Annotated in this window: 59 protein-coding genes (2 of these 59 only partly in view); 44 read left to right on the top strand and 15 right to left on the bottom strand. The window is 62.3% G+C overall.

From position 1 onward, the window contains the following. From ACX80E_RS01650 to ACX80E_RS01675, 6 genes are all read left to right on the top strand, one after another. Positions 1-624, top strand: the final stretch of a protein-coding gene (locus tag ACX80E_RS01650) for an ATP-dependent DNA helicase RecG (protein WP_459299897.1). Its footprint begins 1,581 nt before the window's first position; 624 of the gene's 2,205 nt are visible here — the last part of the coding sequence; its start codon lies off the left edge, out of view; its stop codon occupies positions 622-624. A 27-nt stretch (positions 625-651) separates the two neighbouring features. Continuing rightward, complete coding sequence (rsmD, locus tag ACX80E_RS01655; protein WP_459299899.1) at positions 652-1,230, top strand: 16S rRNA (guanine(966)-N(2))-methyltransferase RsmD; 579 nt, start codon at positions 652-654, stop codon at positions 1,228-1,230. Between the two features lie 257 nt (positions 1,231-1,487). Further along, on the top strand, positions 1,488-2,012 hold the full coding sequence (locus ACX80E_RS01660; protein WP_459299901.1) for a flotillin family protein: 525 nt from the start codon (positions 1,488-1,490) through the stop codon (positions 2,010-2,012). Between the two features lie 12 nt (positions 2,013-2,024). Further along, positions 2,025-2,894, top strand: coding sequence for a flotillin domain-containing protein (locus tag ACX80E_RS01665; protein ID WP_459299903.1), 870 nt, complete (start codon positions 2,025-2,027; stop codon positions 2,892-2,894). Continuing rightward, a complete protein-coding gene (locus tag ACX80E_RS01670; RefSeq protein WP_459299905.1) occupies positions 2,878-3,120 on the top strand; it encodes a hypothetical protein in 243 nt (80 codons plus the stop codon). Before ACX80E_RS01665 ends, ACX80E_RS01670 begins: the two co-directional genes overlap by 17 nt. Positions 3,121-3,218: 98 nt before the next feature. Next, positions 3,219-4,235, top strand: a complete 1,017-nt coding sequence (locus ACX80E_RS01675) for a Gfo/Idh/MocA family protein (RefSeq protein WP_459299907.1) — start codon at positions 3,219-3,221, stop codon at positions 4,233-4,235. Positions 4,236-4,343: 108 nt separating this feature from the next. Here the strand turns inward: ACX80E_RS01675 and ACX80E_RS01680 are convergent, their stop codons facing one another. Next, positions 4,344-4,535 (bottom strand): hypothetical protein, encoded by a 192-nt coding sequence (locus tag ACX80E_RS01680; protein WP_459299909.1) that lies wholly within the window; start codon positions 4,533-4,535, stop codon positions 4,344-4,346. Positions 4,536-4,940: 405 nt separating this feature from the next. Here ACX80E_RS01680 and ACX80E_RS01685 point away from each other — a divergent pair, with 405 nt between their 5' ends. Continuing rightward, positions 4,941-5,192, top strand: a complete 252-nt coding sequence (locus ACX80E_RS01685; protein ID WP_459299911.1) for a hypothetical protein — start codon at positions 4,941-4,943, stop codon at positions 5,190-5,192. 495 nt (positions 5,193-5,687) lie between these two features. Continuing rightward, a complete protein-coding gene (locus tag ACX80E_RS01690; protein WP_459299913.1) occupies positions 5,688-5,849 on the top strand; it encodes a hypothetical protein in 162 nt (53 codons plus the stop codon). Between the two features lie 9 nt (positions 5,850-5,858). Here ACX80E_RS01690 and ACX80E_RS01695 read toward each other — a convergent pair whose 3' ends face one another. The 4 genes from ACX80E_RS01695 to ACX80E_RS01710 all read right to left on the bottom strand — a co-directional run bounded on the left by ACX80E_RS01695 (position 5,859) and on the right by ACX80E_RS01710 (position 9,225). Further along, entirely contained in the window at positions 5,859-6,092 is a 234-nt protein-coding gene (locus ACX80E_RS01695) for a hypothetical protein (RefSeq protein WP_459299915.1), read from the bottom strand. A 528-nt stretch (positions 6,093-6,620) separates the two neighbouring features. Continuing rightward, positions 6,621-7,004, bottom strand: coding sequence for a hypothetical protein (locus ACX80E_RS01700; protein WP_459299917.1), 384 nt, complete (start codon positions 7,002-7,004; stop codon positions 6,621-6,623). Between the two features lie 251 nt (positions 7,005-7,255). Continuing rightward, on the bottom strand, positions 7,256-8,029 hold the full coding sequence (locus ACX80E_RS01705) for a spermidine synthase (protein ID WP_459299919.1): 774 nt from the start codon (positions 8,027-8,029) through the stop codon (positions 7,256-7,258). Next, complete coding sequence (locus ACX80E_RS01710) at positions 8,029-9,225, bottom strand: aminotransferase class I/II-fold pyridoxal phosphate-dependent enzyme (RefSeq protein ID WP_459299921.1); 1,197 nt, start codon at positions 9,223-9,225, stop codon at positions 8,029-8,031. Before ACX80E_RS01710 ends, ACX80E_RS01705 begins: the two co-directional genes overlap by 1 nt. A gap of 223 nt (positions 9,226-9,448) precedes the next feature. Here ACX80E_RS01710 and coaD point away from each other — a divergent pair, with 223 nt between their 5' ends. Further along, on the top strand, positions 9,449-9,964 hold the full coding sequence (gene coaD / locus ACX80E_RS01715; RefSeq protein WP_459299923.1) for a pantetheine-phosphate adenylyltransferase: 516 nt from the start codon (positions 9,449-9,451) through the stop codon (positions 9,962-9,964). 52 nt (positions 9,965-10,016) lie between these two features. Here coaD and ACX80E_RS01720 read toward each other — a convergent pair whose 3' ends face one another. Then, entirely contained in the window at positions 10,017-11,090 is a 1,074-nt protein-coding gene (locus ACX80E_RS01720; RefSeq protein WP_459299925.1) for a hypothetical protein, read from the bottom strand. Positions 11,091-11,273: 183 nt separating this feature from the next. Further along, positions 11,274-11,831 carry a hypothetical protein gene (locus tag ACX80E_RS01725; RefSeq protein ID WP_459300078.1) on the bottom strand — a complete coding sequence of 186 codons (558 nt, stop codon included), beginning with the start codon at positions 11,829-11,831 and terminating at the stop codon, positions 11,274-11,276. On the opposite strand from ACX80E_RS01725, the gene ACX80E_RS01730 reads away from it, so the two are divergent. The 6 genes from ACX80E_RS01730 to ACX80E_RS01755 all read left to right on the top strand — a co-directional run bounded on the left by ACX80E_RS01730 (position 11,758) and on the right by ACX80E_RS01755 (position 15,452). Continuing rightward, positions 11,758-12,282, top strand: coding sequence for a trypsin-like peptidase domain-containing protein (locus ACX80E_RS01730; RefSeq protein WP_459300068.1), 525 nt, complete (start codon positions 11,758-11,760; stop codon positions 12,280-12,282). The two genes, ACX80E_RS01725 and ACX80E_RS01730, sit on opposite strands and share 74 nt — an antisense overlap. Positions 12,283-12,294: 12 nt before the next feature. Continuing rightward, entirely contained in the window at positions 12,295-12,492 is a 198-nt protein-coding gene (locus tag ACX80E_RS01735) for a hypothetical protein (RefSeq protein ID WP_459299926.1), read from the top strand. A 310-nt stretch (positions 12,493-12,802) separates the two neighbouring features. After that, a complete protein-coding gene (locus tag ACX80E_RS01740; RefSeq protein ID WP_459299928.1) occupies positions 12,803-13,282 on the top strand; it encodes a YceD family protein in 480 nt (159 codons plus the stop codon). Between the two features lie 57 nt (positions 13,283-13,339). Beyond that, positions 13,340-13,543, top strand: coding sequence for a 50S ribosomal protein L32 (gene rpmF / locus ACX80E_RS01745; RefSeq protein ID WP_062007003.1), 204 nt, complete (start codon positions 13,340-13,342; stop codon positions 13,541-13,543). Positions 13,544-13,605: 62 nt separating this feature from the next. Next, positions 13,606-14,430 (top strand): ribonuclease III, encoded by an 825-nt coding sequence (gene rnc, locus ACX80E_RS01750; protein WP_459299930.1) that lies wholly within the window; start codon positions 13,606-13,608, stop codon positions 14,428-14,430. Then, positions 14,430-15,452 (top strand): Fpg/Nei family DNA glycosylase, encoded by a 1,023-nt coding sequence (locus ACX80E_RS01755; protein ID WP_459299932.1) that lies wholly within the window; start codon positions 14,430-14,432, stop codon positions 15,450-15,452. Before rnc ends, ACX80E_RS01755 begins: the two co-directional genes overlap by 1 nt. Before the next feature lie 149 nt (positions 15,453-15,601). Here ACX80E_RS01755 and ACX80E_RS01760 read toward each other — a convergent pair whose 3' ends face one another. The 4 genes from ACX80E_RS01760 to ACX80E_RS01775 all read right to left on the bottom strand — a co-directional run bounded on the left by ACX80E_RS01760 (position 15,602) and on the right by ACX80E_RS01775 (position 21,581). Further along, positions 15,602-16,567, bottom strand: coding sequence for a hypothetical protein (locus ACX80E_RS01760; protein WP_459299934.1), 966 nt, complete (start codon positions 16,565-16,567; stop codon positions 15,602-15,604). A gap of 270 nt (positions 16,568-16,837) precedes the next feature. Then, entirely contained in the window at positions 16,838-17,851 is a 1,014-nt protein-coding gene (locus tag ACX80E_RS01765; RefSeq protein WP_459299936.1) for an NAD-dependent epimerase/dehydratase family protein, read from the bottom strand. A gap of 8 nt (positions 17,852-17,859) precedes the next feature. Further along, positions 17,860-20,562: an alpha/beta fold hydrolase gene (locus ACX80E_RS01770; protein ID WP_459299938.1), complete on the bottom strand. Its 2,703-nt coding sequence runs from the start codon at positions 20,560-20,562 to the stop codon at positions 17,860-17,862. Next, the gene (locus tag ACX80E_RS01775) at positions 20,556-21,581 is read right to left on the bottom strand and encodes a 3-oxoacyl-ACP synthase III (protein ID WP_459299940.1); all 1,026 of its coding nucleotides are present in this window, start codon (positions 21,579-21,581) and stop codon (positions 20,556-20,558) included. Before ACX80E_RS01775 ends, ACX80E_RS01770 begins: the two co-directional genes overlap by 7 nt. A gap of 252 nt (positions 21,582-21,833) precedes the next feature. Between ACX80E_RS01775 and smc the strand changes: the two genes are divergently transcribed. Both smc and ACX80E_RS01785 read left to right on the top strand, forming a co-directional pair. Next, the gene (smc, locus tag ACX80E_RS01780) at positions 21,834-25,451 is read left to right on the top strand and encodes a chromosome segregation protein SMC (RefSeq protein ID WP_459299942.1); all 3,618 of its coding nucleotides are present in this window, start codon (positions 21,834-21,836) and stop codon (positions 25,449-25,451) included. A 484-nt stretch (positions 25,452-25,935) separates the two neighbouring features. Then, on the top strand, positions 25,936-26,103 hold the full coding sequence (locus tag ACX80E_RS01785; RefSeq protein WP_459299944.1) for a hypothetical protein: 168 nt from the start codon (positions 25,936-25,938) through the stop codon (positions 26,101-26,103). 312 nt (positions 26,104-26,415) lie between these two features. Here the strand turns inward: ACX80E_RS01785 and ACX80E_RS01790 are convergent, their stop codons facing one another. Next, positions 26,416-27,642, bottom strand: coding sequence for an MFS transporter (locus tag ACX80E_RS01790; protein WP_459299946.1), 1,227 nt, complete (start codon positions 27,640-27,642; stop codon positions 26,416-26,418). A 66-nt stretch (positions 27,643-27,708) separates the two neighbouring features. Here ACX80E_RS01790 and ftsY point away from each other — a divergent pair, with 66 nt between their 5' ends. The 3 genes from ftsY to ACX80E_RS01805 all read left to right on the top strand — a co-directional run bounded on the left by ftsY (position 27,709) and on the right by ACX80E_RS01805 (position 31,060). Beyond that, a complete protein-coding gene (gene ftsY, locus ACX80E_RS01795) occupies positions 27,709-28,902 on the top strand; it encodes a signal recognition particle-docking protein FtsY (protein ID WP_459299947.1) in 1,194 nt (397 codons plus the stop codon). A 461-nt stretch (positions 28,903-29,363) separates the two neighbouring features. Next, positions 29,364-30,725 carry an ammonium transporter gene (locus ACX80E_RS01800; protein ID WP_459299949.1) on the top strand — a complete coding sequence of 454 codons (1,362 nt, stop codon included), beginning with the start codon at positions 29,364-29,366 and terminating at the stop codon, positions 30,723-30,725. Continuing rightward, a complete protein-coding gene (locus tag ACX80E_RS01805) occupies positions 30,722-31,060 on the top strand; it encodes a P-II family nitrogen regulator (RefSeq protein ID WP_459299951.1) in 339 nt (112 codons plus the stop codon). The genes ACX80E_RS01800 and ACX80E_RS01805 overlap by 4 nt, the downstream gene beginning before the upstream one ends. A 97-nt stretch (positions 31,061-31,157) precedes the next feature. Here the strand turns inward: ACX80E_RS01805 and ACX80E_RS01810 are convergent, their stop codons facing one another. Continuing rightward, positions 31,158-32,558, bottom strand: a complete 1,401-nt coding sequence (locus ACX80E_RS01810; RefSeq protein WP_459300070.1) for a glucose-6-phosphate dehydrogenase — start codon at positions 32,556-32,558, stop codon at positions 31,158-31,160. 407 nt (positions 32,559-32,965) lie between these two features. On the opposite strand from ACX80E_RS01810, the gene ffh reads away from it, so the two are divergent. From ffh to ACX80E_RS01930, 24 genes are all read left to right on the top strand, one after another. Next, positions 32,966-34,540 (top strand): signal recognition particle protein, encoded by a 1,575-nt coding sequence (gene ffh / locus ACX80E_RS01815; protein ID WP_459299953.1) that lies wholly within the window; start codon positions 32,966-32,968, stop codon positions 34,538-34,540. Between the two features lie 82 nt (positions 34,541-34,622). Next, positions 34,623-34,859: a hypothetical protein gene (locus tag ACX80E_RS01820; RefSeq protein WP_459299955.1), complete on the top strand. Its 237-nt coding sequence runs from the start codon at positions 34,623-34,625 to the stop codon at positions 34,857-34,859. Continuing rightward, positions 34,856-35,323: a hypothetical protein gene (locus ACX80E_RS01825; RefSeq protein ID WP_459299957.1), complete on the top strand. Its 468-nt coding sequence runs from the start codon at positions 34,856-34,858 to the stop codon at positions 35,321-35,323. The genes ACX80E_RS01820 and ACX80E_RS01825 overlap by 4 nt, the downstream gene beginning before the upstream one ends. A 46-nt stretch (positions 35,324-35,369) precedes the next feature. Further along, complete coding sequence (locus ACX80E_RS01830) at positions 35,370-35,885, top strand: GNAT family N-acetyltransferase (protein WP_459299959.1); 516 nt, start codon at positions 35,370-35,372, stop codon at positions 35,883-35,885. Positions 35,886-35,958: 73 nt separating this feature from the next. Then, positions 35,959-36,852, top strand: coding sequence for a VOC family protein (locus tag ACX80E_RS01835; protein WP_459299963.1), 894 nt, complete (start codon positions 35,959-35,961; stop codon positions 36,850-36,852). A gap of 57 nt (positions 36,853-36,909) precedes the next feature. Continuing rightward, on the top strand, positions 36,910-37,362 hold the full coding sequence (locus tag ACX80E_RS01840; protein WP_459299965.1) for a hypothetical protein: 453 nt from the start codon (positions 36,910-36,912) through the stop codon (positions 37,360-37,362). A 302-nt stretch (positions 37,363-37,664) separates the two neighbouring features. Then, positions 37,665-38,072 (top strand): 30S ribosomal protein S16, encoded by a 408-nt coding sequence (rpsP, locus tag ACX80E_RS01845; protein ID WP_459299966.1) that lies wholly within the window; start codon positions 37,665-37,667, stop codon positions 38,070-38,072. A gap of 1 nt (position 38,073) precedes the next feature. Next, positions 38,074-38,316 carry an RNA-binding protein gene (locus ACX80E_RS01850; protein ID WP_026555249.1) on the top strand — a complete coding sequence of 81 codons (243 nt, stop codon included), beginning with the start codon at positions 38,074-38,076 and terminating at the stop codon, positions 38,314-38,316. Between the two features lie 137 nt (positions 38,317-38,453). Beyond that, positions 38,454-38,981 carry a ribosome maturation factor RimM gene (gene rimM / locus ACX80E_RS01855; RefSeq protein ID WP_459299969.1) on the top strand — a complete coding sequence of 176 codons (528 nt, stop codon included), beginning with the start codon at positions 38,454-38,456 and terminating at the stop codon, positions 38,979-38,981. Continuing rightward, positions 38,981-39,778 (top strand): tRNA (guanosine(37)-N1)-methyltransferase TrmD, encoded by a 798-nt coding sequence (trmD, locus tag ACX80E_RS01860; RefSeq protein WP_459299971.1) that lies wholly within the window; start codon positions 38,981-38,983, stop codon positions 39,776-39,778. The genes rimM and trmD overlap by 1 nt, the downstream gene beginning before the upstream one ends. A 256-nt stretch (positions 39,779-40,034) precedes the next feature. Then, entirely contained in the window at positions 40,035-40,394 is a 360-nt protein-coding gene (gene rplS, locus ACX80E_RS01865) for a 50S ribosomal protein L19 (protein ID WP_459299973.1), read from the top strand. A 16-nt stretch (positions 40,395-40,410) separates the two neighbouring features. Continuing rightward, positions 40,411-41,070, top strand: coding sequence for a signal peptidase I (gene lepB, locus ACX80E_RS01870; RefSeq protein WP_459299975.1), 660 nt, complete (start codon positions 40,411-40,413; stop codon positions 41,068-41,070). 77 nt (positions 41,071-41,147) lie between these two features. Further along, the gene (gene lepB / locus ACX80E_RS01875; protein ID WP_459299977.1) at positions 41,148-42,014 is read left to right on the top strand and encodes a signal peptidase I; all 867 of its coding nucleotides are present in this window, start codon (positions 41,148-41,150) and stop codon (positions 42,012-42,014) included. Next, positions 42,014-42,685, top strand: a complete 672-nt coding sequence (locus tag ACX80E_RS01880; RefSeq protein ID WP_459299979.1) for a ribonuclease HII — start codon at positions 42,014-42,016, stop codon at positions 42,683-42,685. The genes lepB (ACX80E_RS01875) and ACX80E_RS01880 overlap by 1 nt, the downstream gene beginning before the upstream one ends. Positions 42,686-42,745: 60 nt before the next feature. Continuing rightward, on the top strand, positions 42,746-43,078 hold the full coding sequence (locus ACX80E_RS01885) for a DUF2469 domain-containing protein (protein WP_044571173.1): 333 nt from the start codon (positions 42,746-42,748) through the stop codon (positions 43,076-43,078). A 221-nt stretch (positions 43,079-43,299) separates the two neighbouring features. Further along, positions 43,300-45,501 (top strand): choline BCCT transporter BetT, encoded by a 2,202-nt coding sequence (gene betT / locus ACX80E_RS01890; protein ID WP_459299981.1) that lies wholly within the window; start codon positions 43,300-43,302, stop codon positions 45,499-45,501. Then, positions 45,498-47,081, top strand: a complete 1,584-nt coding sequence (locus ACX80E_RS01895; RefSeq protein ID WP_459299983.1) for an aldehyde dehydrogenase family protein — start codon at positions 45,498-45,500, stop codon at positions 47,079-47,081. Before betT ends, ACX80E_RS01895 begins: the two co-directional genes overlap by 4 nt. 3 nt (positions 47,082-47,084) lie before the next feature. Continuing rightward, a complete protein-coding gene (locus tag ACX80E_RS01900) occupies positions 47,085-48,677 on the top strand; it encodes a GMC family oxidoreductase (RefSeq protein WP_459299985.1) in 1,593 nt (530 codons plus the stop codon). A gap of 185 nt (positions 48,678-48,862) precedes the next feature. Continuing rightward, a complete protein-coding gene (locus tag ACX80E_RS01905) occupies positions 48,863-49,219 on the top strand; it encodes a YraN family protein (protein WP_459299987.1) in 357 nt (118 codons plus the stop codon). Beyond that, on the top strand, positions 49,219-50,772 hold the full coding sequence (locus ACX80E_RS01910; protein ID WP_459299989.1) for a YifB family Mg chelatase-like AAA ATPase: 1,554 nt from the start codon (positions 49,219-49,221) through the stop codon (positions 50,770-50,772). The genes ACX80E_RS01905 and ACX80E_RS01910 overlap by 1 nt, the downstream gene beginning before the upstream one ends. After that, positions 50,769-52,016: a DNA-processing protein DprA gene (locus ACX80E_RS01915; protein WP_459299991.1), complete on the top strand. Its 1,248-nt coding sequence runs from the start codon at positions 50,769-50,771 to the stop codon at positions 52,014-52,016. Before ACX80E_RS01910 ends, ACX80E_RS01915 begins: the two co-directional genes overlap by 4 nt. A gap of 91 nt (positions 52,017-52,107) precedes the next feature. Next, entirely contained in the window at positions 52,108-53,142 is a 1,035-nt protein-coding gene (locus tag ACX80E_RS01920) for an LCP family protein (RefSeq protein ID WP_459299993.1), read from the top strand. Positions 53,143-53,234: 92 nt separating this feature from the next. Next, the gene (locus ACX80E_RS01925) at positions 53,235-54,170 is read left to right on the top strand and encodes a tyrosine recombinase XerC (protein WP_459299995.1); all 936 of its coding nucleotides are present in this window, start codon (positions 53,235-53,237) and stop codon (positions 54,168-54,170) included. Between the two features lie 211 nt (positions 54,171-54,381). Then, positions 54,382-54,885 carry a DUF3145 domain-containing protein gene (locus ACX80E_RS01930; protein ID WP_459299997.1) on the top strand — a complete coding sequence of 168 codons (504 nt, stop codon included), beginning with the start codon at positions 54,382-54,384 and terminating at the stop codon, positions 54,883-54,885. A gap of 120 nt (positions 54,886-55,005) precedes the next feature. On the opposite strand, the gene fabF is transcribed toward ACX80E_RS01930, so the two are convergent. After that, on the bottom strand, positions 55,006-56,268 hold the full coding sequence (fabF, locus tag ACX80E_RS01935; protein ID WP_459299999.1) for a beta-ketoacyl-ACP synthase II: 1,263 nt from the start codon (positions 56,266-56,268) through the stop codon (positions 55,006-55,008). Between the two features lie 129 nt (positions 56,269-56,397). Beyond that, a protein-coding gene (locus ACX80E_RS01940; RefSeq protein ID WP_038462997.1) for an acyl carrier protein crosses the window boundary here: on the bottom strand, positions 56,398-56,544 show its 3' portion. 99 nt of this gene lie beyond the right edge of the window; only the last 147 of its 246 coding nucleotides appear in the window; its start codon lies off the right edge, out of view — the gene reads right to left on this strand; its stop codon occupies positions 56,398-56,400.

Raw genomic sequence — 56,544 nt, forward strand, 5'->3', positions numbered from 1 at the left:
GACGAGCGCCCCATGGTCGGGGTGCTGGAGGTAGTAGAGTATTTGCGTTCCGTCCCTGCACTGGCGGGCCAACGCATCGAGGTCCTCCACGGGCGTCTGGACTCCCCGGAGAAGCAGGCCACCATGGCTGCCTTCGAAGCCGGTGAGATTGATGTTCTGGTCTCCACCACAGTCATCGAGGTGGGTGTCGACGTGCACAATGCCACGCTGATGGTGATTCTGGATGCCGACAGATTTGGGATTTCCTCACTTCACCAGTTGCGTGGACGGGTGGGGCGTGGCGGGCACCCCGGCACGTGTTTGCTCGTGACGAATCTTGAGCCGGATCATCCGAGCCGCAAACGCCTGGATGTGGTGGCGTCCACCACTGACGGTTTTGTGCTGGCACGGGAGGATTTACAGATGCGCCGCGAGGGTGACATTCTTGGCGCCCGGCAGTCCGGCGGAAACAGCGGGCTGCGCGTGCTGAGCGTGCTCCGGGATGAAGATCTCATTGCCCGCGCACGCGCCGACGCCACTGAGATAGTGGACAAGGACCCCGGGCTTGAATTTCATCCGGCCCTGAAACTTGAAATTGACATGTATGTGACAGAAAAGAATGAGGCATTCCTTGAACGTGGTTAGCACAGTGGTACACCGGGCGGCACAAGCATGAGCCGCATCGTGGCAGGTGCCGCCGGCGGCTCGGTGCTGGTCTCCGTGCCGGGGGACGGCACCCGTCCCACCACGGACAGGGTCAAGGAGGCGTTGTTTTCCCGGCTGGAATCCATGAACATGCTCGCTGGGGTGCGCGTCCTGGACCTGTACGCGGGCTCCGGCTCTCTGGGCGTGGAAAGTGCGAGTCGTGGCGCCAAATCCGTTGAACTTGTTGAGTTCAACGACAAGGCAGCGGCGGTGTGCCAACTCAACGCCCAGCTGGTCAACAAGGTCCTTGGCACCAAGGCCGTGACAGTGCAGCGTTCCAAGGTGGAAACGTTCCTGGCCCGGGTGGCCGAGACTGGTGTGGACCAGTGGGATCTGGTGTTCCTGGACCCGCCCTATCCGTTGACTGAGGAAGAACTCGCTCTGGTGCTGTCCCTGCTGGCGCCTCGCCTGAGCTCCTACGCGGTGGTGGTGGTGGAGCGCTCGGCCAGGACCCCGGAACCCAGCTGGCCGCAAACCCTTGAGCGTTTCGCCGAGAAGAAGTACGGCGAGACGCGCCTGTGGTTCGCGGAGCCCGCGGGGGACTAGCTCCGCCCGCCGTCACTGGACAGATCATGCCGCCATACTCATTTTTAGGGGCACGATCTGTCCAGTGACGGGGCTAGATAAGCATCAGCTATATCTGGCACACGCCAAGATATGGCGAGTATCTTTGTGGTAGGGAGCTCCCGAGACGGGGCGTTCCTGCACAATTTGTTTACAACTGCATAGACAGGCCGTTGAGATCGTCCCGGGTGGGGCAGGGTGAACCGCTACGACCGTTGCTCCGTTGAAAGGATCTGGTCATGGAATATCTCACCCCCTTCATTCCATTGCTTGTTGTCATTGTTGCCGTGGTGCTCGCCGCCTTGCTGATCCGGGCAGGCGTCAAACTGATGTGGCAGGTGGCCGAGCCCAATGAGGCTCTCATCATTTCCGGGTTCACCCGTGGCAACGTCGGCACCAGTGACGGCATGGACTTCAAGATCGTCACCGGCAAGGGCGCTTTTGTCATTCCCGGACTGCAAACTGTCAGGGCGCTGTCCCTGACCTTGAATGAGACAGAACTGCAGGTCAACTGCGTGACCTCCCAGGGCATCCAGGTGGTGGTTCAGGGTGTGGTGATCTTCAAGATTGGTGACTCAACACCGTTCATCGCCAACGCAGCACGGCGATTCCTGGGACAGCAGCCCAAGATGGAAAGCCAGGTATACAACGTCTTTGAGGGCCACCTGCGCTCCATCATTGGCAGCATGACGGTGGAAGAAATCATCCGCGAACGCGACAAGCTCGCCTCCCAGGTCCGCAGCGCCAGCGGGACGGAAATGTAAAAGTTGGGTCTGGTGGTTGACTCACTGCAGATCAAGGACCTGGAGGATCCCACCGGGTACATCCAGAACTTGGCTAAGCCGCACATCGCCCAAGTCAAGATGGAAGCCAGGATCGCCGAGGCAACCCGGAACCGTGAGGCCGCCGAAAAGGAGGCGGAGGCGGCGTCACTGATTGCCGACGCCCAAAGCGTCTCAGCCATCAAGCAGTCGGCCGCCCAGGCCAACGCCGAGACGGCCAAGGCCAATGCTGCCCAGGCCGGCCCGCTGGCTGATGCAACAGCCCGCCAGCAGGTGGTGGTGCAGGAAACGCAGGTGGCCAAACTGGAAGCAGACAGGGAGGAACAAAAACTCCAAACGTCCATCCGCAAGCCCGCTGATGCCAAGGCCTACGCCCAACGGACTGAAGCCGAAGCGCAAAAAGCTGCAGACATCAGTGCCGCCGAGGCCAAGGCCAGGAAGACTGAACTGGAAGCACAGGCAAATGCGACGGCGGCCGCCGCCACGGCAGGTGCCACCCGCGTCACGGGTGAGGCCGAAGCTGCGGCGACGAAGGCACGCGGGGAGGCTGCGGCGTCGGCGATCAAGGCCAAGGCGCTGGCAGAAGCGGACGGCATCAAAGCCCGTGCCGAAGCGCTGGGAACCAACCAGGAGGCTGTCATCTCCCAGCAACTGGCCGAAAATATGCCGGCCATTGTGGCGGCAGCCGCGGAACCCTTCGCCCACGTGGGCCAGCTGACGGTGCTCAATGGCGGCGACGGCATCAACAACATGGTGGGCGGGATCCTGTCCCAGGTGGGCAGCTACCTGCCAGCCATGCAGGCGTCGCTGAAGAACGGCCGCGTTCCCAAGCCGCAGGAGCCACCGCATGCACAGGGATCTTGACAGGAGCCTGACCGGGAAGATTGGCCGGGTTACGGGAACCATCGGCCCGGATACTTTGGGCGAGGTGATGTTGGAGGTCAGGGGAGGCACGGCGGCGTACTTGGCCCGCCCGTATGACGGCGCCAGCGTCTACCGCATGGGTGAGCAGGTTCTTGTCATGTACTTGGAGCCGCCACAAACCGTCTACGTTGAGACCCTGCCGGAGTTCTTGCAACATCCGGGGTGAGGTGCCGCAGGCGTGCCACGTCACGCAAAGGGAAAGGGTGACCCGTCACAGTAGGGTGGTACACAATCCCCGCCCCGACGGACCCTAAGGAACCCTTTGTGAAGCAATTGAGAATAGGCCTCATTGGTGCCGGCGGCATTGCCGGCGTCCACATTGCCGGGTGGCAACAACTGGGAGCACACGTCAGCATCTATTCACGCTCCGGTGCGGCGCAGCTGGTGCAGCACTACGGCATTGCCGAGTTGTCCACGCTGGCGGAATTGCTGGCGGCTAGTGACATGGTCAGCATCCTGACGCCCACCACCACACACCACCACTACGCCATGGCAGCCATCGCAGCGGGCAAGGACGTAATCTGCGAAAAGCCCCTGGCGGAGACCACGCAGCGTGCCGCGGAGATGGCCAACGCCGCCCGTGAAGCCGGTGTCCGGCTCTTTCCTGCGCACGTGGTGCGGTACTTCCCGGAGTATGTTGCGGCCAAGGAGCAGCTTGACCGGGACCGAATCGGCTCGCCAACGTCTCTTCGCCTGAGCCGGGCCAGTGCCGCGCCAGCTGCGGGATCGTGGTTTTTCAACGAGCATCTCGGTGGCGGCATTGTCCGGGACCAGATGATTCACGACCTTGACCAAGCACGCTGGCTGGCAGGCGAAGTGACCCAGGTTTCCGCAGTGCAAAACCCGCCCAGTGTTGACGGAATTCTGCCGCGCCCGGTCACGGCCACAGCTGTTTTAACCCACCAGAGTGGGGCCGTAAGCCAGTTGCAGGGGGTGTGGGGCCCCGACACGCAGCCCTTCAGCACCAGCATCAGCATCGAGGGGCCAAACGGCAGCGTGTTGTACTCGTGGCCCGATGGCCAGGCAGCCAAAGCCCCGGCCACTGAAGCCCCGGCCACCGAGCATGCACCCGGCGGCTATCTGCCGGTCCAAACGCCGGCGAACAGTCCCTACACTTTGCAAAATGCTGAGTTTGCCGCGGCCCGCGCGTCGGGCGAGCCTTCCCGGGTGAGCCCGCTCGACGGCGTCATGACCGTTGCGCTGGCAGAGGCCGCCTATGCGTCAATCAAGTCAGGCGCACCGGTGGACTTCTCTGCGTCCGCCGTCCGGGCGCTGCTGTAGGACCCTGCCTCCGTCTGAGCGGCCATTTCACACACCATAGGCAATGCCACACCAACGGCGACGCTTGGGCTCCTTGGTGAGTGCCCGGCGTCGTACGCTGTGGGGAAACTAGCGGATGAACAAAGGTGCCAGAGCCAGGACTACAGCGGTGGCCGCGGCCAGAACAATCAGTGTGGCGATCAGGCCCAGAGCCCGTCGCTTGTTGCGATGGGAATGGTCCACTGAGTGGTTCAGTCGGCGGAAAGCCTGTTGGGAAGCGCTGCGGCGGCCCGTTGACGGGGCCCTTACTGAGCGGGACATTGATCTCCAGAGATGTACGGCAAGACGTCCGGGTACTAATCGGAACCAGCATCCAGTCTACTGGGAAGCATCTCTGGAGCTCGAAAGCTGGTGGTGGCACGGTTGTCCTACATTCTCGTCCCCATAAGCCCCTTCGGGTCGTGGCCTGAAATAGCCCAGAATGTGGGTCATAAAAAATCATGCAGCCAGCAGCAGTTGCCTGGTGCGGCTCTCGGACGCGGTGGTGGAGGTAATCTGCTTCCGAGTGCGGGCCGATCACGGCTGGTGGCGGAACCAGCGGAATTGTCGGCCAGCCCACCAGGGGCAATGGCGAGAACCTTTGGCTTTGCCCAAATCGTTGACAGGCACGCGCTGCTGTCGTAAGTTCGGGGCACTGCACGCTACGCCGAGCCAAAGTCAGAAATCATGCGCCTACGGACTGTGTCTTTGTCGTTCGACATCAGCGCACTGATGCTTTCGGGGCTCATAGCATGCAACGGGGTGGATCCACAAGCGCCGCTGGGCCAGCCCGCAGTCAATGCCGAGAGTGAAGCCGTTCAGGAAAAGTCCGCCGCGTCCAGTCCGGAACTTCCTGCTGCCGTGGACATCCGGGTGGTGGAACTGCGCAGCATTGAATGGTCCTATTCCCCAGGGGCCTTGACCAGCCTGTCACCGTGAAGCTGATAGACGGTGCCGCCTCTGCGGGGGTAGGCGCAGAGCTCACCACCCATGCCCTCGATGAGGTGGCGACTGTGACGTTGACGGGGACGGCGACGAGGATGCTGTGGCTCGCATCAACCGCGCGAATAACATGGCCTTTGAAGGTCTTTGGTATGTGTGGCTGGCCGATGGCACGGATGTGGTGCAGGTGAAGTACCCCATAGCCCAAACCGGACGGTGTGGAACGTATGTGGAATCCGTGGTGATCAACGACGGTGCCGTCAGTTTGAGCGAATACCTCAGCATTCCCGGCCTTGACGACAAGATCCCCTGCTCCGACCCGGGCACGGGCCTGCATAAACGAACTGTCACCATCCATGCCGAGGTCCGGATGCGTGGCCCGTGCAGACAGCGCCGGTGGCTGCCTGGGGCGGCATGTGTCCGGGACCGCGATGGCCGGATACCAGCCCGGGCTTGGCCGACCTGTGGGGAGCGCCCTCAAAGAGGGCAGCCGTGGCCGCGACCGCCGCACCCGACGGCGGAGCAGTCTTTGAGCTGTCCGACGCACCGCTCATGCAGCGCGACGGGTGGTCCCTCATTGGATTCAGGCTGCTCGGTGTCGATATGGATGCGGGCGGCGCAGACATGCGAGGCGCCTGGGGTGCCGCGCCCTGAGCCGCTGTCTCAGCCTGCCAGATCGTCCAGTTCAACCCCAGACAGGACCGTGGCCAGGTGCGGGCTCGCGGCCACCAATGCCTGTGACCAGCCTTGCGGCCACGACCCGTTCCTGTCCAACAGGATGATGTTTCCGGGTAGCGGCGGCACAGTGAACTCACGTCCACACGAGGTGGGGCTGCTACCGGGTGCGAGGACCGCCCGAAGCGAGCAAACACAATGCGAGGAAACGTCGATATCCATCCGACTCCTCACGACGGTTCGTCTTGGGTGATGATTCTGCACGCCACATGGACCAGGCGGCCTTGACTGCCAGTTCTGCCGTAGCGACATGATCTCGCGTAGCGTATCTGACTGGGTCGTAGTCATTACTGTAGTCAGCTTCGTGGCGAGCGTCCTGAAGTTCAATAAAGCTCTCTGCCACTGTAAGCAAGTTCTGGGAAATAGGGGTCTGAGGGTCTCGCCTGAGAAGTAAGACCGGGCTTCGGTCCACCTTGGCTGGCAGTCTGGAACCATCGGCCAACACAACCCACGAGGCTGCCTTCTTGATGCCTGTGTGAGTGAACCAACGCGTCACGTTCGCGATTTCCGGCTCCGTGGCTGTTGGGAACGCGTTCAGGGCGCCATGTCGCGTAATCTGGTGGAACAGTGCGTAGTAGGCAGTTGATGTGCCCCGTCGGAGATCGGAGAGTGCTGGCCGACCGCGACCGGAGGTCAGACCCGCCAGAGCATGAGCAGTGCGCAACATGCCAGACGCGTATATTGGGCTGGTCACGAGTCCTCCACCGACAAGATGCCGATGTCGGAGGCAAGCATCTCGCCTTTGTCGGGAATGTCATCCTCGGCGGTCTCAGCTACGGGGGCGTTTTTGGCCGTCACCGATACACTCGTGACCCCTTCTTGCTGCATCCCTGCGGCAGAGAGGAGATGATCCAATGCCTCACGGGCAGTTCTCTTCAATGAGCGGGTTGTAACAACATCCCAAGCGTCCTTTTTTGGCTGAGTCAGGTACAAGATCACGCGCCAAGCCGGAAGGTCATCGAGGTCTTGGATTGCTCGAATATCCAGGTCCTCCACCACGGCGTCGCCTTCACCGGATCCGACCATCTTCAACTTGAGTTGATCTTTGAGCTCTTTGACTCCTATTGCCATCATGTTGTCATTATCCCGTACGACCGGCGGTTTCGCACGCTGGCTGAGCCTTGAGCATGCGGTCCGTCGGATGCGCCCAGGACGCCAACAAGCCCGAGACGCGTCGTTCCTGAGGCGGTATTGGCGGACCTGTCTGTCCACGTTGGTTCGAGTGTGTCGCTAAATATGCGATTTGAAAACGTGCCCATTAGCTGGTGCTGGTGGAGCGTTCCGGAAAACACGACGTTTGGGGAGGCGGTGTTGGGATGGGCGGGCTAGCCGGTCAAGTCATCGAGCTCGACCCCTGTCAGGACTGTGGCCGGGTGGGGGCCAGCCGCCAGCAACGCCTGCTCCCAGCCGTGCGGCCAGGGACTATTGGTGCCCAGCAAGATGATGTTTCCGGGGTAGCGGCGGCTAAATAGCATGCTTGTGCCATATGCTGCCACGTTTGTCATGGCTTCCTGGAGCGCCTTGGTCTGGCTGGACACCAAGGTGAATCCGGGCTCGTCGCCAACGTTGACGGCCAGGATTCCCGCCGGCGCCAGCAAGGCGGCGGCTTCCCGGTAAAAATCTGCGCAGGCCAGGTGGGCCGGCGCGTCCGGTCCGCTGAAAATGTCCAGAATGACGACGTCGAACAGCAGGTCAGCAGGCAGCTCGGCCAGGGCTTCGCGAGCATCCCCAATGTGGCTGCTCAGGGCCGAACCGGCAGGCAGGGGTAGCTGCTCCAGCACGAAGTCCAGTAGCTCACGTTCCAACTCAACAGCGTGCTGCACAGAGCCGGGGCGGGTGGCTTGTATGTACCGGGCAAGGGTCAGAGCCCCGGCGCCCAGGTGCAGCGCTGTGATGGGCTCGCCGGGCTCCTTGAGTAGGTCCACAGCGTTGGCTACACGACGCAGGTACTCATAGAAAACGTCTTGTGGTTCGGCCAGATTTACGTGCGACTGTTCGGCGTTGTCAATGCTCAGCACAAACGCGTTCTCGTGCCAGGGATCCTTGTCAAGGGTGGCGTGGACGCCGCTGGTGCGCAGGAAGCGGCTGTTGTGCGCCATTAGAGTTTGTCCGCCAAGGTGGCGAGGCGTTCGGCTGCCTGCTCCAGCAGCGGCACCTTTTTGCAAAAGGCGAAGCGCAGCAGGGAACGGGTTCGCAGGGCGCCGTCGGGGTGGCAAAAGACGGGGACGGGAATGGCCGCCACGCCAATGAGTTCGGGCAGTTTGCGGGCTAGTGCTGTGGCGTCGGTGATGCCCATTTTTTGGGTGTCGGCATTGATGAAGTAGGTGCCCTGCGGCAGGTAGACGTCAAAGCCGGCCGCGCGCAAGCCCTCACCGAGAATGTCGCGTTTGTGGGCCAAGGTTGCCGCCGCGTCGGTGAAGTAGTCATCGTCGAGCCGCAGACCGGCGGCTATGGCCGTCTGGAACGGCGTGCCGGAGGAATAGCTGAGGAACTGTTTCACTGTGCGAGCCGCGGCCACCAATTCTGCCGGTCCGGACAGCCAGCCGATCTTCCAGCCCGTGAAAGAGAACGTCTTGCCGGCCGAGGAAATGGTCAATGTGCGTTCTGCCGCACCCGCCAGCGTGGCGACGGGGATGTGTGTGGGACCAAAGGTGAGATGTTCGTAGACCTCATCGGTGAGGATGACGGCGTCGTACTTGATGGCCAGGCGCACCACCTCTTGCAAGACCTCAAGCGGGAACATGGCACCGGTGGGATTGTGCGGATTGTTGATGATGACCATCTTGGTGCGCGGGCTGAAGCTGCGCTCGAGCGTGGCCAGATCAGGCATGAAATCCGGGGCGAGCAGGGCGGCCGTGGTGTGCTTGGCACCGCTGAGGCCAATCATGGCGCCGTAGGAGTCATAGAACGGCTCGAAGGTGAGGACCTCTTCGCCCGGACCGGTCAGCGCCAGGATGGCTGCGGCAATGGCCTCGGTGGCGCCCGTGGTGACAATGACCTGGTGCTCCGGATCCAGCGTGATCCCGTAGAAACGTCTCTGGTGCTCCGTTATCGCGGTGCGCAGATCAAGGATGCCCTTGCCGGGGGCGTACTGGTTGTTGCCCCGCGCGATGGCTTCCTGGGCAAGTCGGCTGAGCTCCGCGGGGCCGTCCTCATCCGGGAAGCCCTGGCCCAGGTTGATGGCCTTGTGCGCATTGGCCAAGGTCGTGATCTCTTCAAAAATGGTGACACCCAAGGAGCCATCCGGGCCCATCAAATTGGCGCCTTGGGCTGTGCGTTGCCACGGGTGGGACATTACTACTCCTTTTTGAAGAACCAAGCTCCGCTGCGGAAGCCGGGCGGCTGGTGAACTGATCCAGGCTGTTCCATTCCTTCAATACGTTACCGGCCACCCCGTCCAAGCCCTAGTGGGGGCTGCTTGCCCTCTGCACGCTGCTACTGGCCGGTACATGGCCAAATGGCTAGGACATGGCTGAAACTGCAGCACTATCGCGAAGATGTCGGCTAGATTCATGACTATGCGACGCGCAGTATGCCCCGGATCTTTTGACCCCATTCACAAGGGCCACATTGAAGTGATTGCCCGAGCCGCGGGACTTTTTGACGAAGTCATCGTGGCGGTTTCAACGAACTACGCCAAAAACTATCGTTTCACGCTCAACGAGCGCCTGGAGATGGCCAAGACCACGTTCTCCGCGTTGTCGGGAATTGTTGTCGAACCCATGGGGGAGGGGCTCTTGTCCGAGTATTGCCACGCCCGCGGGGTCTCCGCCATCGTGAAGGGGCTGCGGTCCTCCTCCGACTTTGACTACGAACTGCCCATGGCCACCATGAACCGGCAACTCTCAGGGGTAGAGACGGTGTTCCTGCCTGGGGATGGACGCTACCTGCACCTGTCCTCCACCTTGATCAAGGAAGTTCACACACTCGGCGGGGATGTGGCCGACTTTGTGCCGCGGGCCGTGCTACGCCGCCTCCAGGGCGACGTGGGCCCGGACACGAGGCCAGTCCCCGTGGTTCAGCCGAGACGGTAACTGATCCCGGGCCCAAATTCCTGAACTTATGCGCTGAACTTGTCGCGGTTTGTCAGGCCCTCGAGTCCGGGCCTGGTTGAAAGACTGTCCCCGACATTGGCGCATAGGCAAACCATCCGACGCCGTTGGTCGTGTCGGCCGCAAACTTGGCCAGCAACGCTGCTTCCGCCGCCACGAAGGCCGTGAATGCCTCCACGGCAGCTGGATTTTTTGCCCGGTCGCTGGATCGGAACAGCTCTTTGCTTGATTTGCCGGCATAGGAGTGGAACTCCACCGTGAAATTTTCTCCCAGCTCCTTGGCCAATCGCTGCGCCAGATCCTGGCCCGCGGCTGTGAAATCGGCAGCCCTGCTGGCAGACCTCCAATCCAGCTCAGGAGTTAGCGATGCGTAGTATGACGCCTCCCAGGCCATTAAATCTGCCGTCAGCCCAGGCGACAAGTGTGCATCGTCGTAGTTCACCGGGCCATGGCCCGGCAGCCAGACGACGGTGTCGGCGTAGTCGGGAAACATCCTGACGCGAACGGGCGTGCCCTCCGCAGCAGCGGCTTGTGGGGCGGCACGTGCCGCGGCAACGACCCCGGCGCTCGTGTTCAACGCCACCACGACGCCGGACACCTCGGTGTGGGGCGACGTACGCCCAGCCGGAGCTGCCGCGTGCGGCGGATAGCTGCCAACGGGCCGGAAGGACTCTCGCGTCCCTGGCGCAGGTATCCAATTGACGCTGCCCGCGTGCTCTCGGATCAAAAGTACCGAGACCAGCGCCATGGACTCCACGACGCCGGCCACTTCCGGAAATCCCTCGGGTGACGTGCCATAGTCGTCGGCGGCAACGACTCCAGTGAGCGTCACAGGACCCTCGGTCACGGCAGGCGCATCCCAATACAGAACGAAGTCATTGCAGGTGATGGACGTGGGAAACGCGCCAAGCTGGTGCGACTCACTGTCGGCCAAATGTTTCGCCACACCCGTGACAGTGACCTCGCGCCCGGAGAGGCCATGGGTCCTCGCCGGCTCATCACCGGCTGTGCGAAAAATCAGCACATGGCTCAGGGTCATGCCAACGAACGGGGGAGCGATGTCTCCATCGCCTATTTGCCAGTCGTGGATAAACACGGGAAGCATCATGTGCCTGAATATACCCCAATACGGTCCGGGCGGGGGCAGATAGGCGACACCAGCTATTTTATTGCCCTTCAAATGTGAAACTAAAAGTGCAATTCTCTGTCCACCAATACTCTGGCAGAGTAAATCGAGCACTCGAACGCCGTTGCAGAGTGACCATTTCCCTTGCAACCGTTATCCAGGGTGTCAGGCTTTGGGGATTTCATAAATCATTTCCGCCTGCATGCGGAACTCGATATCAGATAGCGGCTCGGAGTTCGGGTCCGTCCCAAACAACCAAGTCAAACCCTTAGATCCCCGGGCGTCCCGACCGACTAGAGCGACCGCGACAATTGTGTCATCGGATACCATTTGTTTTGCCCATTTAAGAACTTCACTGAAAGTGGCATCAGAAACATCAAACGTTGTGATTGCACGGTTAATTCCCTTAGCGATGTAGACCCGAAAAATGGAGTCGTACTGTTCCCAAGTACTATCGCGCTCGTCTACTTCTTCAGTGTTCATAGTCACCATGATATGGACAGTGATGCCCAAATCGGAGCGCGCAACGCGATTAATCCCGGGATGACGACGCGTTTCGGCTGACGTTGGCGGCTTGGCACCCCACACGCCAGGGCATGTCTTCTCCTTCGCCCAAAGCGATCCCGTCCCCGGCTCGGCTTCGGCCGGCATTGGATATCCCAACGACCAGCCGATCGGAATTGCCGATGGAATAGTCAGTGGACTGGACAGAAAATTTCCCACGGACTTTGGCCTCCGTGAGCACCTTGTGCAAACATCGGCGCCCATTAACCAGGGCAATAGCGGTGGGCCGCTCGTTGACATGGCCGGGAACGTGATTGGCGTGGTCAGCGAAAAGTCTGAAATTACAAAAAGTGGCCGTCCGGTGGAAAACATGGCCTATGCGGTGGCGCCATCTGCGGCCCGGCCCACGATTGGTGAATGGATGAACCTCGACACGACAATTGCGGCGGTCAAGTGCGCGTCTGCAGTTGAACCCTGCAGCCTCGTTCTTCCTGTCGTCGTTGGCTCCAATGAACTTGAGGCCATCAATGTTGCCCAGGCATTGCTGGTGCACAGGCAAGCCATCAATTGTGCCGCCTATGATTCAGCCTTTTCTTATTTCGCGGCCTCCACCAAGGGGGCTTTTGGTGGCGCGGGGAAGTGGAGCGAGGGGCTTGGCGCATCATTCTGAACGCAGCTGACCATGCACAATTTTGTGATCAACGCAGATGACGCGACAGCCACAGTGGTGCTTCAGACGAGACAGTCTGCCGAGCACAGCAACGCCGGTGCGGACTGCACCAACGGAACTTTCGACTATGTGATGCAGCGGGTGGACGGGAAATGGTTGATCGCCCAAGTCAATTCGCTGGATACAGGCGGCATCCCTGCCGCTTGCTAGGCGCTGTCCGGACGCACTCATACCCGACGCCGCCCGTCCCAATCCCACCTTCTCAAGCTATTGAGAGCTACATCACGCACTGCTCGGGCCGGTGGGTTCGCCGTTAAGCCTGTGTCTGTCGTAGACTGGATAAGGCCAATTTGGTCTGGTACCGCTCGTTTTGATGCCCGTCACCTTTCGGGCTAAGATGGTGCGTCGGTCATATGTTCTTACAGGAGTTCTCATTAGCGCAACCACGTTGGACAGCAAGTCCAGCCATGGCACGCCCCTCACCATTGGTGTAAGGGAGCTTGGGCGAAGCCCGGGCAGCATGTGGAAGTTCGAGGAACGTATACCTGTGCCGGAAGATTTTGGCACCCCGCTCATTGGCGCGACGCCCGGATCCGTTTTGGATCTGGAACTCCGTTTTGAGGCCGTCCATGAAGGAATTCTGGTGTCGGGCAATGTGCTTGTCGAAGTGACAGGCGAATGCTCACGATGCTTGGAGACTTTTGAGGATGACCTTGAAGTCGATGTGCAAGAACTTTTCTTCTACGAGGAACCGTCCGCGGACATCCTCGAACAAGAAGAAGATCAGCAACGTTGGGTCGAGCACGATTCTATCGATCTTGAACCGGTGTTGCGGGACGCAGTGGTAACCGCCCTGCCGTTCCAGCCGGTGTGCCGGGAAGACTGTGAGGGTCTGTGTTCCGAATGCGGAATACACCTTGCGGATGAGCCGGGGCACCATCATGAGGTCGTTGATCCTCGGTGGGCTGCCCTACAGGGCTTTACCGGCGAAGAAAACTAGCAAAAAGTTTCACTTTCGGACATGAGTCCGTCAGTTATCGAGAGAAAAGAGTTTGCCGTGGCTGTTCCCAAGCGGAAGATGTCCCGTGCCAATACGCGCGCACGCCGTTCCCAGTGGAAGGCCACCGCGCCTGCTCTGGTCAAGACCATTGAAAATGGCGAAGTTGTTTACAGCTTGCCGCACCAGGCACGAGTTGTAACCGACTCAGCCGGCACCGCACTGTTCTTGGAATACAAGGGCCGTAAGGTTGCTGACGTCTAAGACGTCCGTGCGGCCACCCGGCCGTTCGATTTAGTGGTTAATAATTATTGCAGGAGCTGCTCATGTCCTCAGGTACGGATTCCCCGAAGCTGACGGATGGGCAGGAACTGCTTCTGAAGCGTCTCGGTGTCAGTATTGATGCCGGGACGCTTCGTCTTGCCCTGACGCATAGATCCTATGCCTATGAAAACGGTGGCCTCCCCACCAATGAGCGCCTGGAATTCCTGGGCGACTCCATCCTGGGATTCTCCGTCACTGACGCGCTCTACCGCGACAACCCGACGTTGGCCGAGGGTGATCTGGCCAAGCGCCGCTCAGCCGTTGTCTCCACCCGGGCCCTGGCCTCGATTGGGCGCTCTTTGGGTGTGGGCGAGTTCATCTACCTGGGCCAGGGCGAACGCCTGACCAAGGGCAGGAACAAGTCCTCCATCCTGGCGGACACCATGGAAGCCTTGATTGGCGCCACCTACCTCACCCACGGCATCGACGTGGCCCGTGACCTAGTCATGCGCCTGGTGGGCCCGCTGCTGGCAGATTCCGCCGTTCTTGGTGCCGGCACCGACTGGAAAACCAACATCCAGGAAATCGCCGCCGCCCAGCAAATGGGCACCATCTCCTACCAAATCACCGGCATCGGTCCCGACCATGACCGCTCCTTCACCGCGCGCCTGCTCATCGGCGGCGAGCTCCACGGCACCGGCACCGGCCCCTCCAAGAAGGAAGCCGAGCGGTCGGCGGCGGCTATTGCCTGGGTTGAGCTGGAGAAACGCCTCCCGCAGCACCACGACGCCGGGGCCTCCTTGGCTGCCGCGCCCGCCGGCTTGCCCGCCGAGGGTGCCGCAGCCGCCGCTGTCGATGCTACGGCCGCAACTGCCGCCGGAAAGTAATGCCCGAGCTGCCCGAAGTTGAGGTGGTGCGGCGCGGCCTTGAGCGGTGGATTGCCGGGCGCAGCATCACTGACGTCTCAGTGGTTGATCCCCGCTCCATCCGCCGCCACCCACTGGGTGTTGAAGACTTCCGCGGGAATCTGCTCGGCACCACAGTCCTGGATGTGGTGCGCCGGGGCAAGTTCTTGTGGATGCCGCTCAGCGATTCCCTCAGCGATTCCCCGGCCGACGCCGCGCCGCCCCACACTGCCCTGGTGGCCCACCTCGGCATGAGTGGACAGTTGTTGGTGGAATCCCCGGAGCAGCCGCACGAGAAACACCTCAAGGTCCGTCTGTCCTTTTCACCACGCGCTGATGCGCCCGAGGAGCTGCGCTTCATCGACCAGCGCATCTTCGGTGGCCTGTTCGTCACCTCGCTGGTGCCCACAGTGGACGGCGCACCCGGTGGTTGTGGGATGCCTGTTGATCCCGCCGCCGGACCGTCTGGGTCCGGCTCCAGAACGTCTGGACTCGGCTCCGGGTCTGCCTGGGCTTTGATCCCGCGCGAAGCCGCGCACATTGGCCGCGACCCGTTGGACCCCTACTTTTCCCTTGCTGAACTGCACAAAAAGCTGCTGGCCCGAAAAACCGGGCTGAAACGTGCCCTGCTGGATCAGTCCGTGGTGTCGGGCATTGGCAATATTTATGCCGACGAGGCACTTTGGGCGGCCAAGATGCACTACGCCCGGCCCACTGACACCCTGCGTCGCCCGGACACCGAACGCATCATCCACGCGGCCCACGACGTCATGTCCAGGGCCCTGGACGCCGGCGGCACCAGTTTCGACTCGCTCTACGTCAACGTCAACGGGGCATCGGGCTACTTTGCCCGGTCCCTGAATGCCTACGGCCGCGAAGGCGAAACCTGCTACCGCTGCGCCGAGCTGGGCCTGTCCACAAAAATCCGCCGGGACACGTTCATGAACAGGTCCTCCTACAGTTGCCCGGTCTGCCAGCCCAAGCCCCGCAATGCCCGCCTATAACTGGATGGGCGTGTGAAATGCGAAGCCCACCTGCTTGGCGAGTACGCGAGTGCTGACCTTAGCCACAGGGATCCCTGTGTAACCATGCATCTCGGGGCTAAGGTCAGCAAAATCGTCAGGGCGCCCGGAAGATAATCGGGCCGGAAGGCTCATGCGGCGGCTTGCTGGGCTGCCAGATAGGCATTCATGATCCTGGCCTTGAGAAGCTCGGGGTTGCTCAGATGCTGCCACTTGACGCGGATGAACCGCCAGCCTTCCTCGATCAGGGCGTTCTCACGTTCACGCTCCTCTATCAATGCTTCGGCGGTGGGCTTGTAGTCAAAGTATTTGGTGTCCCCATCAAATTCGAGAACTAGCCGGATGCCGCGCCACACAAAATCCACGCGGAAGGGGCCGTTGGCAGTGTCAAGCCATGCTTGAAGCTCAGGCTGCTCAATGGGGAGCTCGCGCACTAGGAGGCGAGTTCTGGATTCACCGGCTGATTCGGAGCCGCCATCGAGGGCTTTGATGGCCCGGCGTGCCCGCTTGATCCCTCGGCAGCCAAGGAATGACTCCGCCAGCTCCTGAAGTTCGTGCAGCTCCAGACCTGCATTGAGCGCCGAATCACCAATAATGACAGCCTGTTCCAGGGAACCCCTCATGGCGCACTCCAACACTGTGCGCGGTAGATTCGTGTGGCGGGCCAGGCCAACCCCCGGAATGAACCGTTGGACTACGTCGCTGGGGGCAAGTTTGGCAAAGTGGACGGCGATATCCGGTGACGTCCGCGAGGGCGAGGAACTGTAGGGCGTGGTGACGTGAATCAATTTTGAGCTATTCCACAGCTGAAGCTTGTGGAGGCGTGCTGAACTGAAATGAGAATACACATAGCTGCCGTTGCTGACCGCAATGTGGCCGGCGAGCGCCAGCTTGTCCCTGTCCCACGGCATGGCCTTCTGCCACCTCTGCCGAGGAACGTAAACCCCGCGCCGTAAGCGGAGGAGCAAGTTCAACCGCACACCAGCTTCGATGGTTCTGGTGTCCAAGCCGGCATGGAGCAGCTGTCCGGTGGTGGCCACAACACGTTCAGGGGGCCAGAGCCTTGCAAATGAGTTCGCTACATCGTCGACGTCCATGAGGCTGATTCTGGAAAGAATCGGGCCTGCCGGCAAGGGCCCAACCAGCCAAAACGGCAAATCTGTGGACAACACAGGGCCGGATCCGCATGAACAAGAAATCTTTTGCTGACACCAACCGCGAGATGCATGGTTGCACGCGGGCTACTGTGGCCACGGTCAGCATTCGCGCGAACCAGCCGGGCAACCGGCCGGGCACCAGCCGCGAACCAGCCGGGCAACCGGCCGGGCACCAGCCGCGAACCAGCCGGGCCGTGGCAGCGGCGGTGCCTAGCCCTGCGCCCGGTAGTGCTCCGCCAGCTTTGCCAGTCCCTCATCGAGGGAGATGGCAGGAGTCCAATCCAGAACAGCCTGTGTGTGGCGTTGGTCAAACCAGTGGGCCGTGGAGAGCTGCTCGGCCAAGAACCTGGTCATGGGAGGCTCGTCGTGTACCCAGCCGCGGCTGCCAGCGGCAGTCCACGTCTTCTCAATGGCGGAGCCAGCACCTCGGGCCAGCCAGCCAGGAACCGAATAGCCCGGTGCACGGACACCTGCTGCCGCGCAGATGCCGGCAATCAGTTCCCCAACAGGGCGTGGTTCACCGTTGGTCACCACCAGGGCCTGGCCGTGCGCGTAATCCATGCGTTCCAGTCCGCGCACAATGGCCTCGGCAGCATTGTCCACATAGGTGGTGTCAATCAAGGCCCGCCCGCCGTCCAACAGGGGCAGCCTGCCCGCCCGGGCGCGTTCCACCACGCGTTCCACCAGTTGGGTGTCGCCGGGGCCCCACACAACGTGCGGGCGGATGGCGGTGACACGAAAAGTGGGGGAGTCTTGCGCCAGGGCCAGTTCCTCGGCGGCAGCCTTGGACCGGGCGTAGTGGCCACGGGCAAATTCGGGGCTGGCTACGCCGGCGCCGCTGCCCACAATGGCGGCACCAAGATGGGCCACCGACGGGGATGAAACAAACACAAAGTCGCGCACACCGGCATGCCGGGCGGCCGTGATGAGCTGCCGGGTGCCAACAATATTGGTTGTCACGAACTCATCCCACGCGGCGGTGAAGGAGACCTTGGCCGCCAGGTGCACTACCGCGTCAACGCCGCGGACTGCGCGGGCTGCCACATCCGGATCGGCCACGGAGCCCTGCAGTGAATCCCAGGGCGCAGCAACGGCTCGGCGCTGCAAGGTGACCACCGAATATCCGCGGTCAAAGAGAAGCTGTGCCACGGCGCGCCCCAACAAACCGCTGGTACCGGTCACCAGGACCCGGCGGCCGCCAACACCGGCTGACATCTCAGCCATGGACGCGCTCATGGACGGCCCGGCTTGTCGCCGGCAAGCATCCGCCCGGCCCAGCGGGACAGCTTGGCGCGGTCGATCTTTGAATTGTGGCGCACATCGGTGGGCATCGAATCAATCACCAGCACGGCCGCCAGCTGCAGGTCAACGCTCACTGCGGCGGCACGCACCGCAGCTGCCAACGCAGCCGGGGCAAGAGCCGAACGCTTCGCCGCAGGATCAGTCTCAACGATGGCGACCGCCACTTGGGTCCCGGCAGGCCCAACGCCCACCACGGCTGCGCGGGCCACCGAGGGCACAAGCTCCACTGCCTGCTCCGCCGCAACGGGGGTCTTGACGCCGGCTGGCGTACACAGAATATGCTCCAACCGGCCCTCAACCCAGAGCCGCCCGGCACCATCTAGGTGCCCAATGTCGCCACTGCGATGCCAGCCGGGAATCGCGGTGCTGCGTTGCTGGGTGATCCACAAACGGTCGTAGCGTTCCTTGACATGCGGGGCGCTGACAAGGATTTCGCCCGTCACCTGCGCCTCGAAGGTGGGAGTGGGAACCACATTGCCGTCGGCGTCCAGGGGCGCAATGGCCACCTGGGCGCCGCTGACGGGCACGCCAACACACACACCGTTGCCAACACCGGCAGCGCTGATCCCGGCCAAGTCAATGTCGGTCACCGGCAGTGCCTCCGTCATGCCGTAAGGAGTGTGCAACGCGGCGTTGGGTGTCAGCTGCTGCACGCGCCGCAGCAGTTGCTCGGCCAAGGGGGCCCCTGCCGACAAGACAAGTCCGACGTCGGCCAGCGCCTTGTGCTGTTGGGGTGAGAGGAGCGCAGCTGTTGCCACAACATTCACCAGGGCAGCAGGCGAGGCAAACACAACAGTGGCGTTGATGGCTGCTGCGGCATTGGCCAGCGCCGCGGCAGTGAGCGTGCGCGGTGCCGTCACATCCATGTCCGGGGTCACTGTGGTGGCGCCAAGGGCAGGTCCCAGCAGTGCGAAGGGTGCGAACCCTGCCACCAGGGCGGTCCCGGCGGCCAGGGAGTACGTTGCCGCCAGCGTGTCCCGCATCGCTGCCAGGCGGCGGTGCGTGTAGACAACACCCTTGGCGGGGCCCGTGGAGCCGGAGGTGAACAGCACCGCAGCATCGGTATCTGGATCGGCTGTGCTAAATCCGGCACGGGTGCCAGCCAGGCGATCCACACGGCCATTGGCCATGAGGAGCGGAACGGTGGCGGCCACGTTCAGGACCTTCTGACGGGCGGCGGCCGTGGCAGGGGCGAAATCCTCTGCCGCGATCTTCACGCCGGGCCAGTTGTAGAGGCGGGCGCCAAGAAGGGCCTTCTCAATGCCTATCAAATAGTCCGGACCGGCACCCTTGATGGCACGGCTCATCCCGCGCGTGCCCAAACCAGCGTCAGCCACCACAACGATGGCGCCCAGGCGCAGGCACGCGTAGATGAGTGTGGTCAGCGTGATGCCCGGAGGCACCAGCAAACTCACCCGATCCCCGGCCTTGACGCCGAGTTGGCGCAGGCCCGCGGCGAGGTCGTCAACGTCGCGGGCAAGGCCGGCCCAGCTTAGTTCCTTGGTGGCTCCAGCGGGCAGCATGTCCACCACTGCCGTTGAGGTGTCTGTGCGGCGGGCATCCAGTGCAGCCAGCATGGGCGTATACGCGGCTGCATCCCCGGCGTGGGCTGGGGCTGCGGCCGCGAGCGTCCCGGGGGGAGCTTGCGAGCCGTGGGAGCGGCTGGGGACGTTCTGCGCCAGCCAGGCGAACGTGGGTGTGGCGATGTCCCGGTCTTCCTGGACAAGATGGCTGGCACCTTCAAAGCGGTGCACATCGGCGTGTGGCAGTCGTGTCAGCAAGTCCCGCAGGTACAGATCGGAGAACACGGGGTCTTTGGGACCCCACAGCATGAACGCCGGAACCTCAAGGGTGCCGATGCCGGAGGACACGGCGGCCAGGGCCGGCCAGGACGGGTGCGATTCGCTGGCCGGAATGTCGGCCACAAAATTGCCAACACCGCCGCGGCGCGCCGCACCCCGGTAAGGTGCCATGAAGGCCGCCCGGACGTCCTCGTCCAACGCCGGTTGAGCCAGTCCGTGCGTGACGTTCAAGAAGGCCGGGGAAGTCTTGGTGCCCCAGGGGTGCACGGCTGGGTGCAAGGCAAGTTTCAAGGCAGCTGGCAGCGAAAAACCCGCCGGGTGGACTGCTGTGTTTGTCAGCACGACGCCGGCCAGCTGATCCCGGTGCCGGGTGGCCCAACCCAGGGAAATGATGCCGCCCCAGTCGTGCCCCACACTGACAACCGGACCGTCAAGGCCCAGCGCCTCCGTGAGGTCACCAAGATCTGTGATCCTGTCCTCCAAACGGCGGAAGGTGCCGGTTCGTTCGGAGAAGCCCATATCCAGCTGGTCCACGGCAATGACGCGCCACGGACCGCCGGCTGCCACAGTGGTTGGGGAGGTGGCTTCAGCCAGCAAAGTACGCCACAGGTAGGACCAGGTGGGGTTGCCATGCACGCACAGTAGCGTGCCGACGGGTTCCATGCCCGTGGCGGCGACGTCCTCAGCGTTGTCCAGAAAATGCCATTGCCGGCTTGTTCCGGGGGCATCCACCCCTGCCGTTGAGGGCACGGGAAGCGTCCGGCGCCAGCTAGCGTGGACGCCGGGCCACGGCTCGGGGCGTTCCGTGGACGGCAACGCCGCAGCTACCACTGAATTTCCATCATGGTCGTGTTGAGTCCCGAGCCCACGCCCATGCAGAGCACCCTGTCGCCGCTGTTGAGGCTGTCGGATTCCTGCGCCAAGGTCATGGGGAGCGACGCCGGGCCCACATTGCCCCACTTGGGGAACGTCATGGGTACCTTGCCGCGCACCAAGTTCACAGCCTTGATGATGGCGTTGGTGTAGGAGTTGGAGACCTGGTGGGTGACGTACCTGTCCATGGAACCCCACTGCCAACCGTCGGTGTGGGCCTCATGCCAGGCATCGGTGACAAGCTTCAAGCCGTTATCCAACAGGCCCTTGGTGTCGGTGAACATGCCATCGGGACCGCCAACGCACAGTTCGTGGTGTTCGGTGCCGGCGCGCGAAACGCCGCCCAGAATACGGTGGCCGCCCGGGTGCTGATCGGCCGGGCCAATCACGGCAGCCGCTGCCCCGGATCCCAAGGTCAGGGTGGCAAACTCGCGCAAGTAGTCCTCGCGGGTTGAGGTCTCGGCGTTCAAGCGCTCAAAAGTTGTCTCCTGGGTGGCCTGGGCGTCCTCACCGGCCACAATGAGTGCATATTTGATCTGGCCGGAATCGATCATGTTAGCGGCCAGCATCATGCCGTTGACAAAGCCCAGGCAGGCGTTGGCCACGTCGAAGTTCATGGCCGAGGACGGCAGGCCCAGACCGTTGTGAATCTTCACGGCAACCGAGGGCTCCAGGTTGCGGCGGGTGACACTGGTGTTGATCAACAAACCAACCTGGCTGGCATCAATGCCCGACTCCGCCAACGCCTTGGCGCCCGCCTCAATGGCTGCGTCGTCAAAGGACGTCCCGGGCGCCCACCAGCGGCGTTCCTCCACGCCTGCAACACGCTCAAGCAAACGCTTGGAAAGCTTCAACCGTTTCAGGCTTGGGGCAAGGCGGGTGTCAAAATCGCTGGAACGGACAACTACCGGAGCCTCAATGCTGGAGACGGCAAGCAAGGCAGTATTGTGGTGTCGAAACGTAGCATTGCCGATCAAGTTCCAGCCTTCTTCTTGAGATATTCGGTGTCATTTGGCACAGAAATTTCGGTGACCTGATCCTGATTCATGGGATGTTCTTTGTTACAGCCCCCACGGTTCATCAAGACCCACCCTTAACTATGCACCTTATAGGGGTGATCATGCACATACGCCACAACGCATACACGCGGTGCACGACCCCTGTGCGCGGAGCCTTTTCACGGTAGATTGGCTTGTGAGAAACAGTCCGGCGCGGGAGAAGAAACCAGTTTGCATCTAAAAAGTCTTTCCGTGCGCGGATTCAAGTCCTTCGCCTCGGCCACCACTTTTGATTTTGAACCGGGTGTCACGGCTGTTGTGGGCCCCAACGGTTCGGGCAAATCCAATGTGGTGGATGCGCTGGCCTGGGTCATGGGCGAGCAAGGTGCCAAAACCCTGCGCGGGGGCAAGATGGAGGATGTCATCTTTGCCGGCACCTCGGCACGACCGCCGTTGGGCCGCGCCCATGTTGCCTTGACCATTGACAACGCCGACGGCGCCCTGCCGATCGACTATGCCGAAGTCACCATTTCACGCACGCTCTTTCGAGCCGGCGGCTCCGAGTACGCCATCAACGGCACGTCCTGCCGGCTGCTGGACATTCAGGAGCTGTTGTCCGATTCCGGGCTGGGCCGTGAGATGCACGTCATCGTGGGTCAGGGGCAGCTGGACAAGGTGCTGCACGCGACGCCGGAGGACCGCCGCGGCTTCATTGAGGAGGCGGCAGGAATTCTCAAGCACCGGCGTCGTAAAGAAAAGACCCTGCGCAAGCTTGACGCCATGAGCGCCAATTTGGCTCGCCTCACCGACCTGACAGGGGAGATTCGCCGCCAACTCACACCCCTGGGCAAGCAGGCTGCCGTGGCTAGGCGCGCCCAGAGCGTGCAATTTGACCTGCGGGACGCCAAGGCCCGGCTGTTGGCGGATGAAATAGTCCAGCTCAGCACCGCCGTGGAAAAAGACGCAGCGGATGAGCTGGCCCTGAAGAACCGACGCGAACTGGTGGAAAAGCAACTCTTCGCCGGGCGTGAGCAGCAGGGCGAACTGGAACAACTCGCCGCCGCGGCCACGCCTGTCCGCAACGCTGCCAGGGACGATTGGTATCAGCTGTGTGCCACCCGCGATCAGCTCAAGGCCATGGGGGCGCTGGCCGCCGAACGGCAACGCCACCTGGGCGCCCCGGACGCCGTCGCAGATCCCAGCCGTGACCCGGACCGGCTGGCCGAACAAGCCGGCCGTTTGCGTGCCGAGGAGGCCGAGCTGGATGTGGCGTTGGAGGAGCGCCGGTACGGGCTGGACACTGCCATGGAGATCAAGGAAGAAACCGAGGCCGCCGTCCGGGCCGAGGAGCAGCGCGTCCGGGAGCTGATGCGGGCCACGGCCGACAGGCGTGAGGGGCTGGCCCGGCTGGCCGGGAAGGTGTCTTCGGCGCGGTCCCGGGTGGAGTCCGCCGAAGCCGAGATTGGCCGGCTGCACCAGAGCAAGGCGGCAGGTGCCGAACGCCACGGCGCCGCAGCCCAGGAGTTTGCCGCCCTGGAAGCGCAAGTGGCAGGGGTGGAGGCGGGCGAGGAACGCCTTGACGCGCACTTCGAGCTTGCGGCCGCGGCCCTCGCCGAACTGGATGAGCGCATCGAGGCGTTGAGCGCCGATCAGCTGGCTGCCGAACGTGTTCGCGATTCGCTCACCGCCCGGCGTGACGCCCTCGCCGTGGGCTTGCTGCGCAAGGATGCCGGCGCCCACCTGCTGGCCGCCGCGCCGCCGGGTGTTGTGGCCGCCATGGCTGCGCTGATCCAGGTAGCCAACGGTCACGAAACAGCCATTGCCGCCGCATTGGATGCAGCCGCCGAGGGTGTTGCCGTCAGTGACATGGCGGCGGCCCTGGGCGCGTTGGACCTGATCAAGACTGACGACGGCGGACGAGTCACCTTGGTGCTGGCCGGCACGCCCGCGCCGTCGTCGCACCACACCGCCCTGCGCACCGCAGCGGAGGCCGCGGCGGATGCTGTGGCCGGCGCCGTCGTGGGCCGTGCGCACGTGAGCGGCCCGGCCGAGCTGGACGCCGCACTTGATGCCCTACTGGCAGCCGTGGTGCTGGTTCCCGACCTGGCCGCGGCACAGCAAGTCCTGGCCCACCACGCGGGCTTGATGGCGGTGACCGCGCACGGTGATGTGATCACGGCGTACTACCTCAAGGGCGGCTCGGCCACGGCGCCGTCGTTGTTGGAGCTGGCCGCAGCAGTGGAGGAGACGCAGGAGCAATTGCAGGCCGCCACCGCCCGTGGCGAACAGGCACGGTTTGCGTTGGCTGGATTGCGTTCCCAACGCCGTGAGCTTGCTGACGCCGAGGCTGGTGCGCTGGCGGAACTGCACGAATCCGATGCCCGCCTGGCGGCAGTTGCCGAACGGCTGGGCTCTCTTGGTGCCACCTTGCGATCGGCGGCGGGGGAATCGGAACGGCATGCTGCGGCGTTGGCGGCGGCCACTGCCAATCTTGCCAAGGAGCAGCAGGCCCTGGCGGAAATTGCTGCACGGCTGGCGGTCGCCCAGGAGGCCCCGGCCGACGGTGAGCCGTCCATGGATGAGCGTGACGCCTTGGCTGCGGCTGCCACTGCCGCCCGTGCGGTGGAGCTGGAAACCAGGCTTTCGCTGCGCAGCACCGAGGATTCGCTCAACACGGTCAGAAACCGCGCGGCAGCCCTGGAACGCGCCGCAACCACTGAGCGGCTGGCCCGGGAACAGGCGGCCCAGCGGGCCAACAGGCGCTTGTTTCAGGCCAAAAAGGCGGCAGCAGTGGCACTGGCCACCGAACACATCCTAGGGTTTGTGGCGCAGTCCATTGAATTGGCTGAGCACGCGCGTGATGCGGCCGAGGAGCACAGGGCAGCCCGTGAGGTGGAATTGATGACTGTCCGGGCAGCCATTGTGGCGGGCGAGAAGGAACTCGCCACGCTCACTGATTCGGTCCACAAGGACGAACTGGCCAGAGCCGCCCAACGGTTGCGCATTGAAACGCTGGAGAACAAGTCCATTGAGGATCTGGGTCTGAGCGTTGACCACCTGATCACGGAGTACGGCCCGGACACGCTGGTGCCGCACGGCCCGGGGGAAGTTACTGACAAGTGGGCCGCACTGCGCGTCAGCGTGGACGATTCTGGAACGGAAATCCGAGAGGGTACACCGTTTGTCCGGGCGGAGCAGGAAAAGCGCCTCAAACGGGCAGAACGCGATCTCGCCGCCCTGGGCAAGGTCAACCCGCTGGCGCTGGAAGAGTTTGCCGCGCTGGAGGAACGCCACCAATTCCTGGCTTCACAGCTCGAGGACTTGAAATCGAGCCGCAGAGACTTGATGGACATCATCAAGGAAGTGGATGCGCGGGTGGAGGAAGTCTTCACAGCCGCCTACACGGACACCGCAGCGCAATTTGAGCGGGTCTTTGGCCGGCTCTTTCCCGGTGGTGAGGGCAAGCTGATTCTGACGGATCCGCAGAACATGCTCACAACTGGCATTGAGGTTGAAGCCCGCCCGGCAGGCAAGAAGATCAAGCGGCTGTCCCTGCTCTCCGGCGGTGAGCGCTCGCTGACGGCTGTGGCCCTGTTGGTGGCCATCTTCAAGGCCAGACCATCGCCGTTCTACGTCATGGATGAGGTGGAGGCGGCCCTGGATGACACCAACCTTGGCCGGCTTATCACCATTTTTGAGGAGTTGCGCGAATCCAGCCAGCTCATCATCATCACCCACCAAAAGCGGACCATGGATGTTGCCGACGCCCTCTATGGCGTGTCGATGAGGGGCGACGGCGTCTCAACAGTGATCAGCCAGCGCATGGACCGCACGGCTTCGAACGCCTGACCCCCCTACCCCTCTAGATCTCTGTGGCAGTTGTTGGATCAATGGCCGTTTTTGACGTGTTTTCGTCCTGTTTTCGTGTCCGACAAGTGCGACACAGATCCGGGAGGACGCTGGTTGTGTGACAGAGGGTGTAAGGAGGCACCGGTGAATCCTGGATGGCCCCTTTCTGTGCGTAGTGATGAACCGGCAGAATCTGATGGTCGCGGTGAAACGTCTTGAGCGTAATCGTGGTGCTGCAGGTGTTGACGGGCTGGGTGCAGATGAACATCCGGCGCCGTTCTTGCTGGATCGGCTGATCCAGCAAGCGCTTGCGCAAGTCCTTTCCCCGGTCTTTGATGCGGGGTTTGTGCCGGTCTCGTATGGGTTCCTGCCGGGTAGGAGCGCCCATGATGCTCGGTGTTGGTGCAGGCGACGAAAGTCCTTGAATCAGACCTGAAATTGAGGGTGAACCGGGAGAAATCCGTGATCTATCCGGCAAGTCTCCATGGAATACCGCATTCAACAACTGAACCGCTACGTACGGGGATGGATGGGCTACCTCCGGCACCCTGACTGGACAGATAATGCCGCTATGAAATTTCAAAGCGGCATTATCTGTCCAGTCACGGCGGCGACGGGCTCTGCGGGCACGCGCGGGTCCTCTGTGTGGTGATCGTGAGCGTCAAGTGCTTGGCCATGTTGTTTTTCCCCGGGTTTTCCCGACCCGCAGTGTTCCCCAGGGCACTAACCCAGCCCAAGGACGCATCCTTGAGTGCTTCGATGCCGGCGGAGCTGATTATGCCCGGATCCCCAACCATGACCCTGCACCCCTGCGAGCTCCTGGATTTCGGCGGCAATCGCGATGAACGCGGTCGGCGTCCCTCCCCCAATCTATGATCCAGTTGTTGGACGAAAAGGACGAAAACAAGCCAAACATGGCTAGTTTGACAGAGCGCAATTGGTGGAACAACTGCAACATAGATTGTTAAGACAGCTTGGTGTCCTTCACGGGCAGCCAGAAGAGGATGCTGACCAGCGCGATGGCCGTGGCCATGGCGAAGGCGGGACCGTAGGAGAACGTGTCGACAAGGATGCCTGCTGCGATGGGGCCGACGATGGCGCCCAGGTCAGAGCTCATCTGGAACGTGGCCAGGACCTTGCCGCCTGAGCGCTCATTGCCAATCACGTCAGCCACGGTTGCCTGCTGGGCCGGCCCCATGAGTCCGCTGCCAAGGCCTGCGATGGCTGAGACCACGAAGAACCAGAATTCGTTGCCGGTAAAGCCAAGGACTCCCATGGCAAGGCCGTTGACGCCCAGGCCCGCCAAGATCATGGGTTTGCGGCCCCAGCTGTCCGCAAGCTTGCCGGAGAAGGTCAGGGCGGCCCCTGTTCCGATGGCAAAAACAGCCAGGGAAATGCCGGCCACTTCCGTTCCGGCGCCCAGGGCTGCCGTGGCAAAAAGTGGCACCAGAGCCATCCGGATGCCGAACGCCGACCAGCCATTGGCAAACCCGGAGGTCAGCACGGCCCTGTACGCCGGCAGCGCCAGGGCTGCTCGCAGTGGCAGCGCGGCCTGTTTGCGGGCTGATGCGGTGCGCAGTTGTGCCGGAACTGCCGTCACGGCCGGAAGCTGGGTGGCCACCAGAATCGCCACCAGCACTAACGCTCCCGCATAGACCAGGAACGGCAGTTGCATGCCGAAACCAGCCAACAATCCACCCACCACCGGGCCAGCAATGTTACCCAGCAGGAAGGAGCCCGCGTACAAGCTGGAGATGCGGCCCCGGGCTTGTGGAGGAGCCATCCTGATCAGCAGTCCCATGGCGGCCACGGTGAACATGGTGGAGCCAATGCCGCCCAAGCCTCGGTAGAGCAGGAGTTGCCAATAGTTCTGGGCAAAGGCGCACGCAGCAGAGGACGCGGCAACAATGAGAATACCCAGGATGTAGGTGCGGCGCTCACCCAACCGTTCCACCAGCCAGCCGCTCAACGGGGCGAATGTCAACCGGGTGAAGGCAAAAGCGCTGACCACAACAGCCGCCGCGGTCACACTCACATCAAAGCTCCGCGCAAATTGCGGCAAAACGGGGGCCACAATGCCAAAGCCGATGGCGATGAGGAACGCGGCGGCAATCAGGACCTTGATATCTCGTCCAAGGGTAAACGCGGGTGCATCGGCAGTGTTTCTGGCGCGGGGGCTCTTCGTTGACATCAAGGAAAAGTTTCTCACAACGGGGCGGCAACTGTTTGCTCGCAACCACCGTGAGAGACTGGGGGAGTGAACGAACTTCTCCCCATCATCCTGTCCATTGTTGTTGGGCTCGCCGTCATTGGTGGCCTCATTCCCGTCTTCTTGAAGGCCCGGCGTAGCAGCCAAGACTACTCGGGTCCGCGTGACGCGAACGATCCTGCCCCCCTGGACTCAGACGATGCTGCTGGGGCCACCGACACATTGGTGCAGGAGCGCCCCGAAACTCAGGCTCCGACGTCGGACATTGACGTTGTTGTTGCACCGGAAGAGCCTGCGGCGCCAACGGTGGAGACTCCGCTCCCGGTTGAGGGGCGTTTGGTGAGGCTGCGTGCGCGGCTGGCGAAGTCCAACAATGCTCTGGGCAAGGGGCTTTTGGCGCTCCTGTCCCGGGACACCATCGATGAGGATGTGTGGGAAGAGGTGGAGGAGACGCTGCTGTTGGCAGACGTTGGCACCGATTCCACCATGGAGTTGGTGGACATACTGCGCGAACGCGTGAAGGTTTTGGGTGCCCGAAGCCACGAGCACGTCCAGGCCATGTTGCGCGAGGAACTGATCAAGTTGGTGGATCCCGCCATGGACCGTTCCTTGAACATTGATCGCCACGACGACCGCCCCGCGATTCTGATGGTGGTGGGCGTCAACGGTGTTGGCAAGACCACCACTGTGGGCAAGCTGGCGCGTGTGCTGGTGGCCGAGAACAAGGATGTGCTCCTGGGCGCGGCCGACACGTTCCGTGCTGCAGCCGCTGAGCAGTTGGCCACCTGGGGTGCCCGTGTGGGTGTTCCCACGGTGAAGTCCGACGTCGACGGGGCTGACCCGGCCTCGGTGGCCTTTGAAGCGGTGAAGGCGGGCATCGAGCAGGAAGTCGACGTTGTCATGATCGACACCGCCGGCCGCCTGCAAAACAAGGTTGGCTTGATGGATGAGCTGGGCAAGGTCAAGCGAGTCATTGAAAAGCAGGGAACAGTAGATGAAGTGCTGCTGGTGCTGGATGCCACCACCGGCCAGAATGGCCTCACCCAGGCCAAGGTTTTCGCTGAGGTTGTGAATATCACCGGCATTGTGCTCACCAAGCTCGACGGAACTGCCAAGGGCGGCATCGTGGTGGCCATCCAGAAATCCCTGGGGGTGCCTGTGAAGCTCGTGGGTCTGGGCGAAGGGGCAGATGATTTGGCTCCGTTTGACGCAGAGAGTTTCGTTGACGCGCTGCTCAGCTAAGCCCCAGCAACGTGTCGTGATCGCCACGGTTTAGTCCCCTAAATGACAAATCAGCGTAAAGTGCCCGCCTCGGCGGGCACTTTTCGGGTTACCGCCGGCATGACAAATAATCAGCTGGCATCCTCGCAGTGATGAACAAGCTCGGGGTCGGAAACAGGGTGCAAATCGCCGTCGTAGTCACCAAGGCCCAGGCGAGCTAGTCCCCAACTCCTCCCGGCCAAGCCGCTGGCGCGTCTTGACCGGGCCCCTCGGAGTTGTGGCCCCACCCAACTCTCCCCGGCGGAAACACTGCCGAAACATTGTCGTTGCACGAAGTTAACCCTCACCCCGCAGATGTAACGTGCTGGAAATCATTGGCGCGCCGTGGCGAAACACGCGGGAACCACCATTGTAAGAGTCCAGATTGCACAGCCCCGATGGAGCGGCAGGCAGTAACTCTCGCAATGAAAGGCCAGCAGCCAATGAATACTGGCGATACAGCTTGGGTCCTAATCTCCGCATCTTTGGTGCTGTTGATGACTCCAGGACTAGCATTCTTTTACGGAGGCATGACCCGAGCCAAGGGCGTGCTGAACATGATGATGATGAGCTTTGGCGCCATCGCGGTGGTAGCCGTCATCTGGGTACTCTTTGGCTACTCGGCAACATTCGGCGCTGACGTCGGCGGGGGACTGCTGGGGAACCCGTTCGAGAAGTTGGGCCTGCAAGGGGTCCTCGACACTGGCGACGGGATGCCCCTGGTGGGCACCATCCCGGAAGTTGCCTTTGTTGGCTTCCAGGCAGTGTTCGCCATCATCACTGTTGCTCTCATCACCGGCGCCATTGCCGACCGGGCCAAGTTTGGCGCATGGATGCTCTTCGCAGCCATCTGGGTCACGGTCGTGTACATCCCCGTCGCTCACTGGGTGTTCTCATTCACCGAGGACGCCGACGGCAACCCCACAGGCGGCTGGATCGGCCAAGGCCTCGGCGTCATCGACTTTGCTGGCGGAACAGCGGTGCACATCAACGCAGGTGCTGCCGCTCTGGCCCTGGCATTGATCCTGGGCAAGCGCAAGGGTTTCGGCAAGGATCCCAGCCACCGCCCACACAACCTCCCCTTCGTGATGCTTGGTGCCGGGCTGCTCTGGTTCGGTTGGTTTGGTTTCAACGCCGGCTCCGCCCTGGGCGCCAACGCCGTGGCTGGTTACGCCTGGATCAACACACTGGCCGCTCCTGCCGCAGCAATCCTGGGCTGGCTTTTGGTCGAGAAGATCCGTGACGGACACGCAACCTCGTTGGGTGCCGCATCCGGTGCAGTGGCCGGCTTGGTCGCCGTCACCCCGGCCTGCTCGGCCCTGACACCCGTGTGGTCAATGGTCTTGGGCTTGCTCGCTGGCGCCGTCTGCGCCTTGGCCGTAGGACTGAAATACCGGATGGGTATTGACGATTCACTCGATGTGGTGGGCGTCCACCTGGTGGGCGGCATCATCGGAACCCTGTTCATTGGCTTCGCAGCCGATCCCAACTCGCCGGCAGGTGGCCAGGGACTGTTCTATGGCGGCGGATTTGAGCTTCTGGGCAAGCAAGGCATCGGTGCCCTCGCCGTCATGGTCTACTCGTTCGTGCTTGCCTTCATCATCGGCTGGATCATCAACAAGACCATGGGGTTCCGCATCTCCCACGAGCATGAAGTTGACGGTATTGACGTCTCCGTTCACGCCGAATCCGCTTATGACCTGGGCGGCCGCAACTCAGGCAGCTTCCAACCCCTGCTGGAAAGGCTACCGACGACTTCCGGGTCCAAGGAGTCAAGCACTGAAGAATCGAAGGTTGATGCATGAAACTCATTACAGCGATAATCCGGCCCGAACAGCTCGATGAGGTTCGCAACGCCCTGGAAAGCTATGGCGTTCAGGGATTGACCGTCAGCGGGGCTCACGGCTATGGCCGCCAACGTGGACACACGGAGGTTTACCGCGGGGCTGAGTACACGGTTGATTTGCATCCGAAGATCCGCATTGAAGTCTTGGCCATCGACGATCAGGCCTACGACCTCATGGACATCATCGTTGCCAGCTCCAACACAGGAACCGCAGGGGACGGGAAAGTCTGGATGATCGAAGTGTTTGAGGCGGTCCGTGTGCGCACCGGCGAACGCGGCGTAGCAGCCATCTAACACATTTCGAGGGACGACGGCGGCACCCCAGGTGAGAGAAGAACTCACCTGGGGTGCCGCCGTCGTTCTCCGCCGTTGCGATACGAGACGAAGGTGGTCAGTCGTTGCTGGTGGTCCACTGGGCCGGGCCCAGGCTGCCGGCAGGATAGTCCTCCATCGGAACCGCCCCGGACTTCCATGCAGCAAAGGTTGCTTCCACAATCCGCCAGCATTCCTCGGCAGTGTCCCCGCGCACTGACAGGAGAGGATCGGCGCTCAGAACACCGTCCAACACTTCGCCGTAGGGCAGTAGGGGATCGCTGGCCAACTCGGCTTGCAACTGGACGCGGTCAAGGGTGAACAAGTTCCCGGGCCCGTTGACATCCAGATCCAGCGTCAGCGTTGCGGGGCCGAAACCGATATGCAGGCGGGTGGGTGAGTCCGCGCCCTTGAACCCAACAGGCAAGTGCGGGACGGCTTTGAACGTCACCACGGCCTCCTTGCGGGCACGGCCCAGTGCCTTGCCGGAGCGCAGAATGAAGGGAACATGCGCCCAACGCCAATTGTTCACATACACCTCAACCTCGGCCAGTGTTTCGGTGTCGTTGGCCGGGTCCACGCCGTCTTCGGCGAGATAGTCGGGAACATCACGATCGCCAATGGTGCCACGGGTGTACCGGGCGCGGCGAGAATGCAGGGCCGGTTCGCTGGTGCCGACGGGGCCAACAGTGCTGGCCCGCAGCACCGCGGCAATATTGGATCTGACATCATTTTCGCCCAACGTGGCCGGCGGTTCCATGGCCATGATCGCCATGATTTGCAGCAGGTGGCTTTGAATCATGTCATGGCCGGCACCGGCGTGGTCGTAGTACCGGGCGCGGTTTTCCAAGGTCAGGGGTTCATCGAAAACGATCTCCACTTTTTCAATGTGGTCGCCATTCCAGGAGTGCTCCAAGAGCCTGTTGGCAAAGCGCAGCCCCATAATATTCAGCACGGTTGATTTGCCCAGGAAATGATCCACCCGGTGAATGTGGTCCTCGGGCACCAGCCTGACGAGGGTGGCGTTGAGCTGCTGCGCCGATTCGGTGCTGGAACCAAACGGCTTCTCCATGACCAGCCGAGTGCCGGGAGGCAAATCCTTGTCAACCAAAATCTCGCACGCCTTCTGGCTGACAGCAGGTGGCAGCGCAAAGTACAACGCCACCGGTCCGGCAACATCGTTCAGGAACGCGCCCAGCGCGCCCTTGGCCGTGACATCTAGCTGGTGGTAGCTGCTCGCTGCCTGCACGCGCGCCAACTCTTGAATCCCGGCAGCCGTGGATTCACCGCCCGGGGTCAGGGCGTCAGAAAAACTGCCCGCGAGTCGTTCCTGCCACTGCCCGGGGGGCCAGTCATCGCTACCGGCGCCCACCAGGGACAGCCCGGGGGCCCGCCCCGAGGCAATGAGTCGGGCAACCCCCGGCAGTAGGAGCCTGCCCGTCAGATCGCCCGAGGCGCCCAGAATAACAAGAGTCTTGATCCGCTCACCGACGCCAGCCGCCGTGGCCGGGGACCCGGCGTCGTGCCCGGGGGTTGAGGCGGTGGGGACGTCGCTGATGGTTGAACTGTTTTCTATCACGACCTCAGCATGTCACTGTGCTGCCACAAATTGTGCCCGATGGCCCATTGTGGCGTGGACTTTTCGCCTCCCGCAGCGGCGGTGGTGCCGGAGGTCAACGCGCCGGGAGGGTGTAACGAAGTGGCCCGCTAGTTGGTACCCTTGATAGTTGAGTCCCTCAGGAAAGGGAGTGAGGTGGGAGCCTAGTGCCCTCATCTCGCCGGTCTCATCCTGAATAATGTAATTGCCGCGCCCGTCATGCGCGGCCAGGTCAGATGGCCGGGTCGCGCGGGCGCTGGTTAATCCCTGACGAAAGAAGTACGCGGCGCGTGTTCAACTCCCTATCTGATCGGTTGACAGCAACTTTCAAGAACCTCCGTGGCAAGGGCCGGCTCAGCGAAGCCGACGTCGACGCCACAGTGCGCGAGATCCGTCGCGCCCTGCTGGATGCTGACGTTGCCGTGCCCGTGGTTCGCGAATTCACCTCCAAAGTCCGTGAACGGGCCCTAGGCTCCGAGGTCAATGAGGCGCTGAACCCGGCGCAGCAGATTGTCAAGATTGTCAACGAAGAGTTGGTGACAATCCTTGGTGGCGAAACCCGCCGGATCAATCTGGCCAAGAACCCTCCCACCGTCATCATGTTGGCCGGTCTGCAGGGTGCCGGTAAGACAACCCTGGCCGGAAAGCTGTCCAAGTGGCTCAAGGGCCAGGGGCACAGCCCCCTGCTGGTGGCCGCGGATCTGCAGCGCCCCAACGCCGTCAAGCAGCTCCAGGTCAACGGTGAACGCGCCGGGGTCCCCGTCTTCGCCCCCCACCCGGGTGTGAGCAGCGAATTTGAAAGTGCCACCGGCGATCCCGTAGCTGTTGCCCTGGCCGGTCTGGCCGAGGCGAAGTCCAAGCTGCACGACGTCGTCATTGTGGACACGGCAGGCCGCCTCGGTATTGACGCCGAACTGATGAAGCAGGCCGCGGACATCCGCGCGGCCATCAACCCCGACGAGGTTCTTTTCGTCATTGACGCCATGATCGGCCAGGACGCTGTTGCCACGGCGCAGGCGTTCAACGAAGGTGTCAGTTTCACCGGCGTCGTACTCACCAAGCTCGACGGCGACGCCCGCGGCGGTGCAGCCCTCTCCGTCGCCTCCATCACCGGCAAGCCCGTTATGTTCGCCTCCACCGGTGAGGGCCTTGACGACTTTGAACTGTTCCACCCCGACCGCATGGCCAGCCGCATCCTGGACATGGGTGATGTGCTCACGCTCATTGAGCAGGCGGAAAAGAACTGGGACAAGGGCGAAGCGGAGCGCATGGCGAAGAAATTCGCCGACCAAGAAGACTTCACCCTTGATGACTTCCTGGCCCAGATGCAGCAGATCCGCAAAATGGGCTCCATGAAGAAGATGCTCATGATGATGCCCGGTGCCGCGAACATGCGCCAGCAGCTGGAGAACTTCGACGAGCGCGAAATTGACCGGGTTGAAGCCATTGTCCGCTCCATGACCCCCCATGAGCGGGTTGCCCCGAAGATCGTGAACGGTTCACGCCGCGCCCGCATCGCGAAGGGTTCCGGTGTCCACGTTTCCGAGGTCAACGGACTGCTGGAGCGCTTTGGCCAGGCCCAGAAGATGATGAAGAAGATGGCACAGGGCGGCGGCATCCCCGGCATGCCCGGCATGGCAGGGCCCGGCGGCTTCAGCAGCGCCCGCAAGGGCAAGCAGAGCCCCAAGAAGAAGTCACGCTCCGGCAACCCGGCCAAGGCCGCCGCTGAACTGAAGGCCGCACAGGAAAAGGCCAACGCACCCAAGGCCCTGCCCACAGGGGCAGCCTTTGGCGCCGGTGCCGAAGACTTCGATCCGGCAAACCTTAACCTGCCCAAGGGTTTTGATAAGTTCCTGGGCAAGTAATTTCAGCGGTTCAGGTCGGCGGTGTGGCCGTGCCGCAACGGCCGTCATGGTCCTTGTCAGGGGTATCCGGTAGCCTGCTGCCATGAGTGAAACCCGGATTGTGTTTGTCCACGGCATCGACTGCTTCGGTGCTGGGGCGTGGCCAGCCCAACACCTCCTGGCCGGGCGCTACGACTGTCTGTTTCTCAAACGGACGGGGTTCGACGCGATCGAACCTCCCCGGGCCACAGATTTCGCCGCCGATGCCCAGATTGTGCTCAACGAGCTGGCCTCGGCGGGCATGTGGTTGCGCATTCCCAAGGTGCTGTCTCGGCCATGATGGCCGCTGTGCAACGCCCCGATCTTGTCCACTCCTTGATCTTGATCGAACCGCTGCTGCTCTCGCTGACAGCCGAGCTGCCCGCCACGGCCGCCTATTCTTCTCATCTTGCGGACCTTAGTGCCCGCTCCCACGAGCTCTCCGATGAAGAGTATTTGGCGGAGTTCAATACCCTCATGGCAGTGGTCACGGCCCCCAGTGTTGAGTCTCATGCGCGCGTTGCGGCCAGGGCCCGGCTGCAAGCGCCGTCCACGGATGCCCCGCTGCACATCGTTCCCGGCGTGCCCACCACAGTCATCACCGGCGGCTGGGAGCCCCTGTATGAAGAAGTGGCCGAGTACCTGAGCGCTACGGGCGCCCAACACATTACCCACCGCAGCGGGCACAGGCCACAGGACACCTTTGACGGTGCCGCGTTGATCGAGAAACTCCTTGAGGCAGCGGTTGCCTCGCGACAAGGATAATCACCGACTGGGGGCCAATGTCGGCGCCACGAGTTAGTCTTCTTATATGTTTGAAATACGGCCAGCCGCCTTGAGTGAGTTTGCGCTTCTGCCATCAATAGAGGCGGAAGCGGACACTGTCTTTGAAACGCTGGATCCGCCCATGAGCATTGCGGACTTTCCAGCGCCGGGCACAGCGGCCGATTTCGCCGCAGCCTTCCACATCATGGTTGCCGGCAGGCCCCCCGCGGGATTTGTTCGGCTGGACATTGTGGATGGCATGGCTCACCTGGCGCAGCTGGCCGTCTCACCCGGCTACGGCCGGCAGGGGATAGGCCGCTCACTCGTCTCCGCCGCCAAGGCCTGGGCCCAGGAGGCAGGGTTCCCCGCCATGACGCTCACCACGTTCAAGGAGGTCCCTTTCAACGCGCCCTTCTACGTCAGTTGCGGCTTTGTCGAGTTGCCCTCCGCCGCCTGGGGGGCCGGTCTCCGCGAGCTTATCCACGCCGAGCAGGCACTCGGTTTGGACAGGCTTGGCCAGCGGATCGCCATGCGGGCGCCCCTGAACAGCACCGTGGACTGACGCAGGCAACGGCCGCAGGGGGAGTAGGCGCACACTGCGGAATATTTCCGCCATGGCCGAGGTTTGAAACTATATGACACATCAATTACATCTACAAGACCAGCTTTCCGCCGACCTGAGCATGGGCGTCGTCATGCTCAAGGTGGGGGACATGGCGCTGATGAGCAGCTACTACCAGAAGGCGCTGGGCCTTGATGTTGTGGCCGAGGCCGATGGCGGCCAGTTTCTGGGCCGGGGCACGGTGCCCCTGATTCATTTGGAGCCTGCCGCCGGACTACGGCTGCCGGGGCGCGGGGAAGCAGGGCTCTTCCACACTGCCTTGCTGTTTAACGACCAGGCGTCCCTTGCCGCAACGGTTCTCAGCGCGGCGCAGTACGGCCCGGAAGCCTATGTTGGCAGCGCCAACCACCTTGTCTCGGAAGCGTTTTACTTCACCGACCCCGAGGGCAATGGCGTTGAACTGTATTGGGACAGGCCGCGCGAGGAATGGAGCTGGGCCGGCAGTTCGGTCGTCATGGACTCGCTTCCGCTGCCACCCAACGACTTCCTGGCCACCCACCTGAGTGAAGAGTCGGTGACAAGCCAGCGTCAGGCACCGGCCGTCGTCGGACACGTCCACCTGCAGGTGGGTGACGTGCAAACCGCTGAGAAATTCTATGTGGACACCCTGGGCTTTGAGAAGACGGCAAGCCTCCACGGGCAGGCCCTGTTCGTGTCCGCCGGTGGCTACCACCACCACATGGCCATGAACGTTTGGAACAGCCGCGGCGCCGGCCCACGCAAGGACACGCTGGGCCTGGGTGAGGTGAACATTGCGCTGCCTCACAGCGACGATATCGGTGCGCTGGCACAACGGCTGGCGCAGCAACGCGTCGCCGTGGCCCATGACGGAGCGCAGTTGAGCTTCGAAGACCCATGGCGGAACCGGATTCGCGTTATTGTTGATGCCAGAGCAGCTGTGCGCTAACGCGCCGGCTGCCTCCGGTCCTCAATGCTCCGGAACCTCAACTTGAAAGGCTTATGCGTGGCCAATTACTCAGAGTTCTTCATCGCCGACCACCACCAAGCAGTGGCCCGTGCCAGGGCCCGGATGGCAGGCAAGTCGCCGGCTGTCGACGTCCCCGTGTTGCCGACCCCCGGCCTGAGCGACTTTGAGATTGAAGTGCTGGGTGAATTTGCCGTCAAGGCGGTTCACGCAACCGGTGTTGCTGCCGAGCTGAGTCTTGTGGATATTGAGCTGGACACCCTGTTCGCCGTTCCCGATGCCTTGCTGGAGGTGTTCGCCGAGCTGAACGATCCCGAAGAGCCCGAAGACGTGGTGGAACTGGCCGCCCAATGGGCTGCGGCGGAGGAAATGGAGTCAACCCCCGAGGTCACCGAACCGTTGCTGCGTGCCCTTGCCGCCATGGCCGCGGCAGCCACCGCCGCAGCAGAGGAAAACGCCAAGATGGGCTTGTTCTTTTACTCCGCCGAATGAACCCCAGCCGCCCAGCACCCTGACGTCACCGAGTGCTGACCTTGGCCGCTAGATGCACGGTTACCCGGGCAATTTTGTGGCTAAGGTCAGCATTCGCGGCACCACCTAAGGGCAACACGTAACGGGCAATGCGCACCGAGTGGCACGGGTCAAGAATTATCTGGCATAATGGACAGGTACTCGATCCGCGCGGCCCCTCTCTCCGCGTGACGGTCCTGTCCTTAGAAGTCCGCCGATCGGCCCGCCCCACGGGAGCGTGAAACGGAGTTCGACCCTTTTTCGAACCAGGAGTAACCACAAAAGTGGCTGTAAAGATTCGCCTTAAGCGCTTTGGTAAAATGCGCGCCCCGTACTACCGCATCGTTGTTATGGACTCACACTCAAAGCGTGACGGCCGTGCCATCGAAGAGATCGGCAAGTACCACCCGACCGAGCACCCCTCCTTCATCGAGGTCGACACCGACCGCGCTCAGTACTGGCTCTCCGTCGGTGCTCAGCCGTCTGAGCCTGTTGCCAAGATCCTGAAGATCACCGGTGACTGGCAGAAGTTCAAGGGCCTCAAGGGCGCCGAAGGCACCCTGAAGACGAAGGCTCCCAAGGCAGCTTTCGTTGCACCCGAAGCCAAGAGCGTCGTTATCAAGGAAGCCATCACCAAGAAGGCCAAGAAGGCCGACGCTGATGAGGCACCTGAGAGCACCGAGGCCGAGTAGCTTGTTGGCTGAAGCGCTGGAGCACCTTGTTCGCGGGATTGTTGACTCTCCCGAGGACGTCAAGGTGAGCGTCAAGAACAACCGCCGCGGGGAATCCCTCGAAGTGCGCGTTCATCAAGACGATCTGGGCCGGGTAATTGGCCGTCAGGGCCGCACCGCCCGTGCCTTGCGCACGGTGGTTGCTGCGTTGGCCAATGGCGAACCGGTGCGTGTTGACGTTGTCGACACCGACCGCCGACGCTGACCCGTGTCCCGGAACTTAGCACAGCCCCTGGGCCGTGCGAGTAGTTTTCAGCAGTAAAGCCAAATGTTTGGCCCCGGCACCATATTGGTGTCGGGGCCAAACTTTTTTCCATCAAAACCACGTACTTAGGAGTACTCATGCAGGTTCAGGTTGCCAGGATTGGCAAACCCCACGGCATTCGCGGCGAAGTGACAGCACTTGTCCTCACCGACGCACCCGATTCACGATTCGCCGTCGGCACTGAATTTGTCGTGGAGCCGGCGACGCTGGGCACGTTGACCGTCAAGAGCTCGCGCTGGAACAAGGACATCCTCCTCCTCGGCTTCGAAGGCACCACCACCCGCAACGAGGCGGAGCTGCTGCGTGGCGCCACCTTGTTCTTTGAATCAGATGATGACGAGGACGACGACGCCTGGTACGAACACGAGCTGCTGAACCTTGAGGTTCGGGTCGGCACCGAAAAAGTGGGCAAGGTGATTGGTTTGCGCACCCAGGCGGTGCAGGATTTGCTCCTGGTTCAGGACAACGAAGGCGATGAAGTGTATGTCCCCTTCGTGGATGAGATTGTTCCCGAAGTCAACATTGAGGAAGGCTACGTGCGGCTCACCCCGCCCGCTGGCCTGTTCACCGTGAATAAGGACGCCGCGGAAGGAACGCCCGAATAATGCGCTTTGATGTTGTCAGTATTTTCCCGGAGTACTTAGCGCCCCTGGATCTGAGTTTGATTGGCAAGGCCCGCACCGAGGGGCTCCTGGCACTGTCGGTGCATGACCTGCGTTCCTACACGGCCGATCGGCACCGCACAGTGGATGACACCCCGTACGGGGGCGGCGCCGGCATGGTCATGAAGCCTGAACCCTGGGCGCAGGCGCTCACTGACATTGCGCAGGCATCCCCGGTGCCTAAGGGCGCCAAGCCCACACTCATTGTGCCCTCGCCTGCCGGCGAAGTGTTCACTCAGCAGCTGGCCTATGAGCTCGCTGAGGAGGAGCACCTGGTTTTTGCCTGCGGACGCTATGAGGGTATTGACGAGCGTGTCCTGGAATGGGCGGCCGATCACTACACCGTGCGCCCCGTCAGCCTCGGCGACTACGTGCTCAACGGCGGCGAAGTTGCCGTGTTGGCCATGGTTGAAGCCATTGGCCGGCTCATCCCCGGTGTGGTGGGCAACCCGGAGTCACTCATCGAAGAGTCACATTCCGACGGTTTGTTGGAGTACCCCGTCTACACGAAACCCTCCAGCTGGCGTGAGCGGGACGTGCCCGAAGTGCTGCTCAGTGGCAACCACGGCAAGATCGCCAAATTCCGTAAGGAGCTCCAGCTGCGACGCACTGCCGAACGCCGGCCGGACTTGATTGACGCCCTTGACGTTTCCAACTTCAGCAAGGCGGACAGGAACGTGCTCTGGGACCTGGGTTACGCCGTCGTCGATGGCAAAGCAGCACGCCGCGACGACGCCTAAACGCCGTGGTTTGGGGCAACGGTTTTCAGCTGTGCGATTAGTCTGGCGCCATGGAGTATGGCAAAATAGGTAAATGTGCCTGACTGGGCGCGTTCCTGCCACAGGGGGAGCGTTAGTCAACAGAGCGGCACGCCGGTGATCCATCCTAGGTAACCGGTCCAAAACCTTTTCGATTTCCATGACTGGCCAGCTTGGCCGTCCATGGAATTCGTGACACAAAGTAAATGACCTGTGGCGTTTACCTGGAGTGAGAAAAATGCATCTTCTCGATTCCGTTGACGCAGCCAGCCTGCGCAGCGACATCCCCGCCTTCCGCGCCGGCGACACCCTCAACGTTCACGTGAACATCATTGAAGGTTCCCGCGCACGTGTCCAGGTATTCAAGGGCTTCGTCCTTGGCCGCCAGGGCGACGGCGTTCGCGAAACCTTCACGGTTCGCAAGATCTCCTTCGGCGTCGGTGTAGAGCGTACCTTCCCGGTACACTCCCCGGTTCTGGAAAAGATCGAAGTTGTCACCAAGGGTGACGTCCGCCGCGCCAAGCTGTACTACATGCGTAACCTGCGCGGCAAGGCTGCAAAGATCAAGGAAAAGCGCGATAACCTTCCCACCAAGTAACACCGGGAAACGCACTTTGACTCAAGCGAAACGCCAGTCCAGGAAACTGGGCTGGCGTTTTGTTTCGCTGGCAATCATTGTCATCTTCTTATTCCTGGCGGTTGTGAGGAACACCTGGCTGGATGTTTACTACATCCCTTCGGAATCCATGGAACCGACAATGCTCACAGGCGACCGCGTGCTGGTCTCCAGGCTCGCTTTCGTCAACAGGCCCATTGCGCGCGGCGACGTGGTGGTCTTCGACGGCAGAGGATCGTTTGTGCCACTGAAATCTGGCGCAGGCCCCGTCCTGGACGGTGTTGTTGGTGCCGGGCATTGGTTGGGCCTGGTCCCCAACAACAACATCTACGTGAAACGTGTCCTCGGAGTTGCCGGGGACACGGTGAAATGCTGTTCGGCCAGCGGCCTGCTGGAAATCAACGGTGTGCCCGTGACCGAAAGCTACCTGTATCCCGGAGACGCACCCAGCGCGGTGAAGTTCGACGTGACCGTCCCGCAGGGTAAATTATGGCTTATGGGTGACCATCGAAGCGTTTCCCTCGACTCCCGATCCTTGTTGGGTGCTCCCGGCGGTGGCTTGATCTCCACCCACCGAGTCATTGGATCTCCGATCGCCACAGTCTGGCCGCTGGGCCGCGTTCACGTCCTGACCGGCGACGGCGCAGTCGTGCCGTAGCGCCGCCACGGACCTGCGCCAAGCATTGGCGTGTACGATCATTTTTTGACCTGACCTTGTTAAGGAAATAAACGTTGATGCAACCCAGTGATGCGCAGGAGTCCGGTGGCGAGCAGTCCCCTGAAGGAACTGCCCCGGAGCCTGCTGAAGAGCCGCTGCGCCGAGACCTGCGGGCCCGTCGGGCGAAATCAGAGACCTCCGGCACCGAGGACGGCGGCACCTTGGGCGAACGCGTCGGGCACCGGGCGTGGGCGTGGGGCAAGGAACTGCTCACCATTATTGTCATCGCCGTGGTGCTGTCATTCTTGATCAAGACGTTCTTTTTCCGTGCCTTCTTCATCCCGTCGGGCTCCATGGAGAACACATTGGAGATCCAGGACAGGATCTTTGTGAACTTGTTGGTGCCGGAACCCTTTGGTCTGAAGCGTGGCGACATTGTTGTTTTCAAGGACACCCAAGGCTGGCTGAAGGAAACAGCCACCGATGACAGCCCCGTGGGCTGGATCGGGGAGATCGCCACCTTCATTGGGTTGGCGCCAGATAATTCTCAACAACACCTGGTCAAGCGCGTCATTGGCTTGCCCGGGGACAAGGTTGTCTGCTGCGACGCTGAGGGGAAACTGACCATCAACGGCACAGCCATCACCGAGCCGTACCTCTATCCGGGAGCTGCGCCGTCGGAAGAGACCTTTGAGGTGACGGTCCCCGAGGGGAAGTTGTGGGTCATGGGCGACCACAGAAACAACTCGCAGGACTCCCGCGCTCACCAAAGCATTGACGGCACGGGGTTCGTGCCCATCGACGACGTTGAAGGACGGGCCATCGTCATTGCCTGGCCGTTTTCGCGGTGGGACATCTTGGGCAACTACCCTGACGTGTTCACCGATGTTCCTGAGCCGAAGAGTGCCAGCGTTGCCTTGCAGCAACCGACGGCGGGTCAATAGTGGCTGCTGCGGCACCCACCCTAGACTGGGAACGCGAACTCGCCGCCCAGGGCTACGCGATAGTTGCCGGTTGCGATGAAGTGGGCCGCGGCTCGCTGGCCGGCCCCGTCAGCGTTGGGGTGGTCATCATCCACGCGGGCACCGCCAGTGACCTGCCCGGGGTCAAGGACAGCAAGCTGCTGCGCCCGGCCGTGCGTGAGGCACTGGTGCCGGCCATTGTTGACTGGGCGGCCGCAAGCGCCGTGGGACACGCCAGTGCCCAGGAGATCGACTCCGTCGGTTTGGTGGGCGCCCTGCGTCTGGCCGGGACCCGCGCCATGACCGACGCGGCCGCGACGCTCAGCCCGGACTTTGTGATCCTTGACGGCAATCAAGACTGGCTCTCGGAACCGGTGCAGGGTGGCCTTGACTTGTTCTCCGCCACAGCAGAGCCCGTGGCCCGGCCGTGGCGCACCCAGACCCGCATCAAGGCGGACATGACGTGCTTGTCAGTCGCCGCGGCCAGCGTCCTGGCCAAGGTTGAGCGCGACGGCCTCATGACCGAACTTGCCCAGCAGTTGCCCGGCTTCGGTTGGGAGTCCAATATGGGCTACGGAACAGCCTCCCACCGAGCAGCTATTGCGGCGCAGGGTCCCAGCGACTACCACCGGAAAACCTGGCGCCTCATTTAGCCCCGGCGGCGCGGCTGGTCCCGTTGGGTAAGTGAGGCTCTCGTGATGGATGATGGAAGCATGAGTGCTGAGGATCTGGAAAACTACGAAACCGACATGGAGCTGCAGCTCTACCGCGAATATCGTGACGTGGTAAACCTGTTCAGCTATGTGGTGGAAACTGAACGACGCTTTTACCTGGCAAATCATGTGGACCTGCAGGCCCGCTCCGCCGACGGTGAGGTGTACTTTGACCTGACCTTGCAGGATGCGTGGGTGTGGGATGTGTACAGGACGGCACGCTTTGTGAAGAACGTGCGCGTGATCACCTTCAAGGACGTCAATGTTGAAGAGCTGATCAAGTCCGATGACTTGCAGATCCCCAAGGATGGCCAGCTGGGCCCGCTGGGCTAAACCACCGGCCACCCGGGTGGGCAGACATTAACCAAGGACGACGGCGGAACCCACATTCCGCCGTCGTTCTTTGCCGTGTGAACCAGCAGCATTTACCAGACCACTGGGCCCCAAAGGGGCGACATGATGGAGTTTTCAGTGTGATTTCCATCCCATAAATCCGGGGAGTTATCACGTTTTGGCAAATTATGTCAGTCGCTGCGGGTTGTTACCATGCAGTAATGAGTCGAAACAAAAGTATCGAATCCAAGCCCAAAACCGGAGGCGACCCGACTGCCACCGTCACCGACGAGGTTGATGGGCGAAACCGCATCAACAAAGTAGTCTTTTTTGGGGCAGCCGGCGGCGTATTGGCCATCGCGCTCTGGGCCATCATCGACCAAGACGGTGCCGACCTTGTCATCAGCAACGTCGTGAGCTGGGTCGGGTCCACCTTTGGCTGGTTTTACTCGCTGGTGGTTGTCCTGGTGCTGGCCTTCGTGATTGCCGTTGCCTGCAACAAGGTCGGCAAGACCCGGCTGGGACCAGACCACTCCCGACCCACCTTCAACCTCTTCACCTGGACGGCAATGCTGTTTGCCGCCGGCATTGGGATCGACCTGATGTTTTTCTCGGTCTCCGAGCCGGTAGCCCAATACTTGGCCCCGCCGTCGGGCGATGGAAGCAACGTTGAGGCTGCCCGCCAGGCCATGGCCTGGACACTGTTTCACTACGGCATCCTCGGCTGGGGACTCTACGCGCTCGTTGGCCTGGCCCTGGCCTACTTCGCCTACCGCCACAACCTGCCGTTGAGCATTCGGTCCGCGCTATACCCGATCGTGGGCAAGCGCATTCACGGCGGGCTCGGTGACGCCGTGGACATTGCCGCGGTGCTGGGCACCATATTTGGCATCGCCACATCCCTGGGCATCGGTGTTGCCCAGCTGAACTTTGGCTTGAACTACATGTTCGGCATTCCGGAAAACACCTCGGTGCAAATTGCGCTGATCGCCGTTGCTGTCATCATGGCGACAGTGTCCGTGCTCACCGGAGTCGAAAAGGGCATCCGGCGCCTGTCCGAACTCAACGTCATCTTGTGCATTGTGCTGATGCTGTTCGTGCTCTTTGCCGGGAAGACCCGCTACCTGCTTGACGGGATCATCCTGAACATCGGCGACACCATCTCCCGATTCCCCGGCATGGCCCTTGACACCTTTGCCTACGACCGCCCGGACGCCTGGCTCAACAGTTGGACACTGTTCTTCTGGGCCTGGTGGATCGCCTGGGCACCCTTCGTGGGCTTGTTCCTGGCCCGCATCTCCCGCGGCCGGACCATCCGCCAGTTTGTCGGCGGCGTGCTGGTGGTGCCCTTTGTCTTCATCCTGCTGTGGATCTCAATCTTCGGCAACACCGCCCTGGACCTGGTGCGCAGCGGCAACAGTGCGTTTGGCGAAATGGCCATGAGCAACCCCGAACGCGGCTTTTACCTGATGCTTGACCAATACCCCGGAGCCACCTTGACGGCGGCCGTCGCAACTTTTACCGGCTTGCTGTTTTACGTCACCAGTGCCGACTCCGGTGCACTCGTCATGGCCAACTTCACCTCGCGGCTGAATGACCCCGGCGCCGACGCCGCCAAATGGGTTCGGCTCTTCTGGTCGCTGGCCACCGGCCTGCTGACGCTGTCCATGCTGCTGGTTGGTGGAGTGGCTACGCTGCAAAATGCCACCGTCATCATGGGGCTGCCCTTTTCGGTGGTGCTGTTGTTCATCATGTTGGGCCTGTACAAGGCACTGCGGGTGGAGAACGCGCTGGCCGGAAGTTACCGAGACGGACTCCATGGCGTGTTGTCGTCCAGGGCCGAAGGCACCGGGCATGACAGCCGACGGGGCTGGAAGCAACGGCTGGCCAGTGCAGTCAACTACCCGGGCAAACGGCAGGCACAAAAGTTCATGACTGAGGTCGCCCGGCCAGCCCTGGAGGAGGTGTGTGATGAATTCGCCGCCCAAGGGATCGAGGCCGCCCTGGACTTCGGCACAGTGGAACCGCCCGGCATTGGCACGGCAGACCTGCTGATTCAGCATGGCGATGAGCGGGCCTTCAAATACCAGATCTACCCCGTGCAGCGTGAAGTGCCAACCTACGCCACATCGTCTGCAAAGACCGAGCACTACTACCGGATGGAAGTGTTCTCACTGGAAGGCAGCCACGGCTACGACCTCTTTGGTTGCGGCCGGGAACAGGTCATTGCCGATGTTCTAGACCACTACGAAATACATTTGGCGTTCCTCCACGAAAACGGCGGAACCACCGGAATCAGTAAAATCGCCGAAACCAGCGAAGCCACGACAGACTGGGGAGGCGACTTCGACACTGTCGAGGACGCAACCGTGGCCGTCGCAACCACACCACCGAACGACGAATTGGAGCAGGAGAAATCATGACAGTACAAAACTCTGCCGGACCGGCCAGCACCAGGGCCGCAAGCATGTTCATCGACGGCGCGTGGGCGCCTGCGGCAGCCGGAGGCACCCGTGAGATTACCTGCCCAGCTGACGGTCAGCTCGTGGCCACAGTTTCGGAAGGGACGGCCGAAGACTCCGAACGCGCCATTGCCGCCGCCCGCGCCTCCTTTGACTCGGGTGTGTGGTCTTCCGTCCCGGCACCGCAACGCGGAGATTTCCTGCTCAAGGTTGCCAGCCGGCTCCGGGAGCGAAAGGAAGAATTTGCCCGCGCCGAATCAGCGGACACCGGCAAACGGATCCTCGAAAGCCGGCTGGACATGGACGACATTGCCGCCTGCTTCGACTACTTCGGCCGTTTGTCCGGCCAACAGGCAGGACGGATCGTCGATGCCTCCGACAACAACGTGCTCTCACGCATTGTGTATGAGCCGGTCGGTGTCTGCACCATGATCACACCGTGGAACTACCCGCTGCTGCAGGCGGCCTGGAAGATCGCCCCGGCGCTGGCAGCTGGCTGTTCCTTCGTCCTCAAGCCAGCAGAACTGACCCCGTCCACGGCCATTTTGATGCTCGATGTGCTCGATGAGCTGGGCCTGCCCACCGGCGTCGCCAACCTCGTCACGGGAGCCGGCGCCGCCGTCGGCCCTCCACTGTCGAGCCACCCGGACGTGGACATGGTCTCGTTCACCGGCGGGCTGGTCACCGGGCGCGGCATTGCTGCGTCCGCGGCCGGAACGGTCAAAAAAGTGGCACTGGAACTCGGGGGCAAGAACCCCAACGTCATCTTTGCTGACGCAGACTTTGACGCTGCCCTGGACAACGCCCTCAACGGCGCCTTTGTCCACTCCGGCCAGGTGTGCTCCGCGGGAGCCCGGCTGATTGTGGAGGAATCAATCGCCGAAAACTTCGTCAATGAGCTGGTGCGCCGGGCGGACGGCATCCGCTTGGGCGGGCCCTATGATGAGCTGGCCGAGACCGGCCCGCTGATCTCCGCGGACCACCTGGAGAAGGTCGATGCCTACGTTCGCAAGGGCCGGGAAGAGGGCGCACGAATCCGCTGTGGCGGACGTCCGGCCACGGCTGCCGAGGTAGGTGCTGCCCGTGGGGCGGCGCCGCACGGGCAGGACGCGCCGAAGGCGGACGGGCACTACTACCTGCCCACTGTCATCGACCAGGTCACCTCCGGCATGTCGGTGCTTGTCGATGAGGCGTTCGGACCCACAGTCACCGTCGAAACGTTCACCACTGAGGACCAGGCCGTGGCCCTAGGCAATGACACCATTTACGGTCTCGCCGGGGCAGTCTGGACCCAGGACGCCGGGAAGGCGCAGCGCGTGGCCGGCCGGCTGCGCCACGGCACCATCTGGATCAACGACTTCCACCCCTACCTGCCGCAGGCTGAATGGGGCGGCTTCGGCCAATCCGGTGTGGGCCGCGAACTCGGGCCCACAGGTCTCGGGGAATATCAGGAAGCCAAGCACGTGTACCAAAACCTCGACCCGCAGGTCACCGGTTGGTTTGCCGACCACGACGCCCGCCCCGCACAGGAGGCGAAGTAACACATGACGACCATTGAAGAAGCAGCCAACCGCACCTTTGACTACATCGTCATTGGCGGTGGTTCAGCAGGTGCAGCCGCGGCGGCACGGCTGAGCGAGGACCCCGCCGTCGAAGTGGCACTCGTGGAGGCCGGACCGGACGACCACGGGCTGCCCGAAATCCTCCAGCTTGACCGTTGGATGGAGCTGCTGGAATCCGGACTCGACTGGGACTACCCCATCGAAGAACAAAAGAATGGCAACTCGTTCATGCGCCATGCCCGGGCACGGGTCATGGGCGGCTGTTCCAGCCACAACTCCTGCATAGCCTTTTGGGCGCCGCGGGAAGACCTGGACGACTGGGAATCGGTGCACGGGGCCACCGGCTGGAATGCCGAGATGGGCTACCGTCTTTTCAAGCAGCTCGAAACGAATGACGACGCCGGCGCCGGTGCCCCGCACCACGGTGACAGCGGGCCGGTACATCTCATGAACGTGCCACCGGCGGACCCCTGCGGTGTTGCACTGCTGGATGCCTGTGAACAAGCAGGCATCCCGCGGGCGAAATTCAACGACAATACGACAGTTGTCAACGGCGCGAATTTCTTCCAGATCAACCGCCAGCCGGACGGCACCCGCGCGTCGAGCTCGGTGTCGTACATCCACCCGATCATGGGGCGGAAAAACTTCACCTTGTTGACGGACTTGCGCGCCCGGGAACTGACCTTTGACGAGGTCAACAGGTGCACGGGCGTCAACGTGGTGGACTCGGCGTTCGGCCGCACGCACACGTTGAAGGCCAACCGCGAGGTGATCGTGTCCGCCGGGGCCATCGACACACCGAAATTGCTGATGCTTTCCGGCATTGGCCCGGCAGAGCACCTGCGCGAGCACGGCATTGCGGTCCGGGTGGACTCGCCCGGGGTTGGTGAGAACTTGCAGGACCACCCCGAAGGTGTCATCCAGTGGGATGCGAAGAAACCCATGGTGGAGGAGTCCACCCAGTGGTGGGAGATTGGCATTTTCTCCCCGACCCGCAACGGGCTGGACCGTCCGGATTTGATGATGCATTACGGGTCCGTGCCGTTCGACATGCACACGCTGCGCCAGGGCTACCCGACGACGGAGAACGGCTTTTGCCTGACCCCGAACGTCACGCATGCGAAGTCGCGCGGCACCGTCAGGCTGCGCAGCCGGGACTTCCGCGACAAGCCGAAGGTGGACCCGCGCTACTTCACCGACCCCGAAGGTCACGACATGACAATCATGATCGCCGGCATCCGCCGGGCCCGGGAAATTGTTGCCCAGCCGGCCATGGCCGACTGGGCCGGCACCGAGCTGTACCCCGGGTCGGAGGTGCAAAGCGATGAACAGATCGCCGACTACATCCGCCGCACGCACAACACCGTCTACCACCCGGCCGGCAGTGTCCGCATGGGTGCCGACGACGATGTGCTGGCGCCGGTGGATCCGCAGCTGCGGGTCAAGGGTGTGACCGGATTGCGCGTGGCCGACGGCTCCGTCATGCCGGAGCTCGTGACTGTCAACCCCAACATCACCACCATGATGATCGGCGAACGCTGCGCTGAACTGGTCCGCGCAACGGCCGCCAGCTAAAGCAACCTCCGCCCTGCCAAGGCACGACGTCGGCGCACCGCCCCACCCGGGCGGGGCGCCGACGTCGTGGGTTAACCGTGACATTGTTCCCTCACAGGCGGTGTTGGTAGCCCGGCTGTCCACAATTGGGGGTGGTGAGCTGTTGCGGCGCCTCAAAGTCAGCCACGCTGTCAGTGGAGGCAGTCATGAGGGCTAAAGATGTGTTGGGCCAGGCAGGTGAACGGCTGGCGGCAGATTACTTGGAGGACCGCGGCATACGCGTCATCGACAACAATTGGCGCTGTCCGCGCGGCGAGATTGACCTGGTTGCATTGGACGGGGACGAACTAGTCATCGTAGAAGTTAAAACGCGTCGCTCGCGCCGGTACGGTGATCCCTTGGAAGCCCTGACCCGGACCAAGATCCTGCGCCTGCGCACACTGGCAGTGCTGTGGGCCCGTGAACACCAGTACGTCATGGGCGCTGTGCGGATAGACGCCGTGGGCATCATCATGGATCATTCCACCGCCCCGAGCATTGATCATCTCAAGGGTGTGGCCTGATGAGCATGGGGCGGGCCCTTGCCGTGGCGTTGGTGGGTTTGAACGGGCACGTCATTGAGGTTGAGGCGGACATTGGCCAGACCCTGCCCAACTTTGTTCTGCTTGGACTGCCGGACGCATCTCTCTCCGAAGCCCGTGAGCGCATTCGTTCGGCAGCGCAAAACTCGGGCATCCCGCTGAGCCGGCGCAAGATCACAGTGAATCTGGTGCCAGCATCCTTGCCCAAGAAGGGCTCCGGCTTTGATCTGGGCATTGTCATGGCAGCACTTAACGCCGCCGGGGACGTCAGGGGCACGGCGGGCACAGTCTTTATCTCCGAACTGGGGCTCGATGGCAGGCTGCGCGCCGTCCGGGGCGTGCTGCCGGCTGTTCTTGCTGCGCTCAACGCCGGGTACACGCACTTTGTGGTGGCGGCAGAGAATCTGGCCGAGGCCCGCCTGGTCAAAGGGGCCCAGGTGCGCGGCTACAGTTGTTTGGCGCAGGTGGCGCTGGACTTTGACGCCGATCCCAAGGCGTTGGTGATGGTTGACGGGGCAGAACTGCACAGTGCCAAAAACAGAACACCGGCGGACCGTGCCGATGCCGGGCATCCTCGTGCTGACCTGTCGGATGTGGCCGGCCAGCCCGTGGCCAGGCTTGCCCTGGAGATCGCTGCCGCCGGTGGCCACCACCTGATGATGGTTGGCCCGCCGGGTTCGGGAAAGACCATGTTGGCGGAGCGGTTGCCGGGGCTGCTGCCCGATCTCAGTGATGCCGAAGCCATGGAAGTAACGGCCATTCATTCCCTGGAATACAGGCGGTCCTCCCTGGCACAGTTGCTCCGGCGCCCACCCTATGAGCGCCCGCACCATTCTGCCAGTACGGCGGCCATCATTGGTGGTGGCAGCGGTGTCCCGCGGCCAGGGGCAGCATCACGGGCCCATCGGGGCGTGCTGTTTTTGGACGAGGCACCCGAGTTCGACAAACGGGTGCTCGACGCACTGCGCCAACCCCTGGAGAGCGGTGAACTGGTGCTGCACCGTGCGGCTGGCACAGCAGCCTACCCGGCCCGCTTCCAACTCGTCCTGGCCGCAAACCCTTGCCCGTGCGGGAAAGCCACCGGCAAAGGGATCAACTGTGAATGCACCCCGATGGCCCGCAGGCGCTATTTTGGCCGGCTGTCGGGCCCACTGTTGGACCGGGTGGACATTCAGTTGCACGTCAACAAGGTCCGGTTGGAGCAATTGGCTGATTCGGGCCAGCGCGAATCAACGGCCCAAGTGGCGCATCGGGTGCTGTTGGCCAGGGACGCTGCCCGGGCGCGCCTGAAACCCTGGGGGCTGAACCACAATGCCGATCTCACCGGAACAGTACTGCGTGGCCCCCTACGGTTGAACGGTCACGACACAGCCTTGCTGGACAGGGCCATGGCCACGGGGGTGCTGAGCGTGCGCGGCTATGACCGTGTGCTGCGCCTGGCCTGGACGGTGGCCGATCTGCAGGGCCGTGACCGCCCCGGTAGCGACGAAGTGGGGTTGGCGCTGACATTGCGGCAACGAGGAGAAGGACTATGAGCAGCGGTGAAATCCATTGGGGCGGTGCGGGATTGCGCGTTGCCCGGGCCGCCCTGACACGCCTGATGGAACCATCGGATCTGCCCGGGTTGGCGTTGATTTGTGCCTTGGGACCGGAGGAGGCCCTTGCCTTCATTGCTGGCACGGACGTCTCCCACGCCGGCGTGGAACGCCAGGTCACCGAGATACTTGGTGCGGCCGGCACCCAGCGGTGGGCGGGGCTGTCTGAGACGCTGGGGCGTTGGCGGCCGCGGCTGGCTGATGTTGCGCCCGAGCGGGATCTTGCCACGGTTGCCAGACTGGGAGGTGGGCTGCTGATTCCCGAGGACGCGTCATGGCCACGAGCCCTTGACGACTTGGAACTGGGGGCACCCATTGCGCTGTGGTGCCGGGGCACGTTCGATCACATTCCGGAGCAGTCCCGGTGCATAGCTGTTGTGGGCTCGCGTGACAACACCAGCTACGGGGCCAACGTGAGCGTGGAAATTGCCGGCTCGCTGGTCCAGCGCGGTTACACGGTGATGAGCGGGGGAGCCTACGGGATAGACGCCCACGCCCACCGTGGCGCCCTGGGCGCGGCCGCGACCATGCCTGCGGTGTTGGCCGGCCACCCCACCGGTGCCGAGATGACGGGGCCGCCCACTCTTGCCGTCATGGCCGGGGGAGTGGACAGGTTCTATCCAACAGGCAATGAGGACTTGCTGCGGACCATCGCCGAACGCGGCCTCATCGTGGCTGAAGTTCCGCCCGGCACCAACCCCACCCGGTACAGATTTCTGCAGCGAAACCGGCTGATAGCGGCGCTGTGCGCCGTGACGGTTGTGGTGGAGGCGCGCTGGAGATCGGGAGCTCTCAATACTGCTCATCACGCCGAGGCGTTGAGCCGGCCGGTGGGAGCAGTTCCCGGGTCAGTGTATTCGGCCAATTCCGCTGGTTGCCATCGATTGTTGCGGGAAGGCTCGGCGGTGTGCGTGACGGATGCGGGCGACATCGCCGAACTGGCCGGGGCCATGGGTGAGAACCTGGCGCCCGAACCCCAGACCCAGGCGGCCCTATACGACGGGTTGGGCACCTCGGACCTGCTGCTCCTGGATGCGCTTCCCCTGCGCACGGCCACAACAGTGGAGAAATTGTGCGTGGTTGCCGGACTGAGTGCGGCAACCGTGCTGGCCGGATTGGGGAGATTGGAGGCCCTGGGATTGGCCGTGGGCGTGGCTGGTGGCTGGAAACGCAGCGCCCAGTAGTGTCCTCCGCCAGCGGCCTGCCCAGGAAGCTGCGGCCGGTGATTGAGATGGCAGCAGACAACGGGCCCACTGCCGTGGCATGATGACCTCTATGAGCCAGGTCTCAGATCAGCAACCACAGCCAAGGCGCCGGCACCACAAACGTCGGAACATCTTGTTGATCATTCTTGCTGTGCTCCTTGCGGCGCTGCTGGTGGTTGCGGTGTTCGTAGGGAACTTGGTGCACAGCTTTGACACAAAGACGCAAAAGATCCCCCAGGCATTCCCCAGCGAACAGCTGCGCCCAACCCAAGAGCCGTCGTCCCCGGCAGCGTCGGCCATGAACCTGCTGCTTTTGGGAAGTGACAGCCGTGGCGATTCGGTGGACCTGGCCGAAGAGGGCGCACCCTCGAACCAGCGCTCCGACACCATCATGTGGGCCCACATTCCAGCAGACCGCAAGAACATATACCTGATGTCGATCATGCGCGACACGTGGGTGGAAATTCCCGGATACGGAGAAGCAAAAATAAACGCCGCCATGGCCTTTGGCGGGGTTCCGCTGGTGGTACAGACGGTGGAAGGGTTGTTCAAGGACAGGATCGACCACGTGGTCATGGTGGACTTTGAGGGCTTCAAGGCCGTCACCGACGCACTCGGAGGAATCGACGTCGATGTCCCCGTGCCCTTTACCTCGGTTCACGGCAACTACACGTTTAAAGCCGGCCCGCAGACGCTCACCGGGGATCAAGCGCTGGGGTTTGTCCGTGAACGGTACGCCTTCGCCGACGGTGACTATCAACGGGTGAGAAACCAGCAAATGTTCCTGAAGTCAGTGCTGGGTAAGGCGCTTGAACCAGCAACGTTGACCAATCCGCTCAAAGTCACTGACCTAGTCAATCAGGTATCACCGTTTGTGAGCGTCGATTCGGGCGTGAACGTGGCAATGTTGGCTGCTCTGGGGGTGAGCCTTCGCAGCGTCACGGGCTCGGATGTCATCTCCTTCACCTTGCCCACCTCGGGCACAGGCACCAGCGCGGATGGCCAATCCATAGTGCTCAGGGACGACTCCGCCATCACAGCCATCGCCGAAGCGCTGCGTGCGGATTCGTTGGGGGTGTATTTGAAGAACGCCGGATTGGGCTGAACGTCCCTACCTAACCCGCGGAGTTGGACGAAAATTGTTGCCTGGCGGCGGGGGAACTTGCCCCCACAGCCGCATCGGCGCACAGTGGGGGTGTGGATCTTGACGAACGCTCAGCACTACCCCCGGCACTTGCGACGGCCGCCGATGCCTTCGAGCGGTACTTGCGCACGGAGCGTGGCCGCTCCGACCACACCATTCGGGCATATCGTGGCGATGTTGACGCGCTGCTCATCCATGCTGTCGCCGAAGGGTATTCAACGGTGGCGGAGTTGGATCTAGGCTCACTGCGGCGCTGGTTGGGCGAACAGAATTCCGCCGGTTTGGCACGGTCCACGCTTGCCCGGCGGGCCGCCACAGTGCGTAGCTTCACTGCCTGGGCGCTGCGGGAAGAAATCATTGCCGTCGATCCGGCGTTGCGGCTCAAAGCCCCCCAGCGGGAACGGACACTGCCGGCGGTGTTGCAGCAGCAGCAACTGAGCAGACTTCTTGAGCGCATGTCCACGGCCGCGCAGGACGAGGACCCCGTGGCGATCCGGGACTTGGCCATGGTTGAACTGCTCTATGGCACAGGAATCCGTGTCGGTGAGCTCACCGGTTTGGACGTGGCGGATGTCAACCGTGAACGGCGCACCGTCAGCGTGGTGGGTAAAGGTAACAAGGAGCGCGTTGTTCCCTATGGTGTGCCCGCAGATACTGCTCTGGGCCGCTGGCTGACAACTGGGCGGGGCGCCCTTTACCAACCGCACAGTGGCACGGCGCTTTTCCTGGGACGGCGGGGAGGCCGCATTGATCAACGCACCGTTCGTACGGTGGTGGATCGCTTGTTCTCGTCCCTGGAAGATACCTCCGCGAGAGGCCCACACACCTTGCGCCACTCGGCAGCGACCCATCTGCTCGATGGCGGGGCGGACTTGCGTACAGTGCAGGAGATTCTCGGTCACAGTTCCCTGGCCACCACGCAGCTGTACACCCACGTTTCCGTGGAGCGGCTGCGGGACAGTTATCGCACGGCTCATCCCAGGGCGTAACAGGTGGCCGGGGCCAATAACGCTCCGCAGTGAGTCGACGGTGGCGTAAACTGCCCGGCTACGGCACAATGATAGGAGGCTAACGCTAAACAACCAAAGACGGGTATCACGCTCAGAGAATCCGGGTCGGTTCACGCAGGATCCGCGCAAAGAAAAGTTTCATCCTAAGAAGGTCGTTGGGGAAGACGCACCTACTGCAATGGAGGATGGAATGAAGGTAGAAAACACGCGCGGTGTTTTGTTTGTGCACTCAGCCCCGGCTGTCATGTGCCCACATATTGAGTCATCCATTGCCGGGGTGATGGATCAGCGCACGGACTTGCAGTGGACTGCACAGCCCGCTGCGCCCAATGTCTTGCGCACAGAACTTCAGTGGCGCGGCGCAGCCGGCACCGGTGCCAAGCTCGCCTCCGCACTGCGGGGATGGGCCAATGTCAGGTATGAGGTCACCGAAGACCCAAGCGCCGGTGTTGATGGTTCGCGCTGGTCGCACACACCCGAATTGGGTATCTTCCATGCCGTCACGGACGTGCACGGAAATATCATGGTCTCCGAAGACCGGATCCGCTACGCCTATGAGATGGGCAAGGGCGACCCCTCAGTGGTCTACCAGGAGCTGTCCTTGGCGTTGGGTGAGGCGTGGGATGAGGAACTGGAACCGTTCCGCCATGCAGCAGCCGGGGCCCCGGTGCGCTGGCTCCACCACGTAGGCTGACCTCAATCCAGAACTGACCCGCAGAAAACGCCGAAAAGTCACGGGAAAACCGTGATTTTCGGCGTTTTCTGCGGGTCAGTTTGTCGTTGGCCCACTCGCAATTTGGGGAGCGGGTGAGGACTAGCTGGGCAGTTCAACCTTGGGGCCTGTGCTGCGGATGGCTACAACAGCGTTGTGGCCACCGAAGCCGAACGAGTTGTTAAGCGCTATGATCTCGCCCTCGGGCAGTGCACGCGGCGTGCCCGTGATGACGTCCAACGGGATTTCTGGGTCCTGGTTTTCCAAGTTGATGGTCACAGGTGCCAGACGGTGGTAGACGGCCAGCACCGTCAGCACTGACTCGACGGCGCCGGAGGCACCCAACAGGTGGCCCGTCTGGGACTTCGTGGCGGAAACGCACACATTGTTGACGTGATCACCCAAGGCGGCCTTCAGGGCTGTGTACTCGGGCTTGTCCCCAACAGGGGTGGAGGTTGCGTGCGCGTTGACGTGGACAACGTCTTCGGGCAGGGCGCGGGCGTCAAACAACGCAGCCTTGAGTGCACGGGTGGCACCGAGGCCCTGGGGGTCGGGCGCGGTGATGTGGTACGCGTCGGCGGTGACCGAGGTGCCGGCCAATTCGCCATAGATGCGGGCGCCGCGGGCCAGGGCGTGCTCCTCAGCTTCGAGGACCAACGCTCCGGCGCCTTCGCCCATGACAAAACCGTCACGGTTGAGGTCGTAAGGGCGTGATGCCGTCTCCGGAGAGTCGTTGCGCTTGGAGAGGGCCTGCATGGCGGCAAAGGAGGCCATGGGCAGCGGGTGAATGGCGGCTTCGGCGCCACCTGCCACGACGACGTCGGCCTTGCCCGAACGGATCAGCTCCAGCCCAATGTGCAGGGCCTCAGTTCCGGAGGCACAAGCAGATACGGGGGTGTGGGCACCGGCCCGGGCGCCAAGGTCCAAGCTGACGGCTGCGGCGGGACCGTTGGGCATCAGCATGGGAACAGTCATGGGCAAAACCCGGCGGGGGCCCTTTTCACGCAGGGTGTCCCACGCGTCAAGAAGCGTCCACACCCCGCCAATGCCTGTGGCAAAGGCGACGGCGAGACGATCGTTGTCGATCTCCTCGATGCCCGAATCACGCCACGCTTCACGGGCAGCCACCACAGCGAATTGGGTTGAGGGGTCCATGCGTTTGGCTTCAACACGGCTCAGGACATCCGTGGCAGGAGTTGTTACCCGGGCGGCGAAGTGAACGGGAAGATCATACTTTTCCACCCAGTCATCGTTAAGCGTGTGGGCACCGGAGACGCCCTTGAGGGCGTTCTTCCACATGGTCGGGACGTCGCCGCCAATAGGCGTCGTGGCGCCTAATCCGGTGATGACTACTTTGCGGGCCATGGTTCAACTCTCTACAAAAATTATGGGGCAGGGCCAATCAATGATTTTGTGGTTGGCCGGCGTCCTGCATTCCGGCCAACCACCATACCCTGTGCCGCTTGCGCGATAAAGGGCTAACGCTTTGGCAGCTTAGGCCTGTGCGCCTGCAATGAAGCTGACAGCGTCGCCAACAGTCTTGAGGTTCTTGACTTCCTCGTCGGGGATTTTGACGTCGAACTTCTCTTCAGCGTTGACAACAATGGTCATCATGGAGATGGAATCGATGTCCAGGTCATC

Source organism: Arthrobacter sp. TMN-49, assembly GCF_054511095.1.

What these genes read in the sequence shown, in the direction of transcription:
- ACX80E_RS01920 (WP_459299993.1), top strand. Translation starts at nt 52,108, where the DNA reads ATGAGCCAGGTCTCAGATCAGCAACCACAGCCAAGGCGCCGGCACCAC.
- ACX80E_RS01930 (WP_459299997.1), top strand. Translation starts at nt 54,382, where the DNA reads ATGAAGGTAGAAAACACGCGCGGTGTTTTGTTTGTGCACTCAGCCCCG.
- ACX80E_RS01905 (WP_459299987.1), top strand. Translation starts at nt 48,863, where the DNA reads ATGAGGGCTAAAGATGTGTTGGGCCAGGCAGGTGAACGGCTGGCGGCA.
- ACX80E_RS01755 (WP_459299932.1), top strand. Translation starts at nt 14,430, where the DNA reads ATGCCCGAGCTGCCCGAAGTTGAGGTGGTGCGGCGCGGCCTTGAGCGG.
- ACX80E_RS01900 (WP_459299985.1), top strand. Translation starts at nt 47,085, where the DNA reads ATGACGACCATTGAAGAAGCAGCCAACCGCACCTTTGACTACATCGTC.
- ACX80E_RS01895 (WP_459299983.1), top strand. Translation starts at nt 45,498, where the DNA reads ATGACAGTACAAAACTCTGCCGGACCGGCCAGCACCAGGGCCGCAAGC.
- rplS (WP_459299973.1), top strand. Translation starts at nt 40,035, where the DNA reads ATGCATCTTCTCGATTCCGTTGACGCAGCCAGCCTGCGCAGCGACATC.
- rimM (WP_459299969.1), top strand. Translation starts at nt 38,454, where the DNA reads ATGCAGGTTCAGGTTGCCAGGATTGGCAAACCCCACGGCATTCGCGGC.
- rsmD (WP_459299899.1), top strand. Translation starts at nt 652, where the DNA reads ATGAGCCGCATCGTGGCAGGTGCCGCCGGCGGCTCGGTGCTGGTCTCC.
- lepB (WP_459299977.1), top strand. Translation starts at nt 41,148, where the DNA reads ATGCAACCCAGTGATGCGCAGGAGTCCGGTGGCGAGCAGTCCCCTGAA.
- ACX80E_RS01825 (WP_459299957.1), top strand. Translation starts at nt 34,856, where the DNA reads ATGATGGCCGCTGTGCAACGCCCCGATCTTGTCCACTCCTTGATCTTG.
- ACX80E_RS01680 (WP_459299909.1), bottom strand. Translation starts at nt 4,535, where the DNA reads ATGTCCCGCTCAGTAAGGGCCCCGTCAACGGGCCGCCGCAGCGCTTCC.
- trmD (WP_459299971.1), top strand. Translation starts at nt 38,981, where the DNA reads ATGCGCTTTGATGTTGTCAGTATTTTCCCGGAGTACTTAGCGCCCCTG.
- ACX80E_RS01765 (WP_459299936.1), bottom strand. Translation starts at nt 17,851, where the DNA reads ATGGCTGAGATGTCAGCCGGTGTTGGCGGCCGCCGGGTCCTGGTGACC.
- ACX80E_RS01885 (WP_044571173.1), top strand. Translation starts at nt 42,746, where the DNA reads ATGAGTGCTGAGGATCTGGAAAACTACGAAACCGACATGGAGCTGCAG.
- ACX80E_RS01760 (WP_459299934.1), bottom strand. Translation starts at nt 16,567, where the DNA reads ATGGACGTCGACGATGTAGCGAACTCATTTGCAAGGCTCTGGCCCCCT.
- ACX80E_RS01695 (WP_459299915.1), bottom strand. Translation starts at nt 6,092, where the DNA reads ATGGATATCGACGTTTCCTCGCATTGTGTTTGCTCGCTTCGGGCGGTC.
- fabF (WP_459299999.1), bottom strand. Translation starts at nt 56,268, where the DNA reads ATGGCCCGCAAAGTAGTCATCACCGGATTAGGCGCCACGACGCCTATT.
- ACX80E_RS01820 (WP_459299955.1), top strand. Translation starts at nt 34,623, where the DNA reads ATGAGTGAAACCCGGATTGTGTTTGTCCACGGCATCGACTGCTTCGGT.
- ACX80E_RS01800 (WP_459299949.1), top strand. Translation starts at nt 29,364, where the DNA reads ATGAATACTGGCGATACAGCTTGGGTCCTAATCTCCGCATCTTTGGTG.
- ACX80E_RS01835 (WP_459299963.1), top strand. Translation starts at nt 35,959, where the DNA reads ATGACACATCAATTACATCTACAAGACCAGCTTTCCGCCGACCTGAGC.
- ACX80E_RS01790 (WP_459299946.1), bottom strand. Translation starts at nt 27,642, where the DNA reads ATGTCAACGAAGAGCCCCCGCGCCAGAAACACTGCCGATGCACCCGCG.
- rnc (WP_459299930.1), top strand. Translation starts at nt 13,606, where the DNA reads ATGTCCTCAGGTACGGATTCCCCGAAGCTGACGGATGGGCAGGAACTG.
- ACX80E_RS01720 (WP_459299925.1), bottom strand. Translation starts at nt 11,090, where the DNA reads ATGATGCTTCCCGTGTTTATCCACGACTGGCAAATAGGCGATGGAGAC.
- ACX80E_RS01660 (WP_459299901.1), top strand. Translation starts at nt 1,488, where the DNA reads ATGGAATATCTCACCCCCTTCATTCCATTGCTTGTTGTCATTGTTGCC.
- ACX80E_RS01710 (WP_459299921.1), bottom strand. Translation starts at nt 9,225, where the DNA reads ATGTCCCACCCGTGGCAACGCACAGCCCAAGGCGCCAATTTGATGGGC.
- ACX80E_RS01740 (WP_459299928.1), top strand. Translation starts at nt 12,803, where the DNA reads ATGTGGAAGTTCGAGGAACGTATACCTGTGCCGGAAGATTTTGGCACC.
- ACX80E_RS01785 (WP_459299944.1), top strand. Translation starts at nt 25,936, where the DNA reads ATGGAATACCGCATTCAACAACTGAACCGCTACGTACGGGGATGGATG.
- ACX80E_RS01670 (WP_459299905.1), top strand. Translation starts at nt 2,878, where the DNA reads ATGCACAGGGATCTTGACAGGAGCCTGACCGGGAAGATTGGCCGGGTT.
- ACX80E_RS01705 (WP_459299919.1), bottom strand. Translation starts at nt 8,029, where the DNA reads ATGGCGCACAACAGCCGCTTCCTGCGCACCAGCGGCGTCCACGCCACC.
- ACX80E_RS01910 (WP_459299989.1), top strand. Translation starts at nt 49,219, where the DNA reads ATGAGCATGGGGCGGGCCCTTGCCGTGGCGTTGGTGGGTTTGAACGGG.
- betT (WP_459299981.1), top strand. Translation starts at nt 43,300, where the DNA reads ATGAGTCGAAACAAAAGTATCGAATCCAAGCCCAAAACCGGAGGCGAC.
- ACX80E_RS01830 (WP_459299959.1), top strand. Translation starts at nt 35,370, where the DNA reads ATGTTTGAAATACGGCCAGCCGCCTTGAGTGAGTTTGCGCTTCTGCCA.
- ACX80E_RS01685 (WP_459299911.1), top strand. Translation starts at nt 4,941, where the DNA reads ATGCGCCTACGGACTGTGTCTTTGTCGTTCGACATCAGCGCACTGATG.
- ACX80E_RS01915 (WP_459299991.1), top strand. Translation starts at nt 50,769, where the DNA reads ATGAGCAGCGGTGAAATCCATTGGGGCGGTGCGGGATTGCGCGTTGCC.
- coaD (WP_459299923.1), top strand. Translation starts at nt 9,449, where the DNA reads ATGCGACGCGCAGTATGCCCCGGATCTTTTGACCCCATTCACAAGGGC.
- ACX80E_RS01735 (WP_459299926.1), top strand. Translation starts at nt 12,295, where the DNA reads ATGCACAATTTTGTGATCAACGCAGATGACGCGACAGCCACAGTGGTG.
- ACX80E_RS01805 (WP_459299951.1), top strand. Translation starts at nt 30,722, where the DNA reads ATGAAACTCATTACAGCGATAATCCGGCCCGAACAGCTCGATGAGGTT.
- ACX80E_RS01700 (WP_459299917.1), bottom strand. Translation starts at nt 7,004, where the DNA reads ATGATGGCAATAGGAGTCAAAGAGCTCAAAGATCAACTCAAGTTGAAG.